We start from the raw sequence: 57671 nt of genomic DNA on the forward strand, positions 1-57671 counted from the left end.
ATCGCTTATGCCTGCGGGTTCAGCGACAGTAACCATTTCTCGACACAGTTCCGCCGGGAATTTTCGGTGTCGCCAAAACTCATGCGCGATCAGTTGCGTTAAGCGGCACTTCTCGCGGTTCAGTTTCTTCATCTGAGCCGCCTCGTTTATTTTGCCGCCGGACGGGTTTGATATTGCCGCTATGTCATTGAGACTGAATAAGAATGACTTCTTTCTGACCGCGATGAATTCGGTGGTTGTTGCTGAACGCCATCCTCAGGCGGATTTCCCGAGCCATGATCACGACTTTGATGAACTGGTCATTGTCTGGCGTGGAAATGGTTTGCATATCTGGAACGACATTCCTTATCCCATCACCTGTGGTGACTTGTTTTATATCAATTCAAAAGACCGTCATAGCTATGAGTCCGTCAATGAACTGGCACTGGATAACGTGCTCTTTTGCCGCGAGCGTCTCGGGCTGGTCGCGGACTGGGCGCAACTGCTGCCGGGGGGAGATGTCAGCCAGGAGCAACGTTACTGGCGGCTGAGTACGCTGGGAATGTCTGTTTTGCGCGATAAAGTGGATGAACTGGCAAAAGAGTGTATGAAGTCCGAACCGTTGTCGGTGCAGCTGAGCGAAGCGCTGCTGATGCAACTCGCATTGCTGCTGTTGCGTTTCCGGCACCGGCCTGACAGTGGCGTTTTGCCCGATGCCCATCAGCTGGATTTATTGCTGATGGCGCTGCGGGCAAGTATTGCCACACCTTTTCATCTGGAGACGTTTTGCCAGCAGCATCTGCTTAATCCGCGCGTTTTACGCTCACTTTTCAAGCAATATACTGGCATGAGTGTGACGCATTATTTGCGCCAGCTGAGGCTTTGCAGGGCAATGAGTTTACTGCGCTATGGCAATATGACGATCAGTGACGTGGCGGCGGAGTGCGGTTTTGACGACAGTAACTATTTTTCAGTGGTGTTCAGCCGCGCCTGCGGAGTCTCGCCGCGTGATTACCGCCAGCGTTTCACCGGCCAGATAGGGAAAATTTCTGTCTCCGTGACGACGGCAGGGTAAGCCCTGCCGCCATTGGCGAAATGTGCCAGATTACAGAGCCATCCCCATGCCAACGATATTGGCAGCCAGAATAATCACCAGTGCACCCATGCAGAGAATGCGTACCGGTTTTCTGCCGACGCACGCCCATTCTTTCAGAACCAGGCCGATGATCCCGCCGCACAGCACGTAGAAACTCATGTGCAGCATCCAGCTCATGTAGTCGTATTCGATGGGAATGCTCGCGTGTCCCCAGGCGTAGAAGAAGAACTGCAGATACCACATGGTGCCGCCCATGATGGAGAACAGGATATTGGTCAGCATCAGGGATTTCGCCACGGACATATCTGCCCTGAGTGAGATATTTTTTCGCATCGCGAGGCGGATGAAACAAAAACCGAGATTGACGATAGCGCCGCCGCCCATGATCACTACATAGCTTGGCAATGCGACGTACAGCGGGTCGATACCCAGCGCGCGTGCCGCTTCATGCATCGGTACCGCTGCGCTCATCGCAAATGACATCCCGGCGGAGAAAATCCCGCACATCACCGCCAGAATCAGCCCTTTTTTCAGGTTAAATTCTTCCGCTTTAATCCCCAGCGCTTTTTCTTTCAGATACCCGGCGTAACTGACTATCGCCACGCCAATCACTGCGACCAGCACGCCGAGCAGCGTTAACCGGCCACCGGCAGTGCCGAACAACATACCGATTTTCCCCTGCAGGACGGGTGTCATCAGCGTGCCGATAATCAGCGTTATCCCGATAGCAATGCCTATCCCCAGTGACATGCCGAGGTAGCGCATCGTTAATCCGTAATTGATATTCCCGATCCCCCACATCGCGCCAAACAGGAAAACCGGCAGCAGGGTCGCAACGCTGAATGAGCCGTAATAGGCCCAGAAATCAGGCAGAAGCACGTAGCTCACCGCCCACGGTAAAATAATCCAGGAAAAGAACCCGCCAAGCGACCACATGGTTTCCCACGACCACTTTTTAACTTGTTTGAATGGTGCATAGAAGCATGCTGCGCTGGCGGCCCCTATCAGGTGCCAGATAATCCCTAAAACTATCGAACTGTTCATGTACTGAACCTTTTGTAATGTAGAGAAACAGACGGTGATGAAGGCGGTCAAAGCGCTGCCATTGCCACGAGAGTCACGGGCATGGCTGCGGGTGGGCGGTAGTGTAAGAAGTGTCCGATAGGGGAGCCTTCCGGTCAGTGCCACGGTGAAAAAAGCGCTGGCACTCGCCGGAAGATAGAGGTGAGGCAGTTCACAGAATTAGAAATGGGGTGAATAATGACGTTAAAACAATAAAGTAGAGTGCTCTGAACGGGCGGATGGTTACCTGCCGGAGCCACAAAAGGAGAGGTAAGGAGGAATGAATACGTCTTTAGGATTTTCTTTACATATGATTATTTCTGACAGGGTCCACGGCGTAATGGTTTATTTCAGCATACAGGGCGGGCGGGGAGGTAACATCAATAAGTCACATTGGGTCAGTTAAACGGATTGTTTAACTTTCAGCCGGATCTATTCATCAGGCTGAAAATTGAATGATTATGCAATGATAATGAATGTGCGGTCTTTATTGGCGAATATTTATAGAATATAAGAATATGGCTAGCAAAAATAATAACAATTATTGTGTTGCTATTGACGCCACGTTTAAACAATCAGGCTAGTTTTTCCTTGATAGTTTCCTGAATGTCTCTGCTCTCTTCCCAGGCGTAAAATATCTTATTGCGGCCACTGTTTTTGGCGTTATAGAGTGAGGTATCGGCTTTACCTAAAGCCCGAATAAAATCGCCTTCTTCTAACGCGGCCAGGCCGGCACTCACCGTCACATGGGTTGAGACCTCAGCATTAAACAAATGTGGGATATTCAGCCCCAGGACCTTATTTTGGATCCGCTCTGCCATACGGATTGCGTGTTCCTGTTTGACGTTGGACATCAGCACCAGAAACTCTTCTCCGCCGTAGCGTACGACGACATCCCGTGAACGCACGGCATCGCGGATAGCGGCAGAAACACGGACCAGAGCCTGGTCCCCCATGCTGTGCCCGTAGTTATCGTTGTACGCTTTAAAATGGTCAATATCGAGCAGCATGACGTAGTGGCCCGATGCCTGATTAAACAGTGTTTCCAGCTTATTTTGCAGTCCACGGCGATTGTACAAACCTGTCAGTGGATCCAGCATGCTGAGGTCACTGAATTTTTCCCGTTCACTGTAAAGATTGGAGACCATTCTGCGTGTGAATTCATCGCTGCGCCTGAGCATCAGGTGATGCAGCCACAGCCCAATCAGTGGCAGGGAGACCGTAAACAGGATGCGCCCGACGTGTTGAAAATCGTCCAGGAAGATGACGCAAAGAGTAGAAGGTACTGCATGGAGGCAAAAAGCCAGAAAATTGTCCGACAAAGCGATAGCGCTGATAAAGAATATACTGAGCAAACTGACTAACAGATAATTTTTATCTGTATGCCCGACTTCTTCAAACCGTAATGCAATTTGCCAGGCCCATAACAGGCCAACAATGACAGAACACATATTCAGATAGGCTGAGTAATTTTTCTTACTAAAAAAAGAAAATATCAACCCTGCACAGCAAAGTACAAAAATCAGTACCAATGGAAGCGGGGTCGGTGCCGCATTTTCAGGAGGATAAACCATAGAAAATATTGCTGTGGCACTATTTAAAAAAAAGAATAGCAACATCGCCAGCCGATGTTTGCTTTTCAGCAGCTCATCATAGGAATGAGATATCATCAAATTTACTCTATTTAGCGTGTGTTGGTCTGAATAGATAAAGTGTCTTATCGCCCTATACCGCGTCATTATTTCATGCAGGCAGGCTAATAGTTTTAATATGCAATTATTAGAATGCAATAAATATCATTTTTATAGTAACGATTTTCGTCGATGCCGCTTTTAACTAATTTGGTTTAACGGCATTAAAATTAGCACTTTTGTACACGGGTGTCACCCAAACGAAGGGCATGCCAGCAAATAGGTGGTAAATGAGAAAAAATCCTATATGATATTGGTTCTCATTATCAATGTTTGGAGCAAGGTTATGATACCGGCGATTGTCATAGCATGTGGGATCTGGGCAGTTGTCGCGGTGTTGGGCAAGCGACTGACCAGCGGTTGGGGCGTTTTGTTACCTTGCGCACTGATGCCTTTGCTGGCGCTGGCTCATTTGACGCCCGATCAGCTTCGGATGCTGGTTGTCGTTGCAATGCTGGTGACGCTGGGGATGCTGTTCCACCGGACATTACGCCATTACATGTTGCTGCCATCGTTCATGGCGCTGGCAGGTAGCCTTGCTGCGGTAACGTTGAATTTTAGCGTGTTGTAAAAAAAGGAAATTCGGAGATGAAGAACAAAAGGCAGAACAAAGCTGTCGGGCTTTTTTACTTTTTGAGATTAAAAGAGGTCACACAGGAAGAAAAAGCTGGGGATCAGAATCATGTGGTGCGAAGAGAGGGACTTGAACCCTCACGTCCGTAAGAACACTAACACCTGAAGCTAGCGCGTCTACCAATTCCGCCACCTTCGCACAGATGATTTCTGCTTACTGCTGATTTGATTCATATCACCGGAGTGGTGCGAAGGGAGGGACTCGAACCCTCACATCCGAAGGACACTAACACCTGAAGCTAGCGCGTCTACCAATTCCGCCACCATCGCGTACCGTGCCGTGCAATATAAATCTCGTGATTGTATTGGTGCGAAGGGAGGGACTCGAACCCTCACATCCAAAGGACACTAACACCTGAAGCTAGCGCGTCTACCAATTCCGCCACCATCGCGTTCCAATTGATTACTGCGTTGATGTCTTCATAAGAATGTCATCAGCGAGTAACACAACCACGGAGGCGAATTCTAGAGATTTTACCGGGTGCGTCAACAGTTATTTCCCCCATTGCCGACGTTTGATGTAAAAAACAGCGTAATCGCTGCGAATGAGTGAGTGTGACGGCGTGTCATCCGGTTAATTGGTGGTTTAATAAACGATTTTTCCCTGAACCTGCCCCCCGGTCGCAAACGTTTCCGGCGTGGAAAACAGCTCAATCAGCCAGTCCAGCAGCACGCGGACTCTCGGTGCCAGGAAGCGGCCAGGCGGATACATGATGTATAGCGGCATCGGCGGTGGCAGATGCTGGTGCAATACTTCCACTAATTCGCCTTGTGCCAGTTCCTGAGCCATTGCCAGCTCCGACGCCTGAATCAGGCCAAATCCTGCTTTTGCGGCGGCGAGATAGGCGTCGGCACCGCTGACAGTCAGCGTGCTGGTCAGCGGTATTTTTTCAATCCTGCCGTCAGCCACAAATTCCAGATGCGAATCCGCCCGCTGGTGCGCGAAAAAATAGCCGACGGTCTGATGATGTATGAGATTGGCCGGCGTCTCCGGAGTACCAAATTTCGCCAGATATTCCGGCGACGCGCAGGTGATTTGTTTCATATCTGCCAGATGGCGCGACTGTAAGTTTTCATCTTCCGAAGGCCAGGCACGCAAAACACAATCCACCCCCTGATCGAGCAAATTGATGGCGTTGTCATTGGCGCTGACGATCAGGGTTACCTGCGGATAACGCTGATAAAACGCTTGTAACGCGGGGATCACCATCACGCGTGCCAGCGAGTGGGGCATGTCTATCCGGACAGTGCCTGCGGGCTGATTTTTATGATGCGCAAAAAGCGAATCAGCTTCTTCCAGCGCCGAGAGCAGTTGCAGGCAACGCTGATAATAGATCTTACCTTCATCGGTAATTTTTACCTGTCGTGTGGTGCGTAAAAACAGGCGGACGCCCAGCCGTTGTTCCAGCCGTTTAAGGGTGGTACTGACCGTTGCGCGAGGCAAATTGAGGTCTTCTGCTGCCCGGCTGAAACTTTCCAATTCCGCAATGCGAATGAAAATTTTCATCGCCTGTATCTGATCCATGTCGTTTCCAGTGATTGTTTGCGATTTTTGAACAGTGTTGCACGTTTTCGCTGATTTATCTTTCCGGGCATAACAACCAAACTTCATTTCGTCACTTCTCCCTTTACGTCACAAGGAACAACCAATGAAACAACGTCAACTGGGTAAAAAGGGTCCGAGTGTTTCGGCACTCGGTTTGGGCTGCATGGGTATGAGCGATTTCTACACCACCGGGCAGGATGAAAAAGAGTCGATGGCGACGCTGGAACGCGCGCTGGATCTGGGCGTCACGATGTTTGATACCGCCGACGTCTACGGGCCGCATACCAATGAAGAGCTGCTGGGGCGTTTCCTGAAAGGGCGTCGCGATAAAGTTTTCCTGGCCACCAAATTCGGCATCGTGCGTGACCTGGCAGACCCGCACGCACGTGCAACCAACGGTCATCCGGATTATGTCCGTCAGTCCGTCGAAGGCAGCCTGAAACGTCTGGGGACGGATGTTATCGATCTTTATTATCAGCACCGCCCGGATCCGTCGGTTCCCGTTGAGGAAACCATGGGCGCGCTGGCAGATCTGGTTCAGGAAGGGAAGATCCGTTACATCGGGCTGAGCGAAGTGCCTGTCAGCCTTCTGGAGCGTGCGCACAAAGTACATCCTGTCACCGCGCTGCAAACTGAATATTCGCTGTGGTCACGCGATGTGGAAACGGAGATTTTGCCGGCATGTGAACGTCTCGGGATTGGCTTTGTGCCATACAGCCCGCTGGGACGCGGTTTCCTGACCGGACAAATCCGTTCATTGGACGATCTTGAGCCTGACGATTACCGTCGCTTCAGCCCGCGTTTCGAAGGTGAAAACTTTGCGAAGAATCTGCAACTGGCGGAGAAAATCGGTGAGCTGGCGCAGGAAAAAGGGGTAAAACCGTCACAACTGGCGCTGGCATGGGTACTCTCGCGTAACGATAATCTGGTGCCAATCCCTGGCACCAAACGTCGTCATTATCTTGAGGAAAACATCGCCGCGCTTGATGTCTCCCTGAGTGAAGCCGAAATCGCGGCGATCGAAGCAGTGTTCCCTTTCCGCGTGGCTGCGGGGGACCGCTACAACGCAGAAATGATGCGTATCCTCAGTGCGTGACTGATTAACGTTTTTTCTTTTTCGGATCGCGCGGCGGACGGCCACGTACTGCTTTGTACACTTTGAAGCGGCCATTTTGTGCCAGCACTTCATGGCTGCCGAACGTGTCATCCAGCAGCGCGGCGTATGGCAGGAAGGCGTTCGCTACGATACGCAGTTCGCCACCGATATTCAGATGATTTACTGCACCACGGATTAGCTGCTCTGCGGCTGTCAGGCTGGTTTGCAGGCCTTCGTGGAAAGGCGGGTTGGAGATGATCATGTCAAAACGACCGGCAATGTCAGAATAGACGTTGCTGGCGATCACTTCGCCCGGCAAATCATTGGCGGCCAGTGTGGCGCGGCTGGCTTCGATAGCGGCTGCGCTCACATCGCTCAGCGTGATTTTCATCTTCGGTGAGTATGTCGCCAGCACTGACGCCAGAACGCCGGAACCACAGGCCACATCCAGCACTTTGCCTTTCACCGGTTCTTCGAAGCTGTTGATCAGCAACAGGCTTCCGCTGTCCAGACCTTCACGGCTGAATACGCCCGGCAGGGTTTTGATGGTCACTTCTTCGACCATGTACTCATCCCACCAGCCCTCTGCATCAAATTCAGGCTGCTTTTCCAGGCGGCCATGATACAAACCACAACGGCGCGCGCTGTCGATTTTGCTCAGTTCGCACAGACCTTCCAGCGTGGTTTCCGCGCTGCGAACGCCACTGCGGTTTTCGCCGATGACAAAAACGTCGATACCGACCGGCAATTGTGAGAGCAGGTTGAAGAGCTGGAATTTAGCTTCCAGTTTGCTCTTCGGCCAGTAATACACCAGCACATCGCAAGGGGCGATCAGCTCTGCGTCGGCCAGTAAGCCGAACTGCACGTTGTCGCCCAGCGTTTTGCTGAGCATCTGCCAGTGGTGATACATATTGGTGTGGACGCGGACTTCTTCTGCGTCAATTTCAGCCGGCAGGCTGTCTTGTAAGTCGCCAGCGAACAATACGCGGCGGCCTTCGAATTCTTCGCTATGGCGCAGTATGACTTCGCTGGCCGGAGTTAGTGCAGACATCAGGGTGTGGCTCCTCAGGAATGAACGCGCGATTATAGAGGTTTATTGGCGCATGTTCGATGTGTTTGCTAGCATGGCGGGGCTTTTTCGGTATTCAACGGGCAGGAAACGGGTATGGCATCCAGACGAGACACGCTGTTACAACAGCTGGGCATTACCCAGTGGACGCTGCGCCGTCCGACGGTGTTACAGGGCGAAGTGGCTGTCAGCTTGCCTGCAGACACTCAATTGCTGATTGTTGCAGAAGTGCCGCCCGCAGAAGATGATCCGCTGGTGCGTGATGTTTTACGCAGTCTGGCGCTGGCAGAACCGCAGGTTTACCGCCTGACGCCGGAACAGGTAACGATGTTGCCGGAAGACACCCGCTGCAATATCTGGCGACTGGGTTTAAGCGAACCGCTTACGCTCGCCGGTACGCAGTTATCCAGCCCGGCCCTCGCCGAGCTTTATCAAGACGCCAGCGCCAAACGCGCACTCTGGCAGCAGATCTGTGAAAATGAACAACATTTCTATCCTGACGCCCGCTGATCTTCCCCGTGCATTTGAAATTGAACAGGCCAGCCACGCTTTCCCGTGGACGGAAAAAACGCTTGCCAGCAATCAGGGCGAACGCTATCTGAATCTCAAAATCATGCACAACGACGTGATGGCCGGTTTTGCCATTACGCAAATCGTCCTCGACGAAGCGACACTCTTTAACATCGCCATCGATCCGGCGTTTCAGCGTCAGGGTTTAGGCCGCACCTTGCTGGAAGAAGTGATACAACAGCTTGAGCCAAAAGACGTTTTCACGCTCTGGCTGGAAGTCCGTGCCTCAAACGCAAAGGCCATCGCGCTGTACGAAAGCCTGGGCTTTAACGAAGTCTCCATTCGCCGCAACTATTATCCCGCCGCACAAGGCCGCGAAGACGCCATCATGATGGCGCTGCCGCTGGGCTGATTAACAACCTATTCGTTGTAAAGAACCGGTAATTACAGCTGATGTATTGTATTTAGTGTTGAATACAACATATTGATTGTAATCCAAGAGTAAAAACAATTCATAAGTTGTTATTGTTCAAATTTACAACTAGTGTGATGTAAACATCCCCGTAGGAAATTCTGATGAAATCGCTAAATCAACTTCCGGAACTCCTCAAAAAACGCAGGCTGGAACTGGATCTCAATCAGAAAGACATGTTGATGAAAATTGGTATGTCCCAGCAGCAGTATCAGCGAATCGAGTCCGGTGGCGACCCACGTCTTTCAACTTTATTACGCATTCTGGAAGGAATGGATCTTGAAATGATGCTGGTGCCGCGCAAAAGGGTTTTGGAAGTTCAGGAGTTGCTTTCTGTTCCCGCGGAGAAGACCCGTCTTGAAGAGCTTCAGCCCGACAACTGGCAGGATCTGCTGCGTGACCTGGAGGATTAAGTATGAGCAATACAACGGAATCTGTGGAGGCGCTGGCTCTCTATTTGCATGATCAGCAGATCGGCGTTCTGGCACATTATTCTGGCAGCCGAAATATACTGACGTTCGATCCCGCTTACGCAGCGTTGCCAGAAAGTGTGCGGCCCGTTTTTACTCTTACACAAAAATCGCATCCTGATTATTTGCGCCAGCCGCTGATTTCAACACTCAGATTGCCGCCTGTGCTTTCCAATTTATTGCCGGAAGGCGCGATGCGTGCGTGGCTGGCGCTTGAACTCAAAACTCATCGTGATTCCGAATTTCCCCTTCTTGCCTATACGGCGAAAAATTTGCCCGGCGCGCTTTCGGTCAGAGCCCTGGCATTAGGTGAAATGCCCGCATGGGCAAAAGCTTCACGGGGTAACCGGCTCGAGCCGGTGCAGATTGAAGTACACCGGCTTGCTAATAAATTTTCACTGGCAGGCGTGCAGCTGAAGTTCTCTGCTTTCAGGGAGGGCGGAAGGTTTAATATCAGCTCTGACGTTGACGGTGACAGCTGGATTATCAAAACGCCGTCAGTCGTGCATCCTTCGCTGGCTGAAAACGAATTTACGTCCATGACGCTGGCCGAAATGGCGGGTGTGGACATTCCGGAGGTCAAGCTCACCGCGCTTTCTGACATCACTAATCTGCCTGATATCCGGCTTCCCGATGAAGTTTTTGCTTACAGCATCAAACGATTTGATCGTGGTCCGGCGGGTCGCATCCACAGTGAGGATTTTGCGCAAATCTTTGAGGTGTATGCTCACGAAAAATACGTGGGCTATAACTATGAGCAAATTGCCGCACTGTTGTATCGCGTGGGGTCAGCTGGTTTAGAAGATGTGCAGCAAATGGCGCGCCGGTTACTGGTCAATATTTTACTGGGAAACGGGGATGCACATCTGAAGAACTGGTCTGTAATTTATCCTGATGGTCTGAATGCCAGACTTTCTCCGGCTTATGACATCGTCAGTACGCGGGTTTATATGCAGGATGAAGAAGGTGTTGCGTTAAACATGGCGAAAGAAAAGCGCTGGGCAGTGATCGGTTTTTCCACTTTTGAAAAATGGGCGAACCGGATTGGCATTTCCTGGCCAGCTATAAAAGTGCATCTGGATGATGTACTGAGTATCGCGCGGCATGAATGGTCTGACCGGCTGGAAACACTTCCCATGTCTACCGGCCACAAAGTGATTTTAAGAAAACACTGGGCATCGTTGTCCCCGGACTTCAGACTCTGACGTTTCTCCACGCAGCGCACAAAAAAACCATTGATTGCCCATCCCGTCTAAATCAGTGAAAATAGCCGGCTATAACTTTTATTACCGCTTTGCCTGACGTCACCTTCTGACGTGACGTGAATCCCGATGCAGGGCGGACCAACCGCAGAAACGTGAAAAACATGTCTCCAAGTGAATACGCCCTTGAAGTGGCTAAGCGCCGCACATTTGCCATCATCTCTCACCCCGATGCTGGTAAAACCACCATTACTGAAAAAGTTCTGTTATTCGGACAGGCAATTCAGACCGCCGGTACGGTAAAAGGCCGTGGCTCCAGCCATCACGCCAAATCCGACTGGATGGAAATGGAAAAACAACGTGGTATTTCCATCACCACGTCTGTGATGCAGTTCCCTTATAAACAGTGTCTGGTCAATCTGCTCGATACCCCGGGGCACGAAGATTTCTCCGAAGATACTTACCGTACCCTGACCGCCGTTGACTGCTGTCTGATGGTGATCGACGCCGCGAAAGGTGTTGAAGACCGGACCCGCAAACTGATGGAAGTAACCCGTCTGCGTGATACGCCGATCCTGACTTTCATGAACAAACTTGATCGTGACATCCGTGACCCGATGGAAGTGATGGACGAAGTTGAGCGCGAGCTGAAAATCGCCTGCTCGCCAATTACCTGGCCGATCGGCTGCGGTAAATTGTTCAAAGGGGTTTACCACCTTTATAAAGACGAAGTGTATTTGTATCAGACCGGTAAAGGTCACACCATTCAGGAAGTCCGCGTGGTGAAAGGCCTGAATAATCCGGATCTGGATGCGGCAGTCGGCGAAGATCTGGCCGCGCAATTGCGTGATGAACTGGAGCTGGTGCAGGGCGCGTCACATGAGTTCGATCAGGAAGCGTTCCTGCAAGGCGAACTGACACCGGTGTTCTTCGGTACGGCTTTGGGTAACTTTGGTGTGGATCATATGCTCGATGGTCTGGTGGAGTGGGCGCCTGCGCCGATGCCACGTAAAACTGACCTGCGCGAAGTGAAAGCCGACGATGAGAAATTCACCGGTTTCGTGTTTAAAATCCAGGCCAACATGGATCCGAAGCACCGCGACCGCGTGGCATTTATGCGTGTGGTTTCCGGTAAGTACGAAAAAGGCATGAAACTGCGTCAGGTGCGCACCGGCAAAGACGTTGTGATTTCCGATGCGCTGACCTTTATGGCCGGTGACCGCTCGCACGTTGAAGAAGCGTATCCGGGCGACATCATTGGTCTGCATAACCACGGCACCATCCAGATTGGCGACACCTTTACGCAGGGTGAAAACATGAAGTTCACCGGCATTCCTAACTTTGCCCCTGAGCTGTTCCGCCGTATCCGTCTGCGTGACCCGCTGAAACAGAAACAGCTGCTCAAAGGCCTGGTGCAGCTTTCAGAAGAAGGTGCGGTCCAGGTATTCCGCCCAATTTCCAACAACGATTTGATCGTCGGTGCAGTCGGTGTTCTGCAGTTTGAAGTGGTCGTGGCGCGTCTTAAAAGTGAATACAACGTGGAAGCGATTTACGAGTCTGTGAACGTTTCAACGGCGCGCTGGGTGGAGTGCAGCGACGTGAAGAAATTCGAAGAATTCAAACGTAAGAATGAAACTAACCTGGCGCTGGATGGTGGCGATAATCTGGCGTATATCGCACCGACCATGGTGAACCTGAACCTGGCTTCAGAGCGTTACCCGGAAGTGAAATTCCGTAAAACCCGCGAGCATTAATCTCTTCTTCGGGTGTTTTTTTGATGATAAAGACGGTCATTGTGCCGTCTTTTTTTTTGTCTTTTGTCATTCTCCGCAATTCCCCGCTGTTCAATTTCCCCTCTATTTGCCCGAAAAATGGGCAAAATTCGCGTGAAATCCTAAGACTTGTCTGCATTAGAGGCAGGATTCGACGATCTTCCTACTAATCTGATCATTCTTGACTATATTAAATGTGTGTTCAGGAAATGGTGGCTTAAAGCACTACTCTTATGTCGCCTGGCAGAGTGTTATATCGCATTATGGTTAATAGCCAGAATAAAACGACGTACTCTGCTACAAGGAACGTAAAAACAGCAGCAATACAAAATGTTAGAAGGCGTCACCAAGAATGTGACGTACAGAGCCGCGATTAAGGCTCATAAACCGAAAGGAAGAAATCGATGAAAAACTCTAAATTTGCCTATTCAATGATGGCCGTAGTTCTGGGTACTGCACTGATGAGCGGTAGCGCTCTGGCAGCGACGACGACTACAGATAGTGCAGGTGCAAAAATCGATAGTTCCATGAAAAAAGTTGATAACTACATGGGCGACAGCGCCATCACAGCGAAAGTCAAAAGTGCTTTGGTGGACGATAAGGCCATCAAAAGTAGCGACATTTCGGTAACCACTAACTCCGGCGTCGTGACGCTGAGCGGTTTTGTGGGCTCACAGGCCGAAGCTGAACAAGCCGTTGCTGCCGCGACAAAAGTTGAAGGTGTGAAATCTGTCAGTGACAAACTGCACACCAAAGACAGCAAAGATCAAAGCGTGAAAGGTTATGCGGGTGACACTGCGACCACCGCCTCTGTAAAAGCCAAACTGCTGGCTGATGACATTGTTCCTTCACGTAACGTGAAAGTTGAAACGACCGACGGCGTGGTACAGCTTTCCGGCTCAGTAAAAGATCAGGCGCAGTCTGATCGTGCTGAAAGTGTTGCGAAAACCGTTGATGGTGTGAAAAGCGTCAAAAACGATCTGAAAGTTGCACCATAATTTATTTGTTACCTGTTTTACCGGATGCCCGTCTTCGGGGCGGGCATCCGCTGTATGAACCATACATAACAAGATCTCGTGTTGCCCGCTCATAGTCTGAATCGCCGAAATGTGCCAAACATTTTTGTTTGTTTATCGAACAAATAATAGAGGCCGGAAGGCCTAACGCTTTCATTTTTCGACTACCTTTATCTGGTAGGCTGTTTTTTGTTCCCGGCGTTCCGCCGACTCATAAAGCGTCGGAAAGACAAATGTTTCACAGTGACTTCAGGCCCGATGCGGGGCACCACCTTTTAAACTGGCAAAGTGAAAATAGGGTAAGGAGAAGCTTATGTTTCGTTGGGGCATTATTTTTCTAATCATCGCGTTAATCGCGGCAGCGCTCGGTTTCGGTGGCTTAGCAGGTACCGCTGCATGGGCTGCGAAAATTGTCTTCGTTGTCGGTATCATTCTGTTCCTGATCAGCTTGTTTACCGGGCGTAAACGACTCTGACAACATCACCTTAAAAAGTGATAAAACGCATCAGTAAAATTGTCGCTCCCTTCTTTGGAAATATTGCTCAGGCAGTGTTTCCAGATAAGGGGGCGATAATTTTTTAGAGCAACGAAGAAGGCGTTACGCGAATTCGTTAACAGGACGTAACGATTTTATCGCCTGATTTTGGCAAGAAATTCACGCAAAGTCTGAAGACGAGGTATGCTCAGAAATGAAGGCTAACTGAGTAAGGCCAATTGTGTGAGGACAATCCGTTGGGATACAGAATACCTGTCACGCTGGGGAATATAGAACCGCTGGCGTATAAACCCTATACCCCGGGCAAAATTGCCCTGGTGTGTGAAGGCGGAGGACAGAGAGGCATTTTCACCGCGGGTGTGCTTGATGAATTTCAGCGTGCGCGATTTAATCCCTTCGATTTGTATCTGGGTACCTCTGCCGGTGCGCAAAATCTTTCAGCCTTTGTCTGCGGGCAAGCGGGCTATGCCAGAAGAGTGATCACCCGTTACACCACCAGTCCCGACTTTTTCAACCCTCTGCGTTTTGTGCGGGGTGGGCATCTTATTGATCTCGACTGGCTGGTTGAAGAGACCGCCAAAAACATGCCGCTGGCGATGGAAAGTGCTGAAAAACTGCTGATTGATGGCCGTGAGTTCCTGATGTGCGCCTGCCGCAGCGATGATTACACCGCCAATTATTTTGCGCCAACGCGTGAAAACTGGCTTCCGGTGATTAAAGCCTCCAGCGCGATCCCCGGTTTTTACCGCATGGGCGTGGATTTGGATGGCATCAGCTATCAGGATGGTGGCATCAGCGATGCGATCCCGGTTGAGGAAGCTTACCGCCGTGGTGCCGATACCATCGTAGTTATCCGCACCGTGCCTTCGGCGATGTTCTATACACCACAGTGGATGAAACGGATGGAGCAGTGGCTGAGCGAAAGCAGCCTCCAACAGTTGGTGCGCATGATGCAGCACCACGAGGAAAGCTACCACCGCATCCAGCAGTTCATTGAAAACCCGCCTGACGGCGTGCGCATTTTCGAAATTTACCCTCCGAAGCCGTTAGCCAGCCATGCGCTGGGCAGCCGTCTTCCTGCGCTGAATCAGGATTACCATCTTGGCCGTCGCTGCGGGCGTTATTTCTTATCTGCCGCAGCGCACTGGCTGTTGCCGCGTGAAAACGAGCGCCCTTATCCGCAGATTGAACCGCGCGTCACCCGACGTCCTAAACGGGTCGTGGTACCACAGAACGAACCTGAGAATGTGATCCCGCTGGCGGCGTCTGTCAGCAGCGTTGAGCAGATCGTACTCGATCCTGCCGTGCTGACGGACATTGTTGCCGACGGCGGTATGGTGCGCCCGGCGGCATTCAGGGACAGTGTCATCCCCGGACCGCAGCGACAGCCTGCGCCTTCTGAAATATCATCTCCGGAAAATTACCCGTCCAGTGAGGGCGATAACCTGTGAGTTTCATTTTTGCCGATACGCACTGCCATTTCGATTTTCCGCCCTTTACCGGCACGGAAGCCGAAAGCCTGCGTCTCGCTGCCGAATCGGGCGTACACCAGATTATCGTGCCTGCGGTGACCGCCGGTCGCTTTCAGGGCATTCTCTCGCTGGCTAAACAATTTTCACAATTGCACGCTGCGCTGGGCTTGCACCCTCTCTATATTGCACAGCACAGAGACGCTGACCTGGATTTGCTGGATTCGCTGCTCAGTCACCGTGATTCACGTGTGGTCGCGGTGGGCGAAATCGGGCTGGATTTATATATGGAGGAACCGAGGTTTGAGCAGCAACAGCGGTTGCTAAAAGCGCAGTTTGCGCTGGCAAAACGTGAGGCGTTGCCGGTTATTCTCCATTCCCGCCGCAGCCACGATCGGCTCGCGGCGATGTTACGGCAGGCAAAACTGCCGGCGACCGGCGTGGTGCATGGTTTTGCCGGAAGCCTTTCCCAGGCGCAGGCGTTTATCAAACTCGGTTATGCGATAGGCGTCGGTGGAACAATCAGTTACGAACGTGCGCAGAAAACCCGTCAGGTGATGGCGCAGTTGCCACTCTCTTCTTTACTGCTGGAAACCGATGCGCCAGACATGCCGTTGCAAGGTTTTCAGGGGCAGCCAAACCGTCCGGAACGCGCCGCCACTGTGTTTGATGTTTTGTGCGAACTGCGCAGCGAAGCACCGGAACAGATTGCGCAGGCATTGCTGAGTAACACCCGTCGCGTATTCAATTTACCCGCTTTCTTTTCATCCCCCCTTTTATAATTTTGTGATTTAAATAACATTTACGCTCGCGGCCTGCGCTCTTTGATAAGAGTTTTTCAACAGTGGCGAGAATTATGTTCTCTTTAAAATGTTATTATTATAACATTTCGCGGAAGATCGTCGCCCGATGATCGCTGTATATCCGCCTTAACTCCGTTTGTCATGATTCGGGTATACACTCATATCTGGGCCAAATACTGAGCATAACGCTTCTAATATGTGATTTAGATCTCATTTTATTAAGCAACGTTGCAAACGGTTTTCATTTTGTGTGAAATACTGCACATAAGAACCTGATGTGACGTGTTCAAATAGTCACAACGAATTGGCATCAGCCAATCCAAGCGCGGTGAGATGGATCTCAGTTGCCGCGTAAGCCAGCCTGAAATGCTTACGCACGCTATCTTCAAGGAACCAAGTCCGCTCGCCAACCGTGCAGAATTTTTTCAGGCCTGAAAGGTCGGAACGAATTCATGACTGTATGCTCAGTTCTGGCCAGCCGCTGGAATTGAAAATTGTTGGAGAGTTATATGACCGATTTAACCGCCGCAGCGCAACGTGCGCTGAACCTGATGGATTTAACCACCCTGAACGAAGACGACACTGATGCAAAAGTGATCGCGCTTTGTCACCAGGCGAAAAGCCCGGCAGGTAACACCGCTGCTGTCTGTATTTATCCTCGTTTTATCCCGATTGCGCGTAAAACGCTGCGTGAGCAAGGGACGCCCGATATCCGTATCGCCACCGTCACGAACTTCCCGCACGGTAACGACGATCTTGAAATCGCTTTGGCAGAAACCCGCGCAGCCATTGCTTACGGTGCCGACGAAGTTGACGTGGTATTCCCTTATCGCGCGCTGATCGCCGGTAACGAGCAGGTCGGTTTTGAGATGGTTAAACAGTGCAAAGAAGCCTGTGCGGCCGCAAACGTTCTGCTGAAAGTGATCATCGAAACCGGTGAACTGAAACAGGATGCACTGATCCGCAAAGCCTCCGAAATTGCTATCAAAGCGGGCGCTGACTTCATCAAAACCTCAACCGGTAAAGTGCCTGAAAACGCCACATTGCACAGCGCTGAACTGATGATGTCGGTGATCGCAGAAATGGGCGTAGGTAAAGACGTCGGTTTCAAACCGGCCGGTGGCGTGAAAACGGCTGAAGATGCTGCGCAATATCTGGCATTGGCTGACCGCCTGCTGGGCCGCGAATGGGCTGACGCACGTCACTTCCGTTTTGGCGCCTCCAGCCTGCTGGCAAGCCTGCTGACCACTCTGGGTCACGCTGGCCAGAAAGCCAGCAGCAGCTATTAATCACTGTTGTTATGCCAAAGCCGTGGCGTTGTTATGCAGCGCCCGGTATTTGCGTCCAAATTTAGCGTTCAGCTCAGGCAGGGGGATACCTTGTTTCTCGCTCAAGAAATTATTCGAAAAAAACGTGACGGCCAGCCTTTAAGCGATGAAGAAATTCGCTTCTTTATTAATGGTATTCGTGACAGCCAGGTTTCGGAAGGGCAGATTGCTGCTCTGGCGATGACCATTTATTTCAACGATATGACCATGAAAGAGCGCGTTTCGCTGACGATGGCGATGCGTGATTCCGGAACCGTGCTGGACTGGAAAAGCCTCAGCCTGAATGGCCCGATTGTCGATAAGCATTCCACCGGCGGTGTGGGCGACGTGACGTCCCTGATGTTAGGCCCGATGGTTGCCGCTTGTGGTGGCTATATCCCTATGATCTCAGGGCGTGGCCTCGGCCACACCGGCGGTACGCTGGACAAACTTGAGGCCATTCCGGGGTTTGATATTTTCCCGGACGACAGCCGTTTCCGCAGCATCATTAAGGACGTCGGTGTGGCAATTATCGGCCAGACCAGCTCGCTGGCACCAGCAGACAAACGCTTCTACGCAACACGTGATATCACCGCAACCGTGGATTCTATCCCGCTGATTACCGCCTCGATCCTCGCCAAAAAACTGGCAGAAGGGCTGGATGCGCTGGTTATGGACGTCAAAGTGGGTTCCGGCGCGTTTATGCCGACCTACCAGCTTTCAGAAGATCTGGCACAGGCGATTGTGGATGTGGCAAATGGCGCGGGTTGCAAAACCACGGCGCTGCTCACCGACATGAATCAGGTACTGGCGTCCAGCGCCGGTAATGCAGTTGAAGTGCGCGAAGCCGTACGCTTCCTGACCGGCGAATACCGCAATCCGCGCCTGCTGGAAGTCACGATGGCGCTGTGCGTGGAAATGTTGTTATCCGGTGGACTGGCAAAAGATGACGCGGATGCCCGCAGCAAATTGCAGGCAGTTCTCGAAAACGGCAAAGCGGCCGAAGTTTTTGGTCGCATGATTGCGGCGCAGAAAGGCCCGACCGATTTCATCGAGCATTACGACCGTTATCTGCAACAGGCCACGCTGACCAAGCCGGTATATGCCGAAGGCAACGGGATTGTCAGCGCGATGGACACCCGCGCGCTGGGGATGGCCGTGGTTTCACTGGGTGGCGGCCGTCGCCGTGCCAGCGATGCTATCGACTACAGCGTCGGTCTGACGCACATGGCTCAGCTGGGGCAGCAGGTGGATACCCGGCAGCCGCTGGCGATGATCCATGCTAACAGCGAAGCGGCCTGGCAGCAGGCTGCTGAAGAAGTGCGGGCAGCCATCGTCCTGAGTGACAAAGCGCCGGAAAGCACACCGGTGGTGTATCGCCGTATCGGCGGCAACGCTTGATTTCAGGCTAAATCGCCCCCATTTAAGAACGATCAGGTGCGCGCAGTTCCGCGTGACCCAATGCGTAACCATTCGCAGGAGAGCAAAATGAAACGTACATTTATCATGGTGTTAGACTCATTCGGTATCGGTGCCAGTGAAGATGCCGAGCGCTTTGGCGATGCCGGTTCTGACACGCTGGGCCATATCGCTGCTGCCTGCGCGCGTGGCGACGCCGACAAAGGCCGCAAAGGGCCACTGAATCTGCCGAACCTGACGCGTCTTGGGCTGGCGAAGGCTGCTGAAGAATCCACCGGCAAAATCCCGGATGGCATGGACGGTAATTCTGAAATTACCGGCGCTTATGCCTACGCCAGCGAACTTTCCTCCGGTAAAGACACACCGTCAGGACACTGGGAAATCGCCGGTGTGCCTGTGCTGTTCGACTGGGGTTATTTCAGCGACACCACCAACAGCTTCCCGCAGGAATTGCTGGATAAACTGGTGAAACGCGCCAATCTGCCCGGCTACCTCGGCAACTGCCACTCATCCGGCACCGTCGTGCTGGACGATTTAGGCGAAGAACACATGAAAACCGGCAAGCCGATTTTCTACACCTCTGCGGACTCCGTTTTCCAGATTGCCTGCCACGAAGAAACTTTCGGTCTGGATCGCCTGTATGAACTGTGCGAAATAGCCCGTGAAGAACTCACTGAAGGCGGTTACAACATCGGCCGTGTTATCGCGCGTCCGTTTATCGGTGACAAAGCCGGTCATTTTGAACGTACCGGCAACCGTCATGATTTAGCGGTTGAGCCACCGGCACCGACTATCCTGAAAAAACTGGTCGATGAGAAAAACGGCCACGTCGTTTCCGTCGGTAAAATCGCGGATATCTATGCGCAGGTCGGTATCACTAAAAAAGTGAAAGCCACCGGGCTGGACGCGCTGTTTGACGCGACCATCAAAGAGATGAAAGAAGCGGGCGACAAAACCATTGTCTTCACCAACTTTGTTGATTTCGACTCTTCTTACGGCCACCGTCGCGATGTTCCTGGCTATGCCGCTGCGCTTGAGCTGTTCGACCGCCGTCTGCCGGAACTGCTGGAGCTGGTAAAAGAAGACGACATCATCATCTTCACCGCTGACCATGGTTGCGACCCGACATGGCGCGGCACAGACCATACCCGTGAGCACATTCCGGTGTTAATCTATGGCCCGAAAGTAAAACCGGGCTCGCTGGGCCACCGTGAAACCTTCGCAGACATCGGGCAGACGGTCGCGAAATACTTCGATCTGACACCGATGGATTACGGTAAATCCATGCTGTAACGATTAGAATGCGCGGCCAGTAAAGCTTACTGGCCGCGTTTTTATTATGAACATGACACCTCGCAGAATTAAGGAATAAGAAGATGGCAACTCCACACATTAATGCTGAAATGGGCGACTTCGCTGACGTAGTGCTGATGCCGGGCGACCCGTTGCGTGCCAAGCACATCGCAGAAACTTTCCTTCAGGACGTTAAGCAGGTGAATGACGTGCGCGGGATGCTGGGCTTCACCGGCACCTACAAAGGCCGCAAAATCTCCGTGATGGGCCACGGCATGGGCATTCCTTCCTGCTCAATTTATGCCAAAGAGCTGATCACTGAATTCGGCGTCAAAAAAATCATCCGTGTGGGTTCCTGCGGCGCGGTGCGTGAAGACATCAAACTGCGCGACATCGTTATTGGTATGGGTGCCTGCACCGATTCCAAAGTTAACCGCATGCGTTTTAAAGATCACGATTACGCCGCTATCGCAGATTACGACATGGTGCGTAACGCGGCCGATGCCGCGAAAGCCAAAGGCATCAACGCGCGCGTCGGTAACATCTTCTCCGCTGACCTGTTCTACACGCCAGACCCGCAAATGTTCGACGTGATGGAAAAATACGGCATCCTGGGCGTGGAAATGGAAGCCGCCGGTATCTACGGCGTGGCAGCCGAATTCGGTGCCAAAGCGCTGACCATCTGTACCGTTTCCGACCATATCCGCACGCATGAACAAACCACTGCCGCTGAACGTCAGACGACCTTCAACGACATGATTGAAATCGCTCTGGAATCCGTTCTGCTGGGCGACAAAGAATAAATTCTGCTGATTATTGCAGACACGAAAACGGGCGCCGAAAGGTGCCCGTTTTGCTATGCGTTTTTGTGGCATTTTTTAAGGGTTTAAATTTATATCCTCAGGATATATCGATTTATATTCATTTATTATCTATGCTATTAGCTATGCATTTACCTATTCATAGCTGAGTCAATCATGCCAGATCTTGTGGATTTACTTCGTCAGGGTAGCCTGACGGCGAAAGAGATCACGGAACAGCTTCAAATCAATCAGTCAACGCTTTCAAGGCGGCTGACCAAAATCCCTGAGATCGTGAAAATCGGGCGAAGCCGCTCGACCCGCTACATATTGCCGCGCCCGCTGGATAACCAGTGGAGCTTCCCGCTATATCAGATTAATGAAGCCGGAAATGCAGAAAAGGCGGGCACACTTTATTCCATCTGGCCTGGTGAAAGCTGTGCGGTAGAAACTGCCAGCGGCCAAAGCCTGATTTACGATGGTCTGCCGTGGTTTCTTACGGATATGCGCCCGCAAGGTTTTTTGGGGCGTGCCTGGGGGCGTGATATTAATGCCGCGCTGCATTTCCCTGATGACATCAAAAAGTGGACGGAATCGCAGACGCTGGTCGCTCTGGCGAGAGCGGGTGATGAAACGGTGGGTAATTTTATTATTGGCGATATGGCTTATCAGAAATGGTTCCAGAAACCGGAAGAAATCCCGGTGCCTGAAATAGATAAAATCCAGATCTATGAGCGGCTGGCACGGAGAAGCCTGGCCGGAGAAGAAATCGGTTCATCGGCGGGCGGTGAGCAGCCAAAGTTCAGCTGTTACGCAGAACAGGCAGATCGCAGTGCCTCTCAGGTTTTAGTGAAATTTTCGCCTCCGGCAGAGAATGAAAACGCCCAACGCTGGGGAGATCTGTTGCGCGCAGAAGCTCACGCATTGCGGGTATTAAATGATGCGGGCATTGAGGCGGCGGTTGCTGAAATTTTTACAGGCGGCAGTCAGGAGGTTTTCCTTCAGGTCGGGCGTTTTGACCGGGTGGGGGAGCGCGGTCGTCGCGGTTTGGTTTCACTGGAAGCCGTTGCTGCTGAATTTGGCGGGGGAAATGGAAACTGGTTTTTGACCGCCCAGCAGTTACGCCGGAATAAGATTATTACGGCACAGACGCTGGATAAAATTGAGCAGGTTTATGCCTTCGGAAAGCTGATTGCCAACAGTGATATGCATCAGGGAAATCTCTCATTCATCGATCCGGCCATTGATCCCTTAAAACAGGCGCTTTCGATATCGCCGGTTTATGACATGTTACCGATGGCCTTTGCACCGACCAATGCGGGCGTGATGCGGCGCGAAATCATGACGCTGAATCTCGATCCGCTCGTGTCTAAAGAAAAGTGGCTGGATGCGCAGGTTTGGGCGCTGACATTCTGGGGAAACGTGGCAGGCGATACCGCAATAAGTGCTGAATTCCGCCAGCTGGCCAGCGGAATGCGGGCTCAGGTGGCGGCGTTAACGGCGCAGATACAGCGACTGGCCTGAATCATTTAGGCCGGCTGCGTTTCAGGCTGCGGTAAGCGGCCTGAGCCGCTTCTTTGGTCTGGGCTTCTGTCGCCGGTTTTGCCTCGGCAACTTCGGCTTCCGGCTCAGGAATATTCAGCACCGGCGGCGGGCCGAATTCGTCCGTTTCTTCTTCCTGCTCGTCGTCTTCTTTCACCGGTTTACTGGCGGTCAGCAGGAACGGCGATTGCTGCCAGCGCGAACGGCGGCCCTGCAGCAGCGTACGGGCCAGAATAATACCGACGCCCAGTGCGGCGAGCATCATCAGGCGCAGCAGGTTCGTGGTGTTATCGACCTGCTTGGATTCGGTGGCCAGCACGTGGGTATCAAGCGTGATACGTAAAAATCCGCTCGGGCCATTTTTATCTTCGATAGGCACCACAATCTGATGATTGAAGTAGCTGCCCGCGCGTTTGCCATCCAGAGATAAGCGGTCACGCACCGCGACCTGTTCACCGGCGTGTGCGACCAGAGAGCCGTCCGATTCGTAAACGCTGGCATCGAGAATGCGACTACCATCAGTAAGCTGACTTAAAATAGTGGAAATTTGTGCGATATCCGCGCCATCATTGTTGCTGTCCATCAGCGGGGCGAGCGAAAATGCCACCTGTTTGGCCAGTGTCTGGGCAAGTTGTTCCACCTGGGTTGATCTTGCCAGTTGGTGCCCCAGGCTGAAGTAGGATGCGCCTTGCATCAGAATGACTAATAACGCCAGACTTATCAGTACGATAGCTGCACGATGCAGGCGAAATTTAAGTTTGGCCCTGGCCATTCTGTTTCCTTGCGTTTTTCGATGACTTTAATGTTGCCAGAAGCGGCCGCGATAAGGTAGCTTGATGCCAGTTTTTATCGGCGTTACCTCTGCCTTTTCACCCGTTTTATTAACCATCGTTTTAACAAAACAATCTACCGGAGTCATCATGCCAAACAGTCTGACCTATTGCGATCTTCCTGCGGAGATCCATCAATGGCCGGGACTTCCCCTTTCACTGAGCGGTGATGAAGTCATGCCGCTCGATTACCGGGCAGGGCACACCGGATGGCTGCTCTACGGTAGAAAACTCGATAAAACGAGCATTACGCAGTTCCAGCGCCGCTTAGGTCGCGCTCTGGTGATTGTCAGCGCCTGGGAGGTCGAAGGATATCAGGTCGTGCGCCTTGCAGGCTCCCTGACGGCTGATGCACAGCGTCTGGCCGAATCTTTCGAATTCGATGTCACGCAACTGGGTAAAGTGCCGTATCTGCGCACGCCGGGTTTGCTGGTGATGGACATGGATTCTACCGCGATTGAGATTGAATGCATCGACGAAATTGCCAAACTGGCGGGCGTCGGTGAGCAGGTGGCAGAAGTCACCGAACGCGCTATGCGTGGCGAGCTGGATTTCTCCGCCAGCCTGCGTCAGCGCGTTGCGACACTTAAAGACGCTGATGCCGGAATTCTTGAGCAGGTGCGTCAGACGTTACCGCTGATGCCGGGGCTGACAGTAATGGTTCAGCGCTTGCAGGAGGCGGGCTGGCATGTGGCTATCGCTTCTGGCGGATTTACCTACTACGCCGAATATCTGCGTGACCAGCTGAACCTGGCCGATGTGGCAGCAAATGAGCTGGAAGTTCGCGACGGTAAGCTGACCGGACGTGTGATCGGGCCAATTGTTGATGCCCAATACAAAGCCGATACGCTGCTAAAACTGGCGGAAAAACTGGGCATTTCTCAGGAGCAAACTATCGCAATCGGCGATGGCGCCAATGATCTCAAAATGATGGCCGTTGCGGGGATGGGCATTGCTTATCACGCGAAACCGAAAGTGTATGAACAGGCTGCCGTTTGCATCCGTCATGCTGATCTTTTAGGGGTGCTGTGTATTCTCAGCGGCAGTCAGTCTTAATAAAAATAAAGAGGTAAGTTGTGGCGAAAGCAGCAAAACGTGCATTTGTGTGTAATGAATGTGGCGCAGATTATCCGCGCTGGCAGGGGCAGTGCAGTGCGTGTCAGGCCTGGAACAGCATTACTGAAATCCGTTTAGCGGCTTCCCCGACTGTGGCGCGCAACGAGCGTCTGACCGGTTACGCGGGTGATGCAGGCGTCAGCCGCGTGCAAAAACTCTCTGATATCAGCCTCGATGAACTTCCGCGTTTCAGCACCGGTTTTAAGGAATTTGACCGCGTGCTGGGCGGCGGCGTGGTGCCCGGCAGTGCGATTCTTATCGGCGGTAATCCGGGCGCGGGCAAAAGTACGCTGTTGCTGCAAATTTTGTGTCACCTCAGCGAAAACATGAAAACCCTGTACGTCACCGGCGAAGAATCACTGCAACAGGTGGCGATGCGCGCGCACCGTCTGGGTTTACCGACGTCGAATATGAACATGTTGTCGGAAACCAGCATTGAACAGATTTGCGAAATTGCCGACAAAGAACAGCCGAAACTGATGGTGATTGACTCCATTCAGGTGATGCACATGGCGGACATTCAGTCATCGCCGGGCACTGTCGCACAGGTGCGCGAAACCGCCGCCTATCTCACCCGCTTCGCTAAAACGCGTGGCGTGGCAATCGTGATGGTCGGCCACGTTACCAAAGACGGATCGCTGGCCGGGCCAAAAGTGCTCGAACACTGCATCGACTGTTCGGTGCTGCTTGACGGCGATGCCGACTCGCGTTTTCGTACCTTACGCAGCCATAAAAACCGCTTCGGCGCAGTAAATGAACTGGGCGTATTTGCCATGACCGAGCAGGGCTTGCGCGAAGTCAGTAATCCGTCGGCCATTTTCCTGAGCCGTGGCGATGAAATTACGTCGGGCAGTTCGGTGATGGTGCTGTGGGAAGGAACGCGGCCATTGCTGGTTGAAGTACAGGCGCTGGTTGATCACTCGATGATGGGAAACCCGCGTCGCGTAGCCGTCGGGCTTGAGCAGAACCGGCTGGCGATCCTGCTGGCGGTTTTGCACCGCCACGGTGGTTTGCAGATGGCGGATCAGGACGTGTTTGTGAACGTCGTGGGGGGCGTGAAAGTGACGGAAACCAGTGCGGATCTCGCGCTGCTGCTGTCGCTGGTGTCCAGCCTGCGTGACCGTCCGTTGCCGCAAGATTTAGTGGTCTTTGGCGAAGTGGGGCTGGCAGGCGAAATTCGTCCGGTGCCGAGTGGTCAGGAACGTATCACTGAAGCGGCGAAACACGGATTTAAACGTGCCATCGTGCCGCATGCTAACGTACCAAAAAAAGCGCCTGCGGGGATGCAGGTGTTTGGCGTGAAAAAACTGGCAGATGCGCTGGCTATCCTCGACGATTTGTAACGGTTGTCTGGTGTTCTTCGGCTATGCCTTTGTGCTATTTTTTGTTTAACTATTTTGTTTAGTAAAGCAAACCTGGGGACAAGGCATGTCACAGTTCGACTATCTAAAAACCGCGATTAAACAACAGGGACGCACGCTGCAACAGGTGGCCGAGGCCAGCGGGATGACCAAGGGTTATCTCAGCCAGCTGTTGAATGCAAAGATAAAAAGCCCCAGCGCTCAAAAGCTGGAGGCGCTGCATCGCTTCCTTGATCTTGAGTTTCCCCGCCGCGAAAAGAATATCGGCGTGGTGTTTGGTAAGTTTTATCCGCTGCACACCGGCCATATTTATCTGATTCAGCGCGCCTGCAGTCAGGTCGATGAACTCCATATCATCATGGGTTATGACGAACCCCGTGACCGCGAGCTATTCGAGAACAGCTCGATGTCTCAGCAGCCAACGGTCAGTGACCGTCTGCGCTGGCTATTGCAGACGTTCAAATACCAGAAAAATATTCGTATTCATGCCTTTAATGAAGAAGGTATGGAGCCGTATCCGCACGGCTGGGATGTCTGGGGGCGGGGCATCAAGGAGTTCATGCGCCAGAAAGGCATTGAACCCAATACCATTTATTCCAGTGAGGAGGCCGACGCACCGCAGTATCGCGAACATCTGGGGATTGAAACGGTGCTGATCGACCCGAAACGCTCCTTTATGAATATCAGCGGCCGTCAGATACGTCAGGATCCTTTCCGCTACTGGGATTATATTCCGACGGAAGTGAAGCCGTTCTTCGTGCGCACCGTGGCGATTCTGGGCGGCGAATCCAGCGGGAAATCGACGCTGGTCAATAAATTAGCCAACATTTTCAACACCACCAGCGCCTGGGAATATGGCCGTGATTACGTCTTCTCGCACCTCGGTGGCGATGAAATGGCGCTGCAATATTCCGACTACGACAAAATCGCACTCGGTCAGGCACAGTACATTGATTTTGCAGTGAAATATGCCAATAAAGTGGCGTTTATTGATACCGATTTTCTGACGACACAGGCGTTTTGTAAAAAGTACGAAGGGCGCGAGCATCCGTTTGTTCAGGCTCTGATGGACGAATACAAATTCGATCTGGTGATCTTGCTGGAAAATAACACGCCGTGGGTGGCTGATGGCCTGCGCAGTCTGGGAAGTACAACCGACCGCATGTCATTCCAGAATTTGCTTATCGATATGCTTAAACAGAACAATGTGGATTATGTTCACGTTGAATCTTCAGATTACGACCAGCGTTTCCTCGAATGCGTGGAGCTGGTGAGAAACATGCTGGCTGCTGATACCAGCCGGCTGAATGACCCCACTGCAAACTGACCTGTTTTGCGGAAAGACTAAAGCGTCTGTTCTACAAAACAGACGCTTTTTTATCGCTGCTATTTTTATAATTCAGCGTTCATGTCCTTATTAATTATTCACACTATGAATAATTTTCGATTCTATATTTTATATAATTATTAATAAATTCATCTGATTGCACCTGTATCAGATTTTAATTAATTCAGCGTGTAACAGCCGGAATTAAAAAATGCCGTTGTATCAATGCATTGGTTTGTCTGGTTTTGGCCGACATTTTATTGCGCATTTTATGCGTAAATCTCATTTGCGAAATAAAAATAGAGTGTCGTCCGTTGAGTTTTATTTGTCCGATTATACTCATTCATTGTGCCTCTCATTCCGGCTGAGGCTTTTTAAGGTGATCCGAATGAATTTATCATTCAAACCCTGGGGTATCGCAGTCGTGTGCAGTGCAGGCGCTTTTGCTCTTGCCAGCGTGATGTTCATGCAGGGCTGGCTTCCGGCTCGTAGTCAGGCTGAAACCACCGTTCAGACTACGTCGCCTGCGCCACCCGCTGCGGCACCTGTTGTTGCCGTTCCTCCGCCCGCAACTCCCGTTACGCCCCCTGCATTTTCGCAGGCACAGCTCGATCAGTGGGTTGCGCCCGTGGCGCTTTATCCTGACAGCCTGCTTTCACAGGTGCTGATGGCATCAACTTATCCGACCAACGTTATTCAGGCCGTGCAGTGGTCGCGTGATCATCCGCAAAGCCAGGGCGATGCAGCGGTTACCTCTGTGGCGAACGAACCCTGGGATCCGAGTGTGAAATCGCTGGTCGCGTTCCCGCAATTGCTTGCGCTGATGGGCGAAGATCCTGCCTGGGTACAAAACCTCGGTAACGCTTTTCTGGCACAGCCGGACGATGTGATGAACACCGTGCAGAAATTTCGCGAAGTCGCGCAAAAGAGCGGAGCACTGAAAAGTACACCGCAACAGACGGTGACGGTAAAGCCTAAACCGGTGGCACAGGCCAGCTCAACGACGTCGGTGCAAAGCGTGCCAGCACAACAGACGATCATTATTGAATCCGCTGACCCGCAGGTGGTGTATGTGCCCAGCTATAATCCGAACGTGGTTTATGGCACCTGGGCGACACCGGCCTATCCGCCTGTTTATCTTCCTCCTCCTCCCGGACAACAGTTTGTGAACGGCATGGCGTCCGGCATCGGTTTTGGCGTTGGTGTCGCGGCAACCTATGCGATTTTCGGTGGTATTGATTGGGACGACGATCATCATCACGATGACGGACATCACGGCGGTTCGCCCAACAATTACGTCAACGTAAACGTCAATAATTACAACCGGATATCCGGCAATAATAACAACGCGGTTAACCATTCAGGCTCAGCGGCGACACAGGGCTGGCAGCATAATCCGGCTTTCAACGCGGGTGCTCCGAATTACAGGGCGAACCTGAACGGAGCGACGCAAAATCAGGCACTGAACAATGTGGCGCAGCGTAATAATTATCGTGGTTTTGACGGCAACCCTGGCGTACAAAATAACCTGAGCGGTCAGACGATGGATCAGCGACGTCAGCAGGCCGCTTCGGTGATGAATCACCATGAGGGAAATCTGTCGGGTGCGACGCATTCCGCTACGGGGGCGGCTTCTGCCAGCCGGGCCGCTGCGAATTTGGATAATCGTCAGGCATCCGGTCGTCCGTTGTCTCAGCAGCATCAGACACAAAACCTCCAGCAGCATCAGGCGTTAAACCGTCAGCAAAACGGCAACCAGAACGCCCTGCGTGGCGGAAATCAGCAACAAAGGCAGAACTTCCATCAGGCCAGCAATATGCCGCGCAGCACGGCATTCAGCGGAAATTCGAGCCGCGCGCCGTCATGGCAACAGCAGCAGGCGCGCGGTAATCAGAGCCGCCAGCAGATGCAAAACTTCCAGCATGCACGCCCGGCGAACGCGGAACCGGTTCATTTTCACCGCCGCTAGGCTTACGAGGAAAAGCCATGAAGATATTACGTAACATTGTGATTTGCACCAGCCTGTTCGCCCTGCCTCTGGCGGGGTTTGCGCAGCAGGCATTTTCCCGCCCGGAGCTGGCAGCGCAGGCGCTGGTGAAAGCGACGCAGGCGCATGACGATAAGGCGCTGGGGAAAATTCTCGGCAGCGACTGGCAGGTTTATCTGCCGAAAAAAGATGTCGATCCCGATGAAGTGGCGCGCTTTCTGCGTGACTGGAATGTCAGCCACAAAATTGTTGAACAGGGCGATATTGCGCATCTGAACGTCGGGGAAGAAAACTGGCAGTTACCGATCCCGATGAAACGCACGGCGCAGGGCTGGGAATTCGATGTGGTGGCGGGCACGGCAGAAATTGAAACCCGCACCATTGGTCGCAACGAACTCTCGGCGATGCAGGCGGTTTCGGCTTATGCCGACGCACAACATGAATATCAGCTGAGCGCCGGGCAATTTGCTCAGAAGATTATCAGCACCGGCGGGCAGCACGACGGGTTGTACTGGCCGGTCAAAGAAGGCGACGCGCCAAGCCCGCTCGGGCCTGCTTTCGGTCAGGATCAGCCGGGCACCGATTATCACGGCTACTACTACCGCATTCTCACCGCGCAGGGCGGAAACGCCAGCGGCGGGGCGCACAGTTACATCGAAAACGGAAAAATGACTCAGGGTTTTGCGCTCATCGCGTGGCCGGTGGTTTACGGCCATACCGGTATCACCAGTTTTATGATTAATCAGCAAGGCGATGTGTATCAGCAGGATTTAGGTGCGAACACCGATGCTGTGGCGCGGGCGCTGACGGCGTTTGATCCGGATGCTAAATGGCAGAAGGTTGATGACGGCGAATAGTCACAATGCAGGACAAAAAAGAACCCCGCCATGAAAATTGCGGGGTTTTGCTTTTACAGAAGAAGTCAGAAGGCGACGACGACTTTACCCTGCATGTGGCCATCCAGCACTTTCGCGTGAGCCGCTTCGATGCTTTCCACGGTCAGGCCGTGCAGGGTTTCGCTCAGCGTGGTGGTGACTTTGCCTTCATCCACCAGCGCGGCGACTTGCTTGAGGATCTCGCCCTGCTGCGCGATATCCGGCGTATTGAACATGCTGCGGGTATACATCAGTTCCCAGTGCAGCGCGGCGCTTTTCAGCTTCAGCTTGTTCATATCCAGCGGATGTTCGTTCTCAACGATCGTACAGATGTGGCCCATTGGCGCAATCAGATCGGTAATCGCATCCCAGTGACCGTCGGTGTCATTCAGGCACAGAATGAAATCCACCTGTTTGATGTCGTGTTTCGCCAGCTCACCTTTCAGATCTTTGTAGCTCACGGTCAGGTCAGCACCGCGATCCAGGCACCATTGTGCGGATTCCGGGCGTGAAGCGGTCGCAATGACTTTCACTTTGCTTTGCAGTGAAGCAAACGGGATCGCCAGTGAACCCACACCACCGGCACCGCCGATGATCAGCAGCGTTTTATCGCCCGAAGCCTCCTGAATTTTCAGGTGTTCGAACAGCGCTTCCCAGGCCGTCAGCGTGGTCAGCGGCATTGCGGCGGCCTGCGCCCAGTTCAGGGATTTCGGTTTCACGGAAACGATACGCGAGTCGATGAGCTGTTCGGAAGCGTTGCTGCCGGAACGGGTAATGTCACCGGCGTACCAGACTTCGTCGCCTGCTTTGAAGTTTTTCACCGCGCTGCCCACGGCTTTCACAATCCCGCTGGCATCCCAGCCCAAAATTTTAGGCGCATCCAGGCCGCTTTTCTGCACGCCTTTATGCACTTTGGTATCGACCGGGTTAATCGAAACGGCTTTCACTTCCACCAGCAGGTCATTTTCGCCCGGCACAGGTTGTGGCAGTTCGATGGCGATAAAACGGGATGGTTCTTTTGGATTTACGGCAATCGCTTTAACAGACATAAAAATTCCTCCATTGGGTATTCAGACAGTCTAGTCCTCTGGCGGTAGCCTGATAAGATGGACAATAACTAACAAAGTGTTCGGCTGAGGTGAACAATCGTGTTTAAACAATTGCAGGATATGGCGCTGTTTGCTTTGGTCGCGGAATGCGGCAGTTTTACACAGGCGGCCAGCCGTGCCGGTTTGCCTAAATCCAGCGTCAGCCAGCGGATAAGCCAGCTGGAAAAATCCGTTGGCCTGCGGTTACTGAACCGCACCACGCGCCAGCTCAATCTGACGTTTGCCGGTGAACGCTATCTGATCCACTGCCAGGAAATGATGCAGGCCAGCGAACGGGCAGAACTGGCGATCCGACGGTTGCGCGATAACCCGAGCGGGCGTTTGCGTATCACCAGCCCGGCGGGTCTTGGCGCCACGCTGCTGGCGCGGATGAACGTCGAATTCCAAAAGCGTTATCCGGATGTTTCGCTGGAAGTCTCGGTATCCGATGCGCTGGTGGATCTGGTGCAGGAAGGGTTTGATATCGCCCTGCGCACCGGTAAACCGCAGGACTCATCGTTGATTGGCCGCGAGTTAGGGCACAGCCCCCGCTATCTGCTGGCATCACCGGAGTATCTGGCCAGCCATCCTGTTATTGAATCGCCGCAGCAGCTGGCGTCGCATCACTGCATTGCACACCGAGCCTGGTCTGAGTGGGTATTGCACCGGGAGGACATTTATCACCGCTGGCTGCTGCCTTCGGTGCACACTACCGACAATTTGCTCTATGCGCGGGAATGCGCACTGGCGGGGGCGGGAATCACACTGTTACCTGCCTTTTTGTGTCATGAACAGGTGACGAAAGGCTTGCTGGTCAGGGTGTTGCCAGAATGGGAGGCGGAAGGGAATGATCTGTATCTTGTCTACCCGGGGCGGAAACTGAACTCGCCAGCGCTGGCCTGTTTTATCGAATTTATGCTGGAGGAATATGGATTTGCGAAGAGTTACAGTGAGGCGCTTTCCGGATAATTTCCCATAAAAAAGGCCCGTTTCCGGGCCTCAGATATTTTTCAAAAGACGATTATTTGATCATCTTTTTGTACTTGATGCGTTTCGGCTCTAACGCTTCGGCACCTAAAGTACGTTTTTTGTATTCTTCGTATTCGGTGAAGTTACCTTCGAAGAATTCAACTTTACCTTCATCCTGATAATCGAGGATGTGGGTCGCGATACGGTCGAGGAACCAGCGGTCATGGGAAATGACCATGGCGCAGCCCGGGAATTCCAGCAAGGCGTTTTCCAGTGCGCGCAGGGTTTCGATGTCGAGATCGTTGGTCGGTTCATCGAGCAGCAGCATGTTACCGCCAACCTGCAGCAGTTTTGCCAGATGCAGACGACCGCGCTCACCACCAGACAGCTCACCAACGCGCTTGCCCTGATCAACCCCTTTGAAGTTGAAACGGCCTACGTACGCGCGGCTCGGCATTTCGGTGGTGCCGATACGCATGATGTCCTGACCACCGGACACTTCTTCCCACACGGTTTTACTGTTATCCATTGAGTCACGGAACTGATCAACGGACGCCAGTTTCACAGTGTCGCCCAGCTCAATCGTACCGCTGTTTGCTTCTTCCTGACCGGACATCATGCGGAACAACGTGGATTTACCGGCACCGTTCGGGCCGATGATGCCGACGATGGCGCCTTTCGGTACAGAGAAGGACAAGTCGTCAATCAGAACGCGATCACCGTAAGACTTGCTCAGGTTCTTCACTTCGACGACTTTGTCGCCCAGGCGTGGACCCGGTGGAATGAACAGTTCGTTGGTTTCGTTACGTTTCTGGTACTCGGTGTTGTTCAGCTCTTCGAAGCGAGCCAGACGGGCCTTGCCTTTAGACTGACGGCCTTTCGCGCCCTGACGAACCCATTCCAGCTCTTTCTCAATAGATTTACGACGGGCCGCTTCGGAGGAAGCTTCCTGCGCCAGACGTTCATCTTTTTGTTCCAGCCAGGTGGAATAGTTACCTTCCCACGGAATACCTTCGCCGCGGTCAAGCTCAAGGATCCAGCCAGCCACGTTATCGAGGAAGTAACGGTCGTGGGTAATCGCCACAACGGTTCCTTCGAAATCGTGCAGGAAGCGTTCCAGCCAGGCCACGGATTCAGCATCCAGGTGGTTGGTCGGTTCGTCGAGCAGCAGCATGTCTGGTTTTTCGAGCAGCAGACGGCACAGCGCCACGCGGCGACGTTCACCCCCGGACAGGTTCGCGACTTTTGCATCCCAGTCTGGCAGGCGCAGCGCATCGGCGGCACGTTCCAGCTGGCTGTTCAGGTTATGACCGTCGTGTGCCTGAATGATTTCTTCCAGCTTGCCCTGTTCAGCGGCCAGTTTGTCGAAATCCGCTTCCGGCTCGGCATACAGCGCATAAACTTCATCGAGACGTTTTAACGCGCCAACCACTTCAGAAACGGCTTCTTCCACGGACTCACGCACGGTGTGTTCCATGTTCAGTTGCGGTTCCTGCGGCAGATAACCAATTTTCAGATCAGGCTGCGGGCGTGCTTCGCCTTCGATATCGGTGTCGATACCGGCCATGATGCGCAGAAGGGTGGATTTACCTGAACCGTTCAGACCCAGAACGCCGATTTTGGCACCGGGGAAGAAACTCAGGGAGATGTTCTTAAGAATGTGACGCTTCGGCGGAACAACTTTGCCGAGGCGGTGCATGGAATATACGTATTGAGCCACGTTGTTTTGAGCCTCTTTCTCTGCGGGCCACACGCGTGGGCCGAACCAGTGTGACTGATCCGGCGGGCGCTGTGGCGAATTAAAGCCAGCCCCGCCTGACTGCGGCATGACTGATAAGGGTTCCGACTGCGAAGTTTAGCGTGTTTCAGTCGTGTTCCCAACCATCAGGTTCACAGTAAGGTAAGAATGTTGCTGGCCAGGAGGCGAAGGGGGCAATGATCAGCTGAAAGGAACGGCGAATTCGTCCGGTTCGCTGGTCGGGCGCATAGGCTGAGTCCGGCCTACAAACATACCGGATGTCAGGATATCGGTAAGTTTAACAACATGATAAATCGCCTGTTTATTTTGAGTCTTAACTTTGCGTTTGATATTACCTTTGTGAGAAGCCACGGTTTTCTGTTTGATATTCAGATGCTGAGAAATATTTTGTGTATTCAGCCCCGACATCCACATTTTCAGGATGCTGGATTCCGTCCGGCTCAGGCTGACCGGTGTGAGATCCAGCGGCTGTTCTGCTTCTCCTGAACGCGACAGTTGCAGGTTATGAGCGATTAACTGGTAAATCGTGGTTGTCCGGATGGATTTAGACAAAATAATGATGTTTTTGCGAATGGGCACATAGTTTTGATAATTAAGATTTTCTTTGGAGATAAACACAAAGAAAAGTGTACCCGGATGCGCATCGATCACATCCCGCAGGGCGTGACCCGATTGTGCATCAGACGCAAAGCAGTCTTCATTCACAAAGATGATTTCAGGTGTCAGGGAATTGCATGCAGCTTGCAGTTCGTTGATGTCCTTGAGTGAAAGAATATCTTTCTGTTGTTGTCCGTTAAGTTGCAAGAGTGAATGCAATGCCAGCTGTGTGTAAAAGCACTTATCTACAATGAGCGATGACATCGTAAGTTACCTATTTTTTGGCTCTATGTTTTTCTGCAGGTGCAGAGAGCTCGTTTTTATAAAGGCGACCGGTTTTTCAACTCAGCCGTATTGCGATGGGGCGTATCCCTGGGAAATGCCAGCGGGCGGCAAATATGACTTTGCTGTGTGACGGGAAACCCCTTACGCAGAGTAATAAGGCGCAGAGGGATTGATGTAAATCAGCAGAACCCGCTTTGGGACGTTTTGTGAGATCTTTGAGACAAAATGAGGGCGGTCAGCACTAAAGTTTCAAAAATGTGAAGTTTTTAATATAAAAAACCGGGCTACAGAAAGTCACCCGGCTGAGAGAATTATGGTCAGATTTTCTTGCGAATGAAGCGGTTAACCAGCCATTTTTCGATTTCAACAATCACAAAGATCATCGCACCAACCAGCAGGGTGATGCCCCAGAACTCCAGTGGCATCGGGACGGTGCCAAACAGATGATTCATGACAGGCAGATAAATCAGCGCCAGCTGTAGCAGCAACAGGACGCCGGAAACAATCCAAAGGCCTTTGTTGACGAAGACTTCGCGGCTCAGCGGGAAACGGTCCATCACACGGCAGTTAAACATGTAAACCCACTGCGCGGTGACCAGCGTTTGCAGCAAGACGGTACGAATCAAATCACTGCTGTAGCCGCGGGGTTGCATCCAGGCTTCAAGAATGAAAGCGCTACAGGCAATCAGAATACCGACGAACGCGATACGCCAGACGGCGTGCAGGTCGAGAACGTGCTGACCCGGCGCGCGCGGACGGCGGCGCATCATGCCTTTTTCAGCAGGCTCGAAGGCCAGACCGAATGACAGCGTGGTTGACGTTGCCATATTCATCCACAAAATTTGAACCGGCGTCAGCGGGATCACCGCACCGGCCAGAATCGCCAGGATAATCAACAGCCCCTGTGCGAGGTTCGTCGGCAGAATAAACAGAATGGTTTTCTTCAGGTTGTCGTAAACACGACGACCTTCTTTCACCGCGCTGGCGATGGTCGCGAAGTTATCGTCCGTCAGGACCATATCCGCCGCTTCTTTGGTGACTTCGGTACCTTTGATGCCCATCGCGATGCCGACGTCAGCCTGTTTCAGCGCAGGCGCATCGTTCACGCCGTCGCCGGTCATGCCGACCACTTCGCCGTTTTCCTGCAACGCTTTTACCAGGCGCAGTTTATGCTCCGGGCTGGTACGGGCGAAAATATCGTACTGGCTGGCAGCGACCGCCAGTTCGGCGTCGTCCATATGCTCAAGCTCGTTGCCGGTGATGGAATCCCCGCTGTTACCAATGCCGAGCATTTTACCGATGGCCATCGCGGTTTCCTGATGGTCACCGGTGATCATTTTTACGCGGATCCCCGCCTGCTGGCATTGCGCGATAGCATCAATGGCTTCCGGACGCGGCGGATCCATCATGCCGGCGATACCGGCAAAGACCAGACCTTGCTGCAAATCGTCATGGCTCAGGTCGCCGTCGATTTCCGGCTCATCCTTAAACGCGGCGGCAACCATACGCAGGCCCTGGCGGGCATAGCGTGCCATCTCTTCTTCCCAGTATTCACGGCGGAAAGGTTGCACACCGTTTTCTGTCAGCTCAGATGCAGCCAGGGAGAACAGGACGTCTGGCGCGCCGGTCACAAAGAGCTGCGTTTTGCCGTTAATGCGTTGCAACGTAGACATGTATTTGTGTTTGGAATCGAACGGGATTTTATCCAGAGATTCGACTTTACCGGTGTTGCGCGTGCATTTCGCCGCCAGCACTTTCAGCGCGCCGGAGGTCGGCCCGCCGGTAATGCCCCAATGGCCTTTGTCGTCCTGAATCAGCTGGCTGTCGTTACACAAATCGACCGCTGTGATGAAGGTGTTCAGCACCGGCGTATTGATGACATCAATTTGTTGCTGCGTCGTGGCGTCCACAATCCGGCCTTTCGGCTGGTAGCTTTCACCTTCCACGTTATAAGCGCGGTCTGCCAGAATCACCGCCTTAACGGTCATTTCATTCATGGTCAGCGTGCCGGTTTTATCCGAGCAGATGACGGTCATTGAGCCCAGCGTTTCGACGGTCGGCAGCTTACGAATAATCGCGTGATTACGCGCCATCGACTGAACGCCAAGGGACAGAATAATCGAGATGATGGCCGGTAAGCCTTCCGGTACGGAGGCCACGGCGAGGCTTATCAGCGACAGCAACAGCTCGCCGAGCGGCATGTCGCGCAGGATAAAGGCGAAGACAAACAGGAACGCCATCATCAGCAAAATCAGGGCAAAAATGCCTTTACCCAGCTTGTCGATTTGCTGCAACAGCGGGGTGCGCTGCGGTTCAATCGACGACATCATCTGGTTGATATGGCCCAGTTCGGTGTCTTTACCGGTGGCATATACTACGCCAGTGGCCGTGCCGCCGCTGATCATGGTGCCCGAGAACAGCAGGTTGTGACGGTCGCCTATCATGACTTCATCGTCGATAGTGCGGGCGGTTTTGGTGACGACGGTAGACTCGCCGGTCAGAATGGCTTCTTCAACCTGCAGATTGTGTGCGCTGACGATACGCAGATCTGCCGGGATTTTATCGCCCGGACGCAGCTGAACGATATCGCCGGGCACCAGCTGGTCGGCATTGATGGTCTGAATCTGCCCGTCGCGGATCACAACCGCCTGGCTGGAAAGCATATTCTGAATGCTTTTCAGCGATTTCTCGGCGCTGTTTTCTTGCAGAAAACCGATCATGGCGTTAATGACGGCAACGCCGAGGATCACCAGCGTGTCTACCCAATGCCCCATCGCGCCGGTGACGACCGCTGCCGCCAGCAGGATGTAAATCAGGACGTCATTGAAATGCGCGAGGAAGCGCATCAGGGCGCTTTTGGTTTGTTTTTCCGGTAAGGCATTCGGGCCAAATTCTTTCAGGCGCTCAGCAGCAACCTGCTGGCTCAGGCCGGCTTCGCTGGTTTCCAGGCGTGACATGGCGTCGTTACTACTAATCTGATACCAGTTTTTGTTTTCTGCCGCCGCTGAAGAAGAGGGGCTGGCATTGGTTTTGACAGATGATGAGGAGTGAGTCATATACTTTTCCATAAGCGATGAATAAGAATGTTTGCACGTGATTAAATTAATCGTGTAATTACTACGGGTATTCAAATCGGTTTGAGAATATGACGTGATAATAATTAATTACGCAAAAATAAAATTGATCTGAACCAATAAAGGCTTTCATAACGTTATTGGTAATAAAATTAATCAATTAAAACATTATGTTAATTGAATTAGGAATATAGGTATTATTCGTGCTTCATTTAGGTTTTGTTTAGGTTTAAATATCAGGGTAAATTAGCGTAAATAAAGATAAGTTTTGTCAGTGCATTTATTCAGGTTGTCATTGTAAGGGCGCTATCTATTTTTTGTCTGAAATATCCGATTTGTATCGCGGTAACAATATAACCATTTTCGCTTATTCTTCTGCTACGTTGTGTTACGTAAAATAAGCGCGCGGTTCTCTGGTAACGGCTTTGTGCATGCCTCACACTGTGTAAAATTTGTGATGCTGTTCCTGCATGACTTCAATTTTAAAAATGAATCGATTAGCGTAGTGGCTGTCTACAGAACGAAGAACAGTTCTTACATTAAAAACAGCACGTCTGTAGGGCAATATCTGTGCTGCTGGCACAGCAGGAAAGACAACCCGTGAGGATAAAGGCAAGTATGGTCAAGGTGGACAAATGGCATGCTCTGGCAATGAGCGTATTGCTGGTGACAGCATCGGGCGTGGCGAAAGCGGATTCGCTTGATTCGCAACGTCAGCACTATATGCAGATTAAACAGGCGTGGGATAACAATCAGATGGATGTCGTTGGCCAGCTGATGCCGACGCTCGAAGACTATCCTCTTTATCCTTATCTCGAATACCGCCAGTTGACGCAGGATCTGGGCGAGGCGACGCCAGCTCAGGTAAATGCCTTTGTGAAAGCGAATCCGACGTTGCCGCCTGCGCGTTCCCTGCCTGCACGTTTTGTGAATGAACTGGCACGTCGCCAGGACTGGAACAGTTTGCTGTCTTTCAGCCCGCAGCCTCCAAAACCGGTGGCTGCCCGCTGTAACTATTACTATGCCAAATGGGCCACAGGCGACCAGAAAACCGCGTTTGATGGCGCGAAAGATATCTGGTTAACCGGCACGTCGCTGCCGAACACCTGCGATAAATTATTCACCGTCTGGCAGGGCGCGGACAATCCGACTGCACTGACGACGCTGCAGCGCATTGGCCTGGCGATGAAAGCCGGGAACACCAGCCTGGTGAGTTATCTGGCGAAGCAGTTGCCGCCGGATTATCAGACGATGCGTGACGCACTGGTCGATCTGCAAAACAACCCGAATACGATTGAAAGCTTTGCGCGCAACGTCGGGCCGACCGATTTCACCCGTAACGCTACCAGCATTACATTCGCCCGCATTGCCCGCGATGACTCGGAAAACGCGCGTTCGATGATCCCGGTTCTGGCGCGTTTGCAGAAGATGAGTGACAGCGATCGTCTGGAACTGGAAGAAGCCGTTGCCTGGCGTTATATGGGCAGTGATGCCACACCGGAACAGGCCGCATGGCGCGATAATGTGATTCTGCGCAGCCATTCCACCACGCTGATTGAGCGCCGGGTTCGTATGGCGCTGGCAGCCGGTGACCGTCAGGGGCTGAGCCAGTGGCTGGAGCGCTTGCCACCGGATGCCTTACAGCAGGACGAATGGCAATACTGGCGTGCGTCAGTGATGATCGATAAAGGGCAGCGCTCGCAGGGCGAAGCGATGCTGCGCACATTAATGCAGGGCCGCGGTTTCTACCCGATGGCGGCAGCGCAAAAGCTGAATGTCGTGTATCCGATGCAGATTTCTGTCGCGACTAAACCGGACGCCAGCATTGCGTCATTGCCGGAAGTGGCGCGCGTTCGGGAACTGATGTACTGGCAGATGGATAATCTGGCGCGTACCGAGTGGAGTTATCTGGTGAGCAGCCGCAGCACGGCGCAACAATCCGCGCTGGCGCGTTATGCCTTCGAGCAGAAATGGCCGGATCTCAGCGTACAGGCGACCATCACCGGTAAGCTTTGGGATTACCTCGAAGAACGTTTCCCGCTGGCGTGGCCGGATGAATTCCGCCGCGCGACCAATGACAAGGGCATCACCCAAAGCTATGCAATGGCGATTGCCCGTCAGGAAAGCGCCTGGAACCCGAAAGCCCGTTCTCCGGTGGGGGCGGCTGGCCTGATGCAGGTCATGCCTGCGACGGCGCAGCATACGGTAGATATGTTCGGTTTACAGGGCTACAGCAATCCGGCACAACTGCTGGATCCGCAAATGAACATCACCATCGGCACCAGTTATCTGGAATATGTCTACCAGATGTTTGGCCGCAACCGTATTTTATCCAGCGCCGCCTATAACGCCGGTCCGTCGCGGGTGAATACCTGGCTGGGGACCAGCGCGGGCAGGGTGGATTCCGTGGCGTTCATCGAGAGTATCCCTTTCTCTGAAACACGTCGATATGTTAAAAATGTGTTGGCATATGATGCATTTTATCGCTATTTTTTACATCAACCCGCCAAAGTTTTGACGGATGCCGAATGGCAGAGGCGTTACTGATTTTCGGGCGTTTATGTTAAGCTGCTGTACTAGTTCAATAGTATGGCAGCCTTCTCATGACCCAACGAACACTCAGTGACCCTGCTCTTTCCCAACAAGGCAATGAGGACTGGCAGTGCTTTCTGGCACTGCTACAGCAATCTTTTGCTGAAAATCTGCATCAGGATTTGCTGCAACTGCTTCTTACGCCCGACGAACGTGCGGCGCTGGGAACGCGGGTGCGCATAATTCAGGAACTGATGCGCGGAGAGATGAGCCAGCGTGAGCTGAAGAGCCAGTTGGGAGCCGGTATCGCGACGATTACCCGGGGTTCTAACGGCCTGAAAACGGCGCCGGCAGAACTGAAAGAGTGGCTGGGTGAGCAGCTGTTGACGAATAAAACGGACGGCTAGCGCGCCCGTTTAATCTGGTAAATTAGTGCGTCTGCGCGCGGGTTTGATACACCGAATTATGAAAAGGGGCTAAAGCCAGGATCAGTGCCTGATGATAAACACTGGTACGGGTCAGTTTCCCTGCTGTAAAGACCCCGATGGCTCCCCCTTTGCGCTTCACTTCCGTGATGCCGGTCAGTTTTTCCATCTCATCTCCCAGTTCGCTGCCCTGGTTAATTCCCTGTAAAATAATTTCAGGTAACATCAGGCTTGCTGAACGGGATTCACCACGCTGGTGCATGTTCTCAATCACCATCCAGGCGAAGGTCATATTATCTTCGATACCCGCCTCCACGCCGACCCAGAAGTCGGCTTCGGGGCGAACCTGCCGCGCACCGATAACACGATGACGTGCGCCGGTCCGGGTCTCATTACTGCCGATGGGTTGATTGGGAACACCACTGTCGACATCAACGCCTTCGATGCGGAATGCCTCAGCGCCAAAAATATCTTCAAAAGCCATGGCGATAGCTTTGATCTTTGCCGGGTTAGTGGTTGCAGCGACAACATGGTACATAGAGTTTTAGCATCCTTTAGCAAATTTCACGCAGTATAACGGAAAACACTCATGTTACAGGTATATCTCGTCCGTCATGGCGAAACAGAATGGAACGCCGCACGCCGTATTCAGGGGCAGTCAGACAGCCCGCTGACGAGCAAAGGGCTTTATCAGGCCCGGCAGGTTGCTGAGCGCGTGCGTAATGAAGGGATCACTCACGTTATCACCAGCGATTTAGGACGTACCCGCCATACGGCGCAGATTATCGCTGATGCCTGCGGGTGTGAAGTGATCAATGAGCCTCGCCTGCGCGAATTGCATATGGGCGTACTGGAAGAACGTATTCTTGATGGCCTGACGGAGCAGGAAGAAATCTGGCGTAAGCAGATGGTGGATGGTTCACCACAAGGGCGTATCCCCGAAGGTGAAACCATGACGGAACTGGCTGCGCGTATGCGTGCCGCGCTCGACAGTTGCCTGAATTTGCCTGCGGGCAGCAGACCTCTGCTGGTCAGCCACGGCATTGCACTGGGCTGTCTTATCAGCACGATCCTGGGATTACCGGCCTATGCAGAACGTCGCCTTCGTTTGCGTAACTGTTCGCTGTCGCGTGTCGATCATCAGCAAAGCGCCTGGCTGGCGAATGGCTGGATTGTTGAAACCGCGGGCGATGTATCACATCTGGATCTGCCCGCGTTAGACGAGTTGCAGCGCTAAGCCTGGGAGCTTAGCGGCGGATTGGGATCAGGTAATCACACTGTATTTCTGATGGCGTAGTGCCGGGTGCACGGCCATTAGTATAAAAGCGTTCGATGTCCTGTCCCTTTCTGCGGGTCAGTTTCAACGTCGGCAGGCAGGTGCTGTACAACGTCAGAATGAACTCCTGCAAGTGCTCAGGTGTGCCGTTGTAGTGGAACATGGCGTATTCGCCGTGTTGCAAAACAATGGGTTGCCCCTCAACGTTTTCTGGCAAATGCTGGGCTTCAAGCGCCGTGGTGTACAATACTTCCTGTTCGTCATCTTTTTCCTGGCTTGGACGCGAATGGTGCAGGCCATAAAGAATCGGTGGCAGCGTTTTCGCTTCGCCAATGTACTGACGCCAGAAATGGCGCCGCATTTCATTACGGTACGTGGTGATTTGTTCCAGCGTGCAGGCATAGCTTTGCGTCATTCCGACCAGATGTTGTTCCGGCAGGGAGATATACTCCGGCTGCGGCAGAATAAAGGCACCCAGGCGGATTGGCGGGCAAATACCGAAAGAGTGCCAGTCTTCAGCACGACGATACAGTGCGGGGGTTTGTGCGAACTGTTTTTTGAAAGCCCGGGTAAACGTCTGCTGAGAGTCAAAACGATACTGAAGGGCGATATCTAAAATGGGGCGACTGGTGAGGCGCAAAGCGACAGCTGCTTTAGAAAGGCGGCGGGCGCGAATATAGGCACCAATAGCGTTATTAGTGACATCTTTAAACATGCGCTGCAGGTGCCACTTGGAATAGCCAGCCTTGGCCGCGACATTGTCGAGTGACAAGGGCTGGTCTAAATGGGTTTCTAACCAGCTAAGAAGGTCACGAATGATTCCTGCTTGATCCATAGATCGTCCTCGTTGAACTAAGATAGATGCACAGAATGATGGGCGGCATAATAGCAACTTTTTCCCGATAAGACTTCCTAAGAATTTTTTGGCTATCTGTGCTATTTACAGGTGTTACAGAGTATTTCATTCCGAAAGTGTGAATACACACCTTCCTGATAGGGTTTCTTTAGAAAACAACGTCATGCTTATGACGTGGAGTAACTTAATGAATAAATGTTGGATTTTTGTTTTTGGGATGTTTGCCTTTTGTTCCTCGACGGCATTTGCCGAGCAGGTTGGATCAGTGGATACCGTCTTTAAGTTGTTGGGCCCGGACCATAAAATTGTGGTTGAGGCTTTTGATGATCCTGATATTAAAAATGTAACGTGTTATATCAGCCGTGCAAAAACCGGGGGCATTAAGGGCGGTTTGGGTCTGGCGGAAGATACTTCTGATGCCGCAATTTCCTGCCAGCAGGTGGGTCCGATTGATTTGAGCGACAAGATCAAGCAGGGGAAGGACAAAGGGACGGTGGTTTTCCAGAAACGTACATCGCTGGTGTTTAAAAAGCTCCAGGTCGTTCGTTTTTATGACGCGAACCGTAACGCACTTATCTATCTGAGTTATTCCGACAAAGTCGTCGATGGCTCACCGAAAAATGCGCTGAGCGCTGTGCCCATTATCCCGTGGGCACATACAGCGCCTTGAACCTTGAAATTCGTGCAAAACAAAAGGCCAGCTTTCGCTGGCCTTTGACGTGTTATCACATCGACTACAGAGCGGTTGGCAACCTTCTGTATTAGTCTTCCAGGTCACCACAGAAGCGGTAACCTTCGCCGTGAATTGTGGCAATGATTTCCGGAGTATCCGCTGTTGCTTCGAAGTGTTTACGAATGCGACGGATAGTGACGTCGACAGTGCGGTCATGGGGTTTCAGTTCGCGGCCAGTCATTTTCTTCAGCAGGTCGCCACGGGTTTGGATTTTGCCCGGATTCTCGCAGAAGTGCAGCATGGCGCGAAATTCACTGCGCGGCAATTTGTACTGCTCACCCTGCGGGCTGATCAGTGAACGGCTGTTGATATCCAGTTCCCAACCATTGAATTTGTAACTTTCAACCAGACGACGTTCTTCACCCGTTGTGCCCAGATTCATCGTACGGGACAACAGATTGCGTGCGCGGATAGTCAGCTCGCGTGGATTGAAAGGCTTCGTGATGTAATCATCAGCGCCGATTTCCAGACCCAAAATTTTATCAACTTCGTTGTCGCGGCCGGTCAGGAACATCAGAGCAACGCTGGCTTGTTCGCGTAATTCGCGTGCCAGCAGCAGGCCGTTTTTGCCTGGCAGGTTGATATCCATGATAACCAGATTGATGTCATTTTCGGACAGAATATGGTGCATTTCAGCGCCATCATTGGCTTCATGTACCATGTAGCCTTCTGCTTCAAAAATGCTCTTTAACGTATTACGTGTCACTAACTCGTCTTCGACGATCAGAATGTGAGGGGTCTGCATGATTGCTACCTAAGATTGCCAACAAATAGAAAATAGGAGTACAGAAGTCCTTGTTATCCCAATGAATTTTGATGCCTTATTGGCCATCTCACTCGTTACATGACTAAAGTACGTAAACGCGTTCTCGATGCAATTTCCATCAACGGCAACAACATCGCAAGCTCGGTCAGGGATTCCACTTTCTGCAGTTCCACGGGGTCCTAAAGCGGCGCATATCCTAACCCTATTAACAGCAATATAACAGCGAGTGCCGAAATTACCACTCAACAAAATTACGGTTTGTTGACATATATCAAGTTCAATTGTAGCACGGTAACAGAACAGTGAAAAACACTTACAAGAATGCACGCTTAAGTCACATTTCGGCCTTTATTGTACACGATTCAGCAATTCATTAAGCAATGAAAGATAAATGCAAAATCCGCATGCATTGTTATTATTTATACATATGAAAAATATGGATAAATTTTTATTTTAAGTTGGCTTAAGTGTGCCAGCAGCTTTTTTAACTATCGGGTAAGCTTTTCCGATAAAATGAGAGAATATATTGAGCCGACTGTTAAGTTCTTGTGAAGAATATACGCGATGAATAGTTTTGAAATCGGATAAAATTTCATCGCTGAAAAACAGGCGGTAATTCCATTTACTCTTTGCCGAGGCGCGACATGCAACTTCATATTATTTTAGTCTCTCCGGCCCGCCCGGAAAATGTCGGGGCGGCAGCCCGTGCAATGAAAACGATGGGCTTCGCATCATTACGCATCGTTGACAGCGAGGCGCACCGCAAGCCAGAAGCCGGCTGGGTTGCGCACGGTTCGCAAGAGATCCTGCAAAATGCGTTGCATTTCAATACGCTGGCTGAAGCGCTGGCTGACATCGATTTTACCGTTGCCACGACCGCACGCAGCCGGGCACGCTTCCACTATTACTGCACACCCCAGGAACTACAGGTGCAGCTTGAAGAGAAAAGCGACTGGATCAATCACGCTGCACTGGTGTTTGGGCGCGAAGATTCCGGCCTGACCAATGAAGAGCTGGAACTTGCCGATGTTCTCACCGGTGTTCCGATGGTGGCGGATTATCCGTCGCTGAATCTGGGTCAGGCGGTGATGGTTTTTTGTTATCAGCTGTCTGCGCTCAATCAGGTGACGTCGGCTAAAGCGGAAAATGCGCAGGAAGGGCAGTTGTCTGCGCTGCGTGGCAGAGTGGATCGTTTGCTGGAAAACGTCGGTGCCGGAGACGACCAGAAACTGTCTGACTGGCTGCACCAGCGGCTGGGTCTTTTGCAGCAACGCGATGCTGCCATGCTGCATACCCTACTGCATGACATCGAAAAAAAGCTGACCCAATGATCTGATGTGAATGCCTGCTTTAATGGTGTGATCTTCGGTATGAAGGACACGGACCTGCGGATAATACTGGAGCTGCTTTTAAATGCAGTTCATTATTCATTTAGTAAAGCCCGTGATTAACCGGACAAAAACAGAAAAAAATTGACTTATTGTGCCTTATGCTTTAGCTAATAGAGGCAGACAGAGTACAAACCTAAAGACAGACAGAAAATAAAAATGCGAATCATCAGCCTGAACACAACAATTATTACCACCACCGATACCACAGGTAACGGGGCGGGCTGACGCGTACAGGAAAAAAGAAAAAAGCCCGCACCTAAACAGTGCGGGCTTTTTTTTTACATTTAAACGAGAGCTTCAGGAGAGAACCAGAAATGCGAGTGTTGAAATTTGGCGGGACCTCGGTAGCAAACGCAGAACGCTTCTTGCGGGTTGCGGACATTATGGAAAGCAATGCGCGTCAGGGACAGGTCGCGACGGTATTATCCGCGCCTGCCAAAATTACCAACTATCTGGTTGCCATGATTGAACGGACTGTCGCCGGGCAGGACATCAAGACCATCATGAGCGACGCAGAAAACATTTTTGGTCAGCTGATTACCGGTCTGGCGGCACAGCAGCCGGGCTTTGATTTGCCGAAAGTGAAAGCGTTTGTTGATCAGGAATTCGCTCAGCTTAAACAGTTACTGCACGGCATCGCGCTGCTGGGGCAATGCCCGGACAGCGTGAACGCTTCAATCATCTGTCGTGGCGAAAAGCTCTCTATCGCCATTATGGAAGCCGTTTTCCTTGCGAAAGGGTTTGGCGTCACCGTCATCAACCCGGTCGAAAAGCTGCTGGCTCAGGGCCACTATCTCGAATCCACTGTCGATATCAACGAATCCACCCGCCGTATTGCCGCCAGCGCCATTCCTGCCGATCACATTGTGCTGATGGCCGGTTTCACCGCGGGCAACGAAAAGGGGGAACTGGTTGTGCTGGGGCGTAACGGCTCCGACTATTCTGCGGCCGTGCTGGCGGCGTGCTTACGCGCTGATTGCTGCGAGATCTGGACTGACGTCGACGGCGTCTATACCTGTGACCCACGCACTGTGCCTGATGCCCGTTTGCTGAAATCCATGTCGTATCAGGAAGCGATGGAGCTGTCGTACTTTGGTGCGAAGGTGCTTCACCCGCGTACCATCCTGCCGATTGCCCAGTTCCAGATCCCTTGCCTGATTAAAAACACCACCAACCCGCAGGCGCCTGGCACTCTGATTGGCAGCGAAAGCCTCGGTGACAATACGCCGGTGAAAGGCATCACTAACCTGAATAATATGGCGATGATCAACGTCTCCGGTCCGGGGATGAAAGGGATGATCGGCATGGCGGCGCGCGTTTTTGCAGTGATGTCGCGTTCCGGGATTTCCGTTGTGCTGATCACCCAGTCTTCGTCTGAATACAGCATCAGCTTCTGCGTGCCGCAAAGTGAGCTTGTCCGCGCCCGTAAGGCGCTGGAAGATGAATTCTATCTTGAATTGAAAGATGGCCTGCTTGAGCCGCTTGACGTGATGGAGAAGTTGGCAGTTATCTCTGTCGTTGGCGACGGAATGCGTACTCTTCGCGGTATTTCGGCGAAATTCTTCTCCGCGCTGGCACGTGCCAATATCAATATCGTGGCGATTGCGCAGGGGTCTTCTGAGCGTTCCATTTCCGTGGTGGTAAATAACGATGATGCCACGACCGGTGTGCGCGTCAGCCACCAGATGTTGTTCAATACCGATCAGGTCATCGAAGTCTTTCTGATTGGCGTAGGCGGTGTTGGCGGGGCGTTGATCGAACAAATCCGCCGCCAGCAGGCATGGCTGAAAACTAAGCATATCGATCTGCGCGTTTGCGGCATCGCCAACTCCCGCGCGTTGCTGACCAATGTGCACGGTATTGCGCTTGATACCTGGCAGGATGAACTCGGTGCGGCGAAAGAGCCGCTGAACCTGGGCCGTCTGATCCGCCTGGTGAAGGAATACCATCTGCTGAACCCGGTGATTGTTGACTGTACGTCCAGTCAGGAAGTGGCGGACCAATATGCCGATTTCCTGGCGGATGGCTTCCACGTCGTCACGCCGAATAAAAAAGCCAATACCTCATCGATGAATTATTACCATCAGCTGCGTAAAGCGGCAGATGGTTCGCGTCGCAAATTCCTGTACGACACCAACGTCGGCGCTGGTTTGCCGGTTATTGAGAACCTGCAAAACCTTTTGAATGCGGGCGATGAACTGCTGCGTTTCTCGGGGATCCTCTCCGGCTCGCTGTCCTTCATTTTCGGTAAGCTGGACGAAGGTATGTCACTGTCTGCCGCCACCTTGCAGGCGCGCGATATGGGCTACACCGAGCCGGATCCGCGTGACGATTTGTCGGGTATGGACGTCGCCCGTAAATTGCTGATCCTGGCGCGTGAAGCAGGCTATAAGCTGGAGCTGTCGGATATTGACGTGGAATCTGTTTTGCCTGCATCGTTTGATTCCTCAGGTAGCGTAAATGAGTTTGTGGCCCGCCTGCCGGAACTGGACGCCGAATTTGCTCAGCGCGTGGCAGATGCGACAGCAGCGGGTAAAGTATTGCGCTACGTCGGCGCTATCGAAGAAGGGCGTTGCAAGGTAAAAATCGACGCCGTCGATGGTAATGACCCGCTTTATAAAGTAAAAAATGGTGAGAATGCGTTGGCGTTTTACAGCCGCTATTATCAGCCGTTGCCGTTAGTTTTACGTGGTTACGGCGCCGGGAATGATGTGACGGCGGCAGGCGTGTTTGCCGATCTTTTGAGAACGCTGTCATGGAAGTTAGGAGTTTAATATGGTTAAGGTGTATGCCCCGGCGTCAATTGGGAACGTCAGCGTAGGTTTCGATGTTCTGGGCGCGGCAGTGTCTCCGGTGGATGGCACGCTTTTGGGTGATTGCGTATCGGTAGAAGCCGCCGCAAAATTTAGCCTGAAAAACGAAGGCAAGTTTGTTTCTAAACTGCCTGACCGGATGGAAGACAATATCGTTTATCAGTGCTGGCAGCGTTTCTGCCAGGAAATCGGCAAAGATGTGCCGGTGGCGATGACGCTGGAAAAAAATATGCCGATCGGTTCCGGGCTGGGCTCCAGCGCCTGTTCGGTGGTTGCCGGTCTGATGGCGATGAATGAGTTCTGCGGCAAGCCGCTCAGCGATAACAAAATGCTGGAGCTGATGGGCGAGCTTGAAGGGCGAATTTCCGGCAGCGTGCATTTTGATAACGTCGCACCGTGCTATCTGGGCGGCATCCAGCTGATGCTTGAAGAGCTGGATATCATCAGCCAGAACGTGCCAGGTTTTGACGACTGGCTGTGGGTCATGGCGTATCCGGGCATTAAAGTTTCTACGGCGGAAGCCCGCGCGATTTTACCGGCGCAGTATCGTCGTCAGGACTGTATCAGCCACGGGCGGTATCTGGCGGGCTTCATTCATGCCTGCCACATACAGCAACCGGCGCTGGCTGCGAAGCTGATGAAAGATGTGATTGCGGAACCTTACCGTACGCGCCTGTTGCCGGGTTTTGCGCAAGCACGCAGCGCGGCGGAAGAAATTGGTGCACTGGCCTGTGGTATTTCCGGCTCAGGACCGACGTTGTTTGCGGTTTGCAATAACAGCGCAACGGCGAAGCGTATGGCTGACTGGCTGCAGACGCACTATCTGCAAAATGACGAAGGCTTTGTTCATATTTGTCGTCTTGATACCGCTGGCGCGCGGGTATTGGGATAACTCGATAATTTATTGGGATAACTAATGAAACTGTACAACCTGAAGGATCACAACGAGCAGGTCAGCTTTGCTCAGGCCGTCAAACAAGGGCTGGGTAAACAGCAGGGATTATTCTTCCCGCTCGACTTGCCGGAGTTTGAGCTGACTGAAATTGACCGTCTGCTGGATCTGGATTTCGTCACCCGCAGTACGCGTATTCTTTCTGCTTTCATCGGCGATGAAATTCCTGAAGAAGAATTACACCAGCGCGTGAAAAACGCGTTTGCCTTCCCGGCGCCTGTCGCAAAAGTGGACGATGATATTGCCTGTCTGGAGCTGTTCCACGGCCCGACCCTGGCATTTAAAGATTTCGGTGGCCGCTTCATGGCGCAGATCCTGACTCAGGTTTCTGGCGATCAGCCGGTCACGATCCTGACCGCAACATCCGGTGATACCGGTGCTGCTGTGGCGCACGCTTTCCATGGTCTGAAAAACGTTCGTGTGGTGATCCTGTATCCGCGCGGCAAAATCAGCCCGCTTCAGGAAAAACTGTTCTGTACTCTCGGTGGCAATATTCACACCGTGGCTATCGATGGTGATTTCGATGCCTGTCAGGCGCTGGTCAAGCAGGCGTTTGATGATGAGGAACTGAAACATGCGCTGAAACTGAACTCCGCGAACTCCATCAACATCAGCCGTCTGCTGGCGCAGATTTGCTATTACTTCGAAGCCGTGGCGCAACTGCCGCAGGAAGCCCGTAATCAGCTGGTCGTTTCCGTGCCAAGCGGTAACTTTGGTGACCTTACCGCCGGTTTGCTGGCGAAATCTCTCGGTCTGCCGGTGAAACGCTTTATCGCGGCGACTAATGCGAATGACACCGTGCCGCGCTTCTTGTCTAACGGCGAATGGGAACCGAAGAAAACCGTTGCGACATTGTCGAACGCCATGGACGTCAGCCAGCCTAACAACTGGCCGCGCGTGGAAGAACTGTATCGCCGTAAAACCTGGCAGCTGAAAGATCTCGGTTTTGGTGCGGTCAGCGATGACACCACGGAAGACGCGATGCGCGAGCTGGCGAATATCGGTTACATCTCTGAACCGCATGCCGCCATTGCTTACCGCGTTCTGCGTGACCAGTTGCAACCGGGCGAATTCGGCCTGTTCATCGGCACGGCGCACCCGGCGAAGTTCAAAGAAAGCGTGGAAGCGATTTTGGATCAGGATATCGGCTTGCCGAAAGAGCTGGCGGATCGCGCTGATCTGCCATTGCTGTCGCACAATCTGCCGGCAGACTTCAGCGAAATGCGCGCATTCCTGATGGCATTGCCTGAATAAAGTACGTGGCATTCTGAAATGCAAAAAGCCCTCTTCGTGAGGGCTTTTTTACGGGCGCAGAAAGGGGAGTCAGCGTTCAGGGCGGGTAAAGACCAGCTCGTTGCCCTGCGATCGTGACTCGTCAAAGGCATAACCTTCCAGATTGAAATCCTGCAATTGTTTCGCCTTATCCAGACGCTCTTTGATGATAAAGCGGCTCATCAGGCCACGTGCTTTCTTCGCGTAGAAGCTGATGACTTTGTATTTGCCATTTTTCTCATCGAGGAAAACAGGTTTGATGATTTCGCCATCCAGCAGTTTAGGTTTTACCGCTTTGAAATATTCGTCGGACGCCAGATTCACCAGCACTTTGCTTTTCTGTTCGCTCAGCAGCTGGTTGAGTTTTTCGGTCAGTAACTCACCCCAGAAGGCATAAAGATTGGCCCCCTGCGGATTTTCCAGGCGGATACCCATTTCCAGGCGATACGGCATCATCAGATCCAGCGGACGAAGAAGTCCGTACAAACCCGATAACATCCGCAGATGTTTCTGGGCAAAATCGAAATCTTTTTCGCTGAAGTCTTCGGCTTGTAAGCCGGTATAAACGTCACCTTTGAACGCCAGTAACGCCTGACGTGCATTTTCCGGCGTGAAATCCGGCTGCCAGTCATTGAAGCGTTCGGCGTTCAGATGGGCCAGTTTATCGCTGATCCCCATCAGTGAAGATATCTGTGCAGGGGATAATTTGCGTGCCACCGTAATCAGTTGGCTGGATTTATCAAGCAGCTCTGGTTGCGTATAGCGCGTTGTCGCAAGCGGACTTTCGTAATCGAGCGTTTTGGCAGGTGAGATAATAGTCAGCATAATCGCGTCCGTTGGTCAGTGACGGTTCAAATCCGGGATTTTTCGTTGCCATACTGTAGCAAAAAAGTCACTGGGATGGAGGCATGATATCGATAGGTGAAAGCTTGGGAAATCAGCGTCGGGGAGGGGATTTATCCCAGATACCAGGTTCTAACTGGCCACGCAATTCAGGATAATGATCAGGGTTAAAGACCGGTATTTTTCCCATGCGCTGCTGACGCTCATAGTCTTTCACCACTTTGACCGCGATGCCTGAAAGCAGTAACAGGGCTGTCAGATTGAGTATTGCCATCAGTGCCATAAATATATCGGCCAGCTTCCATAACATCTGTAATTCCACCAGACAGCCACCGAATACCATCACGATGACCAGCAAACGAAAAATCAGCCGCTTAGCTGGCGCGGCGTTGTGCACGAAGCTTAAATTATTCTCGGCGTAAACGTAGTTTCCGGCGATCGACGTGAATGCGAAAGAAAACACCAGCACGGCCAGTGCGATGTGGCTCAATCCACCCGTCGCGGGCGTGATAGCCTGCTGCAACAAGCGGATACCAAAGGGCGCATCCGGATGGTCAAGCACACCGGATGTCAGCACAATCAGAGCCGTTGCCGTGCAAATCACTAAAGTATCGATGAAGACGGCAAACATCTGGTTGAAACCCATGGCGGCGGGGTGGCTGACCGACGCCATCGCCGCCGCGTTTGGTGACGAACCGACACCCGCTTCACTGGCAAAAACGCCACGTTGCATTCCCTGAGTGATGGCCTGCGTGACGCCGTAGGCCAGTGCGCCAGAGGCGGCTTCCTGCAGGCCGAAAGCGCTTTTGAAAACCAGCGCGATCACTTGCGGCAGTTTTTCGATATTGTGGCCGATGACCCAGACCGCCAGCAGCAGGTACGCAAAGGCCATCAGCGGAACCAGCCATTTGGACAGCCAGATAACAGAACGTATACCGCCAGAAATCAGTAAGGCGGTCATCGTAGCCAGAATAGCGGCGGTGGTCAGATGGGGAACGTGCAGCAAATGAAAGGAGGCCTGAGCAATGGAATTAGCCTGTAACGCACTGAAAACAAAGCCGCAGGAGACAACCATCAGGAAGGAAAACAAAATGCCCATCCAGCGCATGCCCAGCCCTTTCTCCATGTAATCTGCCGGGCCGCCGCGAAATTTACCGCGCTCGCCCGCCCCTTTGTATATCTGCGCCAGCGTGTTTTCAATCAGTGCCGTGGCCATGCTGAAGAGCGCTATTACCCACATCCAGAAGATAGCCCCCGGACCGCCCAGTGTGATGGCGATTGCAACGCCGGTCAGATTCCCGGTACCGATGCGCGAAGCGAGGCTCAGGCAAAGTACGCGCCAGGCTGACGCACCGCGCGGGTCCTGATTCGGCTTAAAAAGTGCCGGAGAGAAAAGATGGCGAACGCGGCGGAACTGAATAAAACTGAGGCGAAACGTGAGATAAATACCGGTTCCAAACAGCAGATAAATCAGGATGGAACTCCAGAGAATGGTGTCGAAAAAATCCAGCAGATCATTCATGAGTTATCCTTGGTTGATTCACCCTTCATCGTTTTTATTTATTGGCTCAAAGGTCATGACCACTTTGGAGGGGTAACATACCTTTTTTATCGGCAGGGTGACATATGCATTTTGGCTGATTTTGTGTGTTTTGGAAGGTGAGAAATCCATAGATGTTCGTAGCCGAGCATGCCGCGATAAGCGCCTTGCGCGTGGCTTTTTGCATGTTATCATCAGCCAAAGGCAAGGCATGAAAATGCCTATACGAAAACGTCCAAACGATGAGATATGCCAAAATGACCGATAAACTGACTTCCCTACGCCAAATGACTCAGGTTGTTGCTGACACCGGAGATATCGCGGCAATGAAGTTGTACCAGCCGCAGGATGCGACCACTAACCCGTCCCTGATCCTCAGCGCTGCGCAAATTCCTGAATACCGTAAACTGATCGACGAAGCAATCGCCTGGGCACGTGACCAGAGCAGCGATCATGCTCAGCAGATTACTGATGCCGCTGATAAGCTGGCAGTGAACATCGGTCTGGAAATCCTGAAACTGGTCCCGGGCCGTATTTCGACTGAAGTTGACGCACGTCTGTCTTACGACACCGACGCAAGCGTGGCGAAAGCCAAACGCCTGATCAAATTGTACAACGATGCGGGCATCAGCAATGACCGTATCCTGATCAAACTGGCTTCTACCTGGCAGGGTATCCGCGCGGCGGAAAAACTGGAAAAAGAAGGCATCAACTGTAACCTGACGCTGTTGTTCTCCTTCGCTCAGGCGCGTGCTTGTGCAGAAGCGGGTGTATTCCTGATTTCTCCATTTGTTGGCCGTATCCTCGACTGGTACAAAGCCAATGGCGACAAAAAAGAGTTCGCACCGAATGAAGATCCGGGCGTTGTGTCCGTGACTGAAATCTATGAATACTACAAACAACACGGCTACGAGACGGTCGTGATGGGTGCAAGCTTCCGTAATATCGGCGAAATCATCGAACTGGCTGGCTGTGACCGTCTGACCATCGCACCTGCTCTGCTGAAAGAGCTGGCAGAAAGTGAAGGCCCGCTGGAACGCAAACTGTCCTTCTCCGGCGAAACCAAGCCACGTCCTGCGCCACTGACTGAAGCTCAGTTCTACTGGGAACACAACCAGGATCCGATGGCTGTCGACAAACTGGCTGACGGCATCCGTAAGTTTGCAGTAGACCAGGGCAAACTGGAAAAAATGATTTCTGACCTGTTGTAATCATCAATCAGTTTTCGACAAAAAGCGGCTAACCAGCCGCTTTTTTTGTCTCTGCGATAAAACCCTTGCCCCGTTACCGATATACTGAAGGCTGTTACGAAGAAAAATGCTGTGAGGAAAATGGCATGGATAAATTACGAATTGGTCTGATATCGGTCTCAGATCGTGCGTCGGGTGGTGTTTATCAGGATAAGGGTATTCCGGCTCTCGAAGCCTGGCTGGAAAAAGCGCTTATTACGCCCTTTAAGTTGGAAAAAAAGCTGATCCCCGATGAACAGCCTCTGATTGAACAGGCGATCAGCGAGCTGGTCGATGAAAGCGGCTGTCATCTGGTGCTGACCACCGGCGGAACTGGCCCGGCGCGCCGTGATGTGACACCGGACGCCACGCTGGCCATCGCCGATCGTGAGATGCCGGGCTTTGGTGAACAGATGCGTCAGATCAGCCTGCACTTTGTCCCGACGGCAATTTTATCGCGTCAGGTCGGCGTGATCCGCAAGCAGGCACTGATCCTCAACTTACCGGGCCAGCCCAAATCCATTCAGGAAACGCTGGAAGGGCTGAAAGATGCAGAGGGCAAAGTGATCGTTTCCGGTATTTTCGCCAGCGTGCCTTACTGCATCCAGTTGCTAGACGGGCCGTATATTGAAACGCACGACCATGTGGTAGCAGCATTTCGTCCAAAAAGTGCCCGTCGCGACACAAAAAACTGAATACGCTTTGTTTTTGAAATAAGATTCAGGCGCTCTGGTGTGAAAAATATTTGCCGCTATAGTAATAATTACTTTACAAAAAGCGGCAAAAACCGTTTCCATTTTCACTCTGGCGTCACACGGACTCTTATGCAACACGCACAATCGCGCCGGCTGGACCGGCAGGACTTCAAAACGCTTTCCCTGGCTGCGCTGGGCGGCGCCCTCGAATTCTACGATTTCATCATTTTCGTCTTCTTCGCTGCGGTTATTGGCGACCTTTTCTTCCCGGCTGATATGCCCGACTGGCTGCGTCAGGTGCAGACGTTTGGCATTTTTGCCGCCGGTTATCTGGCGCGTCCGCTGGGCGGCATTATCATGGCGCACTTTGGCGATCTGGTTGGCCGCAAGCGGATGTTCAGCCTGAGTATTCTGCTAATGGCGTTACCGACGCTGGCGATGGGGCTCCTGCCGACGTACGCTTCGATTGGCATTGCCGCACCGTTATTGCTGCTGCTGATGCGTATTTTGCAGGGCGCAGCGATCGGCGGCGAAGTGCCGGGCGCCTGGGTTTTTGTGGCGGAGCACGTTCCGCGCAACCGCATTGGTTTTGCCTGCGGAACGCTGACGGCCGGTTTGACGATGGGTATTCTGCTGGGTTCCGGGGTGGCAACTTTACTTAACACCAGTATGACACCTGCCACGATCGGCCAATATGGCTGGCGCATTCCGTTCTTTATCGGCGGGATCTTCGGGTTGATCGCTATGTACCTGCGCCGGTGGTTGCAGGAAACGCCGGTCTTTATCGAGATGAAAGCCCACAAGGCGCTGGCAGAAGAATTGCCGCTGAAGGCGGTGGTCGCGAATCATAAAAAAGAAATCGTGGTGTCGATGCTGATGACCTGGCTGCTATCTGCGGGGATCGTAGTCGTCATTCTGATGACGCCGACGTGGCTGCAAAAACAGTTTGGTATTCCGGCAGCTGCGGCGTTGCAGGCCAACTGCCTTGCTACTGTTGCGCTGATGTTTGGTTGCATTATTTCGGGCAGCGTTGTGGATCGTCTGGGTGCCAGCAAAACGTTCATTATTGGCAGCCTGTTCCTCGGAATTTGCAGTTGGAGTTTCTATCATATGGTTGCAGCCGACCCGTCCGTGCTGATGGGCATGTACGCGCTGGCCGGTTTAAGCGTAGGTGTGGTTGGTGCGGTGCCGTATGTGATGGTGCGGGCTTTCCCGGCGGAAGTGCGGTTTACGGGGATCTCTTTCTCTTACAATGTGGCCTACGCCATTTTCGGCGGCCTGACGCCGGTGTTCGTGACGCTCATTATGCGCCTGACGCCAATGGCACCGGCTTATTACGTACTGGCATTATCGGTGATTGGTTTACTGACCGGCATTTATCTCAGCCGTGATCTGAACAGTGAAACCGCCCGCGAAGCTAAATTTGCAGAGCGCGCCGCTTCAGGCCAGTAATCAACGTTTTTTAAACACATTCTTAGCACAAAAAATAAAGCCCCGGATGAACGGGGCTTTTTCGTCTGAAACACCGTGCATTATGCCGCGACAGCGTTCACTTCAGCTGTGTGATTTTTGGGTTCGCCGATTGGCAAAATGGTACGGCCATGCTGTTCGTTAATCACTTCGGCCATCGCCAGATAAATCGCGCTGGCGCCACAGAAGATACCTTCAAAACCGGCAAAATGCAGAACTGCTGTATTGCCTGTCATGTTGCCGAAACACAGCAGGGCAAACAAAATGGTCAGGCTGCCGAAAACGACCTGTAAACCACGGTTTGCTTTCAACGTGCCAAAAAACATAAAGAGAGTGAAGACGCCCCAGATACCCAGATAAGCGCCCAGGAAACTTTCGCTGCTGGCATCGGCCATGCCCATGCGTGGCAGCATCAGAATACCGACCAGGCTCAGCCAGAACGCACCGTAGGAGGTGAACGCCGTGGTGCCGAAGGTATTCCCTTTTTTAAATTCCATCATCCCTGCAAGGATTTGAATCAAACCACCATAAAAAATACCCATGCTGACAATAACGGCGGTCAGCGGGAAAAAGCCTGCGTTGTGTAAATTCAACAAGATAGTAGTCATACCAAATCCCATTAACCCGAGCGGGCCTGGATTTGCCAACGTTTTGGTCTGCATAGATCCTCTGTATCAGAATTATTATTAATTGATAATCGGGGGAAGAAACGCTTGGGAAATGGGTAAAAAATCCGCATATCTTTGGAAGCGCGCGGCATCATAAGGAGGGTTGCGTCAGTAAACATTGATCTGGCGTAACAGCAATTGAAGATTTTTTTTCACTTTGCCCCTTGATGCTGAGCGTCATGGCCCCATCTTATCCTCA

At 52.3% G+C, this 57671-nt stretch carries 51 protein-coding genes, 3 tRNA genes and 1 other annotated feature (1 of these 55 running past the window's edge); of the genes, 36 read left to right on the top strand and 18 right to left on the bottom strand.

What is annotated here, in order from left to right; all coding sequences use genetic code 11:
- Both rhaS and rhaR read left to right on the top strand, forming a co-directional pair.
- Positions 1–102, top strand: the final stretch of a protein-coding gene (rhaS, locus tag CWS43_RS01300; RefSeq protein WP_101075065.1) for an HTH-type transcriptional activator RhaS. 726 nt of this gene lie to the left of the window's left edge; the window shows 102 of its 828 coding nt (coding positions 727–828); its start codon lies off the left edge, out of view; it ends in the stop codon at positions 100–102.
- Between the two features lie 79 nt (positions 103–181).
- Positions 182–1054, top strand: a complete 873-nt coding sequence (rhaR, locus tag CWS43_RS01305) for an HTH-type transcriptional activator RhaR (RefSeq protein ID WP_101075066.1) — start codon at positions 182–184, stop codon at positions 1052–1054.
- 30 nt (positions 1055–1084) lie between these two features.
- Here the strand turns inward: rhaR and rhaT are convergent, their stop codons facing one another.
- Together rhaT and CWS43_RS01315 are read right to left on the bottom strand one after the other, a co-directional pair.
- Positions 1085–2119 (bottom strand): L-rhamnose/proton symporter RhaT, encoded by a 1035-nt coding sequence (gene rhaT, locus CWS43_RS01310; protein WP_101075067.1) that lies wholly within the window; start codon positions 2117–2119, stop codon positions 1085–1087.
- Between the two features lie 593 nt (positions 2120–2712).
- Positions 2713–3807 (bottom strand): diguanylate cyclase, encoded by a 1095-nt coding sequence (locus CWS43_RS01315; RefSeq protein WP_101075068.1) that lies wholly within the window; start codon positions 3805–3807, stop codon positions 2713–2715.
- A gap of 307 nt (positions 3808–4114) precedes the next feature.
- On the opposite strand from CWS43_RS01315, the gene CWS43_RS01320 reads away from it, so the two are divergent.
- On the top strand, positions 4115–4399 hold the full coding sequence (locus CWS43_RS01320; RefSeq protein ID WP_101075765.1) for a DUF1435 domain-containing protein: 285 nt from the start codon (positions 4115–4117) through the stop codon (positions 4397–4399).
- 114 nt (positions 4400–4513) lie between these two features.
- On the opposite strand, the gene CWS43_RS01325 is transcribed toward CWS43_RS01320, so the two are convergent.
- From CWS43_RS01325 to CWS43_RS01340, 4 genes are all read right to left on the bottom strand, one after another.
- Positions 4514–4600: transfer RNA gene (locus tag CWS43_RS01325), tRNA-Leu, on the bottom strand.
- 45 nt (positions 4601–4645) lie between these two features.
- Positions 4646–4731 (bottom strand) — tRNA-Leu (locus CWS43_RS01330).
- 36 nt (positions 4732–4767) lie between these two features.
- A tRNA-Leu gene (locus CWS43_RS01335) sits at positions 4768–4853 on the bottom strand.
- A 194-nt stretch (positions 4854–5047) separates the two neighbouring features.
- The gene (locus CWS43_RS01340) at positions 5048–5986 is read right to left on the bottom strand and encodes a LysR family transcriptional regulator (protein ID WP_101075069.1); all 939 of its coding nucleotides are present in this window, start codon (positions 5984–5986) and stop codon (positions 5048–5050) included.
- Between the two features lie 124 nt (positions 5987–6110).
- On the opposite strand from CWS43_RS01340, the gene CWS43_RS01345 reads away from it, so the two are divergent.
- On the top strand, positions 6111–7103 hold the full coding sequence (locus CWS43_RS01345; RefSeq protein ID WP_101075070.1) for an aldo/keto reductase: 993 nt from the start codon (positions 6111–6113) through the stop codon (positions 7101–7103).
- A 4-nt stretch (positions 7104–7107) separates the two neighbouring features.
- Here CWS43_RS01345 and rsmC read toward each other — a convergent pair whose 3' ends face one another.
- On the bottom strand, positions 7108–8154 hold the full coding sequence (gene rsmC / locus CWS43_RS01350) for a 16S rRNA (guanine(1207)-N(2))-methyltransferase RsmC (protein ID WP_101075071.1): 1047 nt from the start codon (positions 8152–8154) through the stop codon (positions 7108–7110).
- A 114-nt stretch (positions 8155–8268) separates the two neighbouring features.
- Here rsmC and CWS43_RS01355 point away from each other — a divergent pair, with 114 nt between their 5' ends.
- The 14 genes from CWS43_RS01355 to yjjJ all read left to right on the top strand — a co-directional run bounded on the left by CWS43_RS01355 (position 8269) and on the right by yjjJ (position 22725).
- Positions 8269–8682, top strand: a complete 414-nt coding sequence (locus CWS43_RS01355) for a DNA polymerase III subunit psi (RefSeq protein WP_101075072.1) — start codon at positions 8269–8271, stop codon at positions 8680–8682.
- Positions 8651–9094, top strand: a complete 444-nt coding sequence (gene rimI / locus CWS43_RS01360; RefSeq protein WP_101075073.1) for a ribosomal protein S18-alanine N-acetyltransferase — start codon at positions 8651–8653, stop codon at positions 9092–9094. Before CWS43_RS01355 ends, rimI begins: the two co-directional genes overlap by 32 nt.
- A 164-nt stretch (positions 9095–9258) precedes the next feature.
- Complete coding sequence (locus CWS43_RS01365) at positions 9259–9567, top strand: helix-turn-helix domain-containing protein (RefSeq protein ID WP_101075074.1); 309 nt, start codon at positions 9259–9261, stop codon at positions 9565–9567.
- A gap of 2 nt (positions 9568–9569) precedes the next feature.
- The gene (locus tag CWS43_RS01370) at positions 9570–10829 is read left to right on the top strand and encodes a type II toxin-antitoxin system HipA family toxin (protein ID WP_101075075.1); all 1260 of its coding nucleotides are present in this window, start codon (positions 9570–9572) and stop codon (positions 10827–10829) included.
- A 161-nt stretch (positions 10830–10990) separates the two neighbouring features.
- Positions 10991–12580, top strand: coding sequence for a peptide chain release factor 3 (gene prfC / locus CWS43_RS01375; protein ID WP_101075076.1), 1590 nt, complete (start codon positions 10991–10993; stop codon positions 12578–12580).
- A 422-nt stretch (positions 12581–13002) separates the two neighbouring features.
- The gene (osmY, locus tag CWS43_RS01380; RefSeq protein ID WP_101075077.1) at positions 13003–13596 is read left to right on the top strand and encodes a molecular chaperone OsmY; all 594 of its coding nucleotides are present in this window, start codon (positions 13003–13005) and stop codon (positions 13594–13596) included.
- A 331-nt stretch (positions 13597–13927) separates the two neighbouring features.
- Positions 13928–14089: a DUF1328 domain-containing protein gene (locus CWS43_RS01385; RefSeq protein WP_101075078.1), complete on the top strand. Its 162-nt coding sequence runs from the start codon at positions 13928–13930 to the stop codon at positions 14087–14089.
- A gap of 257 nt (positions 14090–14346) precedes the next feature.
- The gene (locus tag CWS43_RS01390; RefSeq protein ID WP_101075079.1) at positions 14347–15561 is read left to right on the top strand and encodes a patatin family protein; all 1215 of its coding nucleotides are present in this window, start codon (positions 14347–14349) and stop codon (positions 15559–15561) included.
- The gene (locus CWS43_RS01395) at positions 15558–16361 is read left to right on the top strand and encodes a TatD family hydrolase (RefSeq protein WP_101075080.1); all 804 of its coding nucleotides are present in this window, start codon (positions 15558–15560) and stop codon (positions 16359–16361) included. Before CWS43_RS01390 ends, CWS43_RS01395 begins: the two co-directional genes overlap by 4 nt.
- Positions 16362–16891: 530 nt before the next feature.
- The gene (deoC, locus tag CWS43_RS01400; protein WP_101075081.1) at positions 16892–17671 is read left to right on the top strand and encodes a deoxyribose-phosphate aldolase; all 780 of its coding nucleotides are present in this window, start codon (positions 16892–16894) and stop codon (positions 17669–17671) included.
- Between the two features lie 90 nt (positions 17672–17761).
- Positions 17762–19090: a thymidine phosphorylase gene (gene deoA / locus CWS43_RS01405; RefSeq protein WP_101075766.1), complete on the top strand. Its 1329-nt coding sequence runs from the start codon at positions 17762–17764 to the stop codon at positions 19088–19090.
- Between the two features lie 87 nt (positions 19091–19177).
- Complete coding sequence (deoB, locus tag CWS43_RS01410) at positions 19178–20401, top strand: phosphopentomutase (protein ID WP_101075082.1); 1224 nt, start codon at positions 19178–19180, stop codon at positions 20399–20401.
- Between the two features lie 83 nt (positions 20402–20484).
- A complete protein-coding gene (gene deoD / locus CWS43_RS01415; RefSeq protein WP_101075083.1) occupies positions 20485–21204 on the top strand; it encodes a purine-nucleoside phosphorylase in 720 nt (239 codons plus the stop codon).
- Positions 21205–21378: 174 nt separating this feature from the next.
- A complete protein-coding gene (gene yjjJ / locus CWS43_RS01420) occupies positions 21379–22725 on the top strand; it encodes a type II toxin-antitoxin system HipA family toxin YjjJ (RefSeq protein WP_101075084.1) in 1347 nt (448 codons plus the stop codon).
- A 1-nt stretch (position 22726) separates the two neighbouring features.
- Here the strand turns inward: yjjJ and CWS43_RS01425 are convergent, their stop codons facing one another.
- Positions 22727–23515, bottom strand: coding sequence for a YtjB family periplasmic protein (locus CWS43_RS01425; protein ID WP_101075085.1), 789 nt, complete (start codon positions 23513–23515; stop codon positions 22727–22729).
- Positions 23516–23663: 148 nt separating this feature from the next.
- Between CWS43_RS01425 and serB the strand changes: the two genes are divergently transcribed.
- From serB to CWS43_RS01450, 5 genes are all read left to right on the top strand, one after another.
- Complete coding sequence (serB, locus tag CWS43_RS01430) at positions 23664–24629, top strand: phosphoserine phosphatase (protein WP_101075086.1); 966 nt, start codon at positions 23664–23666, stop codon at positions 24627–24629.
- 20 nt (positions 24630–24649) lie between these two features.
- Positions 24650–26032, top strand: a complete 1383-nt coding sequence (radA, locus tag CWS43_RS01435) for a DNA repair protein RadA (protein WP_101075087.1) — start codon at positions 24650–24652, stop codon at positions 26030–26032.
- A gap of 85 nt (positions 26033–26117) precedes the next feature.
- Positions 26118–27377, top strand: coding sequence for a multifunctional transcriptional regulator/nicotinamide-nucleotide adenylyltransferase/ribosylnicotinamide kinase NadR (gene nadR / locus CWS43_RS01440; RefSeq protein ID WP_101075088.1), 1260 nt, complete (start codon positions 26118–26120; stop codon positions 27375–27377).
- A gap of 388 nt (positions 27378–27765) precedes the next feature.
- Positions 27766–29346 carry a DUF3300 domain-containing protein gene (locus CWS43_RS01445; RefSeq protein WP_101075089.1) on the top strand — a complete coding sequence of 527 codons (1581 nt, stop codon included), beginning with the start codon at positions 27766–27768 and terminating at the stop codon, positions 29344–29346.
- A 17-nt stretch (positions 29347–29363) separates the two neighbouring features.
- A complete protein-coding gene (locus tag CWS43_RS01450; protein WP_101075090.1) occupies positions 29364–30221 on the top strand; it encodes a DUF2950 domain-containing protein in 858 nt (285 codons plus the stop codon).
- A gap of 65 nt (positions 30222–30286) precedes the next feature.
- On the opposite strand, the gene CWS43_RS01455 is transcribed toward CWS43_RS01450, so the two are convergent.
- The gene (locus CWS43_RS01455; RefSeq protein WP_101075091.1) at positions 30287–31288 is read right to left on the bottom strand and encodes a zinc-binding alcohol dehydrogenase family protein; all 1002 of its coding nucleotides are present in this window, start codon (positions 31286–31288) and stop codon (positions 30287–30289) included.
- 99 nt (positions 31289–31387) lie between these two features.
- On the opposite strand from CWS43_RS01455, the gene CWS43_RS01460 reads away from it, so the two are divergent.
- A complete protein-coding gene (locus tag CWS43_RS01460) occupies positions 31388–32296 on the top strand; it encodes a LysR family transcriptional regulator (protein ID WP_101075092.1) in 909 nt (302 codons plus the stop codon).
- A 52-nt stretch (positions 32297–32348) separates the two neighbouring features.
- Here the strand turns inward: CWS43_RS01460 and ettA are convergent, their stop codons facing one another.
- The 3 genes from ettA to CWS43_RS01475 form a co-directional block, all read right to left on the bottom strand.
- Positions 32349–34016 (bottom strand): energy-dependent translational throttle protein EttA, encoded by a 1668-nt coding sequence (ettA, locus tag CWS43_RS01465; RefSeq protein WP_101075767.1) that lies wholly within the window; start codon positions 34014–34016, stop codon positions 32349–32351.
- Positions 34017–34235: 219 nt separating this feature from the next.
- A complete protein-coding gene (gene rcsA / locus CWS43_RS01470; RefSeq protein WP_101075093.1) occupies positions 34236–34916 on the bottom strand; it encodes a transcriptional regulator RcsA in 681 nt (226 codons plus the stop codon).
- 338 nt (positions 34917–35254) lie between these two features.
- A complete protein-coding gene (locus tag CWS43_RS01475; protein ID WP_101075094.1) occupies positions 35255–37993 on the bottom strand; it encodes a cation-transporting P-type ATPase in 2739 nt (912 codons plus the stop codon).
- Positions 37994–38638: 645 nt separating this feature from the next.
- Between CWS43_RS01475 and sltY the strand changes: the two genes are divergently transcribed.
- A complete protein-coding gene (gene sltY / locus CWS43_RS01480) occupies positions 38639–40558 on the top strand; it encodes a murein transglycosylase (RefSeq protein WP_198555770.1) in 1920 nt (639 codons plus the stop codon).
- 56 nt (positions 40559–40614) lie between these two features.
- Entirely contained in the window at positions 40615–40950 is a 336-nt protein-coding gene (gene trpR / locus CWS43_RS01485; protein WP_101075096.1) for a trp operon repressor, read from the top strand.
- A gap of 22 nt (positions 40951–40972) precedes the next feature.
- On the opposite strand, the gene yjjX is transcribed toward trpR, so the two are convergent.
- Positions 40973–41506, bottom strand: a complete 534-nt coding sequence (yjjX, locus tag CWS43_RS01490; protein WP_101075097.1) for an inosine/xanthosine triphosphatase — start codon at positions 41504–41506, stop codon at positions 40973–40975.
- Positions 41507–41557: 51 nt separating this feature from the next.
- Here yjjX and gpmB point away from each other — a divergent pair, with 51 nt between their 5' ends.
- Positions 41558–42205, top strand: a complete 648-nt coding sequence (gene gpmB / locus CWS43_RS01495) for a 2,3-diphosphoglycerate-dependent phosphoglycerate mutase GpmB (RefSeq protein ID WP_101075098.1) — start codon at positions 41558–41560, stop codon at positions 42203–42205.
- Positions 42206–42215: 10 nt separating this feature from the next.
- Here gpmB and robA read toward each other — a convergent pair whose 3' ends face one another.
- Positions 42216–43079, bottom strand: a complete 864-nt coding sequence (gene robA, locus CWS43_RS01500) for an MDR efflux pump AcrAB transcriptional activator RobA (RefSeq protein ID WP_101075099.1) — start codon at positions 43077–43079, stop codon at positions 42216–42218.
- A 208-nt stretch (positions 43080–43287) separates the two neighbouring features.
- Here robA and creA point away from each other — a divergent pair, with 208 nt between their 5' ends.
- Entirely contained in the window at positions 43288–43770 is a 483-nt protein-coding gene (gene creA, locus CWS43_RS01505) for a protein CreA (protein WP_101075100.1), read from the top strand.
- A gap of 91 nt (positions 43771–43861) precedes the next feature.
- On the opposite strand, the gene arcA is transcribed toward creA, so the two are convergent.
- Positions 43862–44578: a two-component system response regulator ArcA gene (gene arcA / locus CWS43_RS01510; protein ID WP_101075101.1), complete on the bottom strand. Its 717-nt coding sequence runs from the start codon at positions 44576–44578 to the stop codon at positions 43862–43864.
- Between the two features lie 665 nt (positions 44579–45243).
- Between arcA and CWS43_RS01515 the strand changes: the two genes are divergently transcribed.
- From CWS43_RS01515 to thrC, 5 genes are all read left to right on the top strand, one after another.
- Entirely contained in the window at positions 45244–45930 is a 687-nt protein-coding gene (locus CWS43_RS01515; protein ID WP_101075102.1) for a tRNA/rRNA methyltransferase, read from the top strand.
- Between the two features lie 216 nt (positions 45931–46146).
- Positions 46147–46215, top strand: coding sequence for a thr operon leader peptide (gene thrL, locus CWS43_RS01520; RefSeq protein ID WP_071823645.1), 69 nt, complete (start codon positions 46147–46149; stop codon positions 46213–46215).
- Positions 46154–46270 (top strand) — a sequence feature (Thr leader region). It overlaps the preceding gene by 62 nt.
- Positions 46271–46304: 34 nt before the next feature.
- Positions 46305–48764, top strand: coding sequence for a bifunctional aspartate kinase/homoserine dehydrogenase I (thrA, locus tag CWS43_RS01525; RefSeq protein WP_101075103.1), 2460 nt, complete (start codon positions 46305–46307; stop codon positions 48762–48764).
- A 1-nt stretch (position 48765) separates the two neighbouring features.
- A complete protein-coding gene (gene thrB / locus CWS43_RS01530) occupies positions 48766–49695 on the top strand; it encodes a homoserine kinase (protein WP_101075104.1) in 930 nt (309 codons plus the stop codon).
- A 24-nt stretch (positions 49696–49719) separates the two neighbouring features.
- Positions 49720–51009 carry a threonine synthase gene (gene thrC / locus CWS43_RS01535; RefSeq protein ID WP_101075105.1) on the top strand — a complete coding sequence of 430 codons (1290 nt, stop codon included), beginning with the start codon at positions 49720–49722 and terminating at the stop codon, positions 51007–51009.
- Between the two features lie 69 nt (positions 51010–51078).
- Here the strand turns inward: thrC and yaaA are convergent, their stop codons facing one another.
- Together yaaA and CWS43_RS01545 are read right to left on the bottom strand one after the other, a co-directional pair.
- Positions 51079–51852, bottom strand: coding sequence for a peroxide stress protein YaaA (gene yaaA / locus CWS43_RS01540; protein ID WP_101075106.1), 774 nt, complete (start codon positions 51850–51852; stop codon positions 51079–51081).
- Positions 51853–51964: 112 nt separating this feature from the next.
- Positions 51965–53392: a sodium:alanine symporter family protein gene (locus tag CWS43_RS01545; RefSeq protein WP_101075107.1), complete on the bottom strand. Its 1428-nt coding sequence runs from the start codon at positions 53390–53392 to the stop codon at positions 51965–51967.
- 275 nt (positions 53393–53667) lie between these two features.
- On the opposite strand from CWS43_RS01545, the gene tal reads away from it, so the two are divergent.
- The 3 genes from tal (at position 53668) to CWS43_RS01560 (ending at position 56786) form a co-directional block, all read left to right on the top strand.
- Positions 53668–54621 carry a transaldolase gene (gene tal / locus CWS43_RS01550; protein ID WP_101075768.1) on the top strand — a complete coding sequence of 318 codons (954 nt, stop codon included), beginning with the start codon at positions 53668–53670 and terminating at the stop codon, positions 54619–54621.
- A 125-nt stretch (positions 54622–54746) separates the two neighbouring features.
- Entirely contained in the window at positions 54747–55334 is a 588-nt protein-coding gene (gene mog / locus CWS43_RS01555) for a molybdopterin adenylyltransferase (RefSeq protein ID WP_101075108.1), read from the top strand.
- Between the two features lie 129 nt (positions 55335–55463).
- Complete coding sequence (locus CWS43_RS01560; protein WP_101075109.1) at positions 55464–56786, top strand: MFS transporter; 1323 nt, start codon at positions 55464–55466, stop codon at positions 56784–56786.
- Positions 56787–56866: 80 nt separating this feature from the next.
- Here CWS43_RS01560 and satP read toward each other — a convergent pair whose 3' ends face one another.
- Positions 56867–57466, bottom strand: a complete 600-nt coding sequence (satP, locus tag CWS43_RS01565) for an acetate uptake transporter (RefSeq protein WP_101075110.1) — start codon at positions 57464–57466, stop codon at positions 56867–56869.
- Positions 57467–57671 lie beyond the last annotated feature (205 nt).

Source organism: Rahnella sp. AA, assembly GCF_002834385.1.
GTDB lineage: Bacteria > Pseudomonadota > Gammaproteobacteria > Enterobacterales > Enterobacteriaceae > Rahnella.

Coding starts and splice junctions, on each gene's coding strand:
- CWS43_RS01345 (WP_101075070.1), top strand. CDS start 6,111: ATGAAACAACGTCAACTGGGTAAAAAGGGTCCGAGTGTTTCGGCACTC.
- CWS43_RS01340 (WP_101075069.1), bottom strand. CDS start 5,986: ATGGATCAGATACAGGCGATGAAAATTTTCATTCGCATTGCGGAATTG.
- arcA (WP_101075101.1), bottom strand. CDS start 44,578: ATGCAGACCCCTCACATTCTGATCGTCGAAGACGAGTTAGTGACACGT.
- CWS43_RS01315 (WP_101075068.1), bottom strand. CDS start 3,807: ATGATATCTCATTCCTATGATGAGCTGCTGAAAAGCAAACATCGGCTG.
- osmY (WP_101075077.1), top strand. CDS start 13,003: ATGAAAAACTCTAAATTTGCCTATTCAATGATGGCCGTAGTTCTGGGT.
- CWS43_RS01515 (WP_101075102.1), top strand. CDS start 45,244: ATGCAACTTCATATTATTTTAGTCTCTCCGGCCCGCCCGGAAAATGTC.
- rsmC (WP_101075071.1), bottom strand. CDS start 8,154: ATGTCTGCACTAACTCCGGCCAGCGAAGTCATACTGCGCCATAGCGAA.
- creA (WP_101075100.1), top strand. CDS start 43,288: ATGAATAAATGTTGGATTTTTGTTTTTGGGATGTTTGCCTTTTGTTCC.
- CWS43_RS01320 (WP_101075765.1), top strand. CDS start 4,115: ATGATACCGGCGATTGTCATAGCATGTGGGATCTGGGCAGTTGTCGCG.
- CWS43_RS01355 (WP_101075072.1), top strand. CDS start 8,269: ATGGCATCCAGACGAGACACGCTGTTACAACAGCTGGGCATTACCCAG.
- thrB (WP_101075104.1), top strand. CDS start 48,766: ATGGTTAAGGTGTATGCCCCGGCGTCAATTGGGAACGTCAGCGTAGGT.
- rhaR (WP_101075066.1), top strand. CDS start 182: ATGTCATTGAGACTGAATAAGAATGACTTCTTTCTGACCGCGATGAAT.
- CWS43_RS01560 (WP_101075109.1), top strand. CDS start 55,464: ATGCAACACGCACAATCGCGCCGGCTGGACCGGCAGGACTTCAAAACG.
- yjjX (WP_101075097.1), bottom strand. CDS start 41,506: ATGTACCATGTTGTCGCTGCAACCACTAACCCGGCAAAGATCAAAGCT.
- gpmB (WP_101075098.1), top strand. CDS start 41,558: ATGTTACAGGTATATCTCGTCCGTCATGGCGAAACAGAATGGAACGCC.
- rimI (WP_101075073.1), top strand. CDS start 8,651: ATGAACAACATTTCTATCCTGACGCCCGCTGATCTTCCCCGTGCATTT.
- CWS43_RS01475 (WP_101075094.1), bottom strand. CDS start 37,993: ATGACTCACTCCTCATCATCTGTCAAAACCAATGCCAGCCCCTCTTCT.
- robA (WP_101075099.1), bottom strand. CDS start 43,079: ATGGATCAAGCAGGAATCATTCGTGACCTTCTTAGCTGGTTAGAAACC.
- serB (WP_101075086.1), top strand. CDS start 23,664: ATGCCAAACAGTCTGACCTATTGCGATCTTCCTGCGGAGATCCATCAA.
- yjjJ (WP_101075084.1), top strand. CDS start 21,379: ATGCCAGATCTTGTGGATTTACTTCGTCAGGGTAGCCTGACGGCGAAA.
- deoD (WP_101075083.1), top strand. CDS start 20,485: ATGGCAACTCCACACATTAATGCTGAAATGGGCGACTTCGCTGACGTA.
- nadR (WP_101075088.1), top strand. CDS start 26,118: ATGTCACAGTTCGACTATCTAAAAACCGCGATTAAACAACAGGGACGC.
- mog (WP_101075108.1), top strand. CDS start 54,747: ATGGATAAATTACGAATTGGTCTGATATCGGTCTCAGATCGTGCGTCG.
- yaaA (WP_101075106.1), bottom strand. CDS start 51,852: ATGCTGACTATTATCTCACCTGCCAAAACGCTCGATTACGAAAGTCCG.
- tal (WP_101075768.1), top strand. CDS start 53,668: ATGACCGATAAACTGACTTCCCTACGCCAAATGACTCAGGTTGTTGCT.
- CWS43_RS01450 (WP_101075090.1), top strand. CDS start 29,364: ATGAAGATATTACGTAACATTGTGATTTGCACCAGCCTGTTCGCCCTG.
- thrC (WP_101075105.1), top strand. CDS start 49,720: ATGAAACTGTACAACCTGAAGGATCACAACGAGCAGGTCAGCTTTGCT.
- CWS43_RS01545 (WP_101075107.1), bottom strand. CDS start 53,392: ATGAATGATCTGCTGGATTTTTTCGACACCATTCTCTGGAGTTCCATC.
- CWS43_RS01385 (WP_101075078.1), top strand. CDS start 13,928: ATGTTTCGTTGGGGCATTATTTTTCTAATCATCGCGTTAATCGCGGCA.
- CWS43_RS01365 (WP_101075074.1), top strand. CDS start 9,259: ATGAAATCGCTAAATCAACTTCCGGAACTCCTCAAAAAACGCAGGCTG.
- trpR (WP_101075096.1), top strand. CDS start 40,615: ATGACCCAACGAACACTCAGTGACCCTGCTCTTTCCCAACAAGGCAAT.
- deoC (WP_101075081.1), top strand. CDS start 16,892: ATGACCGATTTAACCGCCGCAGCGCAACGTGCGCTGAACCTGATGGAT.
- CWS43_RS01425 (WP_101075085.1), bottom strand. CDS start 23,515: ATGGCCAGGGCCAAACTTAAATTTCGCCTGCATCGTGCAGCTATCGTA.
- prfC (WP_101075076.1), top strand. CDS start 10,991: ATGTCTCCAAGTGAATACGCCCTTGAAGTGGCTAAGCGCCGCACATTT.
- CWS43_RS01370 (WP_101075075.1), top strand. CDS start 9,570: ATGAGCAATACAACGGAATCTGTGGAGGCGCTGGCTCTCTATTTGCAT.
- rhaT (WP_101075067.1), bottom strand. CDS start 2,119: ATGAACAGTTCGATAGTTTTAGGGATTATCTGGCACCTGATAGGGGCC.
- deoB (WP_101075082.1), top strand. CDS start 19,178: ATGAAACGTACATTTATCATGGTGTTAGACTCATTCGGTATCGGTGCC.
- satP (WP_101075110.1), bottom strand. CDS start 57,466: ATGCAGACCAAAACGTTGGCAAATCCAGGCCCGCTCGGGTTAATGGGA.
- CWS43_RS01445 (WP_101075089.1), top strand. CDS start 27,766: ATGAATTTATCATTCAAACCCTGGGGTATCGCAGTCGTGTGCAGTGCA.
- rcsA (WP_101075093.1), bottom strand. CDS start 34,916: ATGTCATCGCTCATTGTAGATAAGTGCTTTTACACACAGCTGGCATTG.
- CWS43_RS01455 (WP_101075091.1), bottom strand. CDS start 31,288: ATGTCTGTTAAAGCGATTGCCGTAAATCCAAAAGAACCATCCCGTTTT.
- thrA (WP_101075103.1), top strand. CDS start 46,305: ATGCGAGTGTTGAAATTTGGCGGGACCTCGGTAGCAAACGCAGAACGC.